Raw genomic sequence first — 57671 nt, forward strand, 5'->3', positions numbered from 1 at the left:
GGTTGCTCGTGCCGGTGCTCGCGGTTGCTCGTGCCGGTGCTCGCCGTGCTCGTGGCGGCGGCGACCGAACGCGCGGCGCGCCGCGGGCGAGGGATCATGCCTGTGCTGCCCCTGCGCCAGATCGCGCGTCGCGCCGGAAGCGTGGCCGTGGCGATCCTGTGTCTGTCGCTGGCCGCCGGATCCGCGACCATGGCGCTCGGCGCGGCGCCGCTCGCCGCAGCGGTGGACCGCGGCGAGGTCCGCTCCGCGCTCGGGCTCGATGTGCGGGTGTCGGTCGCTGCGCAGGGTGCGGTGCCGCTCACCGCGACGGAGGCCGCGGCGCTGCCGGCGGTCACACGCGCCGCGGAGGTTCTGAGCCGGGACGCGGATGTCGGGGCGGACACGGTGGCGTTCCTCGCCGCCGATCCCTCTGCTGCGGGGATCCCCGACTCGGATAGGTCGGCCATCACCGCGGACTCCGGGTCCGCTCTTCCCGTGGCGATCACCGCGGCGCTCGCGCAGCGACTCGGCGCCAGGGCGGGTACGTCCTTCTCGATCACGCTGCGCCCCGAGGGCACCCGGCTGCAGGCGCAGGTGGTCGCGATCCTGCCGACGATCGCCGGCATCGGATCCGGCCTCGGGATCCTCGCGGACCGCAAGGCCGCCACCGCGAGGGCGGAGGGGCTGCCGGCGAACGAGCTGTGGCTCGCGACCCCCGACGCCTCGGCTGTCGCGGCGGAGGTCCGCACCAGGGCGAGCACTCCGGTGCGGATCCTCACCCCCAGGGCCGTGAGCACCGCCCCGATCACCGGGACGGCCACGATCCTGCTGACCGTCGGATCCGCGGCCGCGGCGCTTCTGGGCCTGCTCGGCTTCCTCGCCGCCGTCGCCGCGGATCGCTCCCGCCGGAGCGAGGAGCGCACCGCGTTGCGCGCGCTCGGGCTCAGTTCCGGACGGCAGCGATCCGCCCGCTTCGGCGAGGTGACAGGGATCGCGATCTTCGGCCTCCTCGGCGGCGCGGCCGCGGGACTCGCCGTGGTGGCCGTGGTCCTGCCCGTCATGTGGGGGAGCGGATCATGACGCGTCGTCCGGGGACGCCCCGCGTCGTGCTGCGCATGGCGCTCACGACGCCCCTGCTGTCCGCCTTCCTCGTGCTCGCGATCGCCGCGCTGACGCTTGTGGGCGCACTCGTGCCGCCGCTCATCGACCAGGCGCGCACCGCCACGGTGCAGCATCAGATCCGCGACATCCCCGACATCGGCCGACCGCTCACCGCGGCACAGCCCTGGATCGCGGGCATGCAGCGCGGGGGCCCAGGCAAGAAGGATGTGTGGTCGGAGCCTCTCGGGGCGCTGCAGGCGCAGCGGGATCGCCAGCCCGAGCCGTTGCGCAGCGCTCTGGGCGTGCCGCGGGCCGTCGGGGACTTCGGCGGGACGGAGCTGCAGGGCGACCGGAAGACGCCGCGCAATCTCGTGCGACTCGTGATGGATCCGGGGCTCGAACAGCGCAGTCGCCTCGTGGAGGGCACGTACCCGCGGATCACCGACCCCTCCCAGGGCGTCGAGATCGTGCTGACCGACAAGGCGGCCGCCGACCTGGACTGGAAGGTCGGAGAAGCGCGCTACCGGCAGGGGCTGTCGGTGACGCTCACCGGCCTGGTCGCCCCGAACGGCGCCGATGACCTCGATTGGGAGATGCTGGTCGGCTCCCGCGTGCCGACCGTCCAGTACACGCCGATGGGCGACATCGTCCTTCAGACCGTGGGCTTCATGGCCCCGGACGAGGCGGGCGTCCTGGGCGACCTGCTCACGCAGACCTCGACGTTCGCGTGGTTCCCGCTCGATGTGAGCCGGGTCTCCGCCGGTGACGCGGGGACGGTGAGCACCCAGTTGCGACTCTTCATGGCGAACCCCGTGCAGGTGGGTTCCGGAGGCGGTTTCCACGACGATCTGCAATTCTCCTCGACCGTCGCCGACGCCCTTGATCGCGGCGTCACCCGCGGCAGCGCGCTCGTCGCGATCGTCTCGGTCGCCGCCGTGGGTCCGCTCGCGGTGGCCGCCGTGGTGCTGGCGCTGGCCGGACGGCAACTGGCTCAGCGCCGAGGGAGGGCCGCGGCGCTCGCGCGGGCCAGGGGCGCTTCGCTCGTGCAGCTGTGCATCGTGCTCGGTGGCGAGGCGCYGCTGCTCGGGATCCTCGGTGCGGCGATCGGGATCGCGGCGGGCGCAGCGCTGTCGCCGGGTGGACCGGATGCACTGACGATGCTCGTCACGGCGGTGCTCGTGCTCGTCCCGACCTGCGTGGTCCCGTTCACGGTCGTCGTCGATCTGCGCCGGGCGGAGCGCCGCGACGGGGCCGTGCAGCGGCAGCGCCCGTGGCCGCGCCTCCTGGGCGAAGCCGTGGTCGTGATGCTCGCGGTCGCTGCCGCCGTGGTCCTGCAGAGCCGCGGTGAGGCGCTCCGCGTGGATCCGGTGCTGCTCGCGATGCCGGTTCTGATCGGCTCGGTCGGCACGGTGGCGGTGCTGAGACTGCTCCCGCTGCTGCTGGAAGCGCTGCTGCGCTCCGCGCGCCGCCGCACCGGACTGATCGCGCTGCTCGGACCCGCCCGGGCGCTGCGCGACGCGGCCCTGCGCACGGCCCCCGCGCTCGCCGCGGTGATCGGCCTCGCAGTGGCGGTGTTCTCGGTCTCGTTCGCGGCGACCGTCTCGGACGGGATCGGCCACACCGTGCGGGACGCCAACGGCGCCGACATCGCGGCGTCGGCGCCGTACTTCGAGGACGCGCAGATCGCCGCTGCCAGGAAGATCCCCGGCGTCCTGGCGGTCGCGACGCTGGACGCGGACGAGATCGGCCGGGGCGCGTCCGCGGGTGTCGCCGACCGCGTGCGCATCTACGCGGTCGACCGGGACGCCTTCGCACGTGTGCAGGAGGGATTCGACGGCGCCCTGCCGCTGCCCGCCTCGCTCTCGGTGACGTCGGGCGGAAGCATCCCCGTCGTCGCTTCGGAGCAGCTGCTCACGCGGTTCGGCGACGGGCTCACGGTGAACGGCCACGCCGTGCGGGTCGTCGCGCACACCGCGCAGCGGACGCCGTTCGGCAACACGGAGAAGTGGGTGATCATCGACCGCGCGAACATCGACCGCATCGGCGTCACCTCGCCGCTGATCACGCAGCTTTTCGCCGCGGTGTCTCAGGGGCACGATCCGCGCACGGTCTCGAAGGAACTGGCCGTGCGGCTGGGTGCGAGCGCGACGGTGACCACCACCGATCAGCTCATCGCGCAGACGGCCTCGGATCCGGCGTCGTCCGCCCTGCGCGTCGCACTCATGGTGGCGGCCGCGATCGTCGCCGTCCTGCTCGCGGTCGCCGTCCTGCAGACGCTCATGCTCGGATCCGCGGCGCGCGGCCGGCTGCTTGCGCTGTTGCGTGCGGTTGGCTATCCGCGGCGCAGGGAACTCCCGCTCGTGGCTTGGGAGGTGGGACCGGCTCTCGTGGTGGCGCTACCCGTGGGGGTCGTCGCCGGCCTCGCGATGTCGTGGCTCGTGATCGGCGCGCTGGATCTGCGCGGATTCACGGGCGGCGAGACGGCGCCGGCGCTGAGCATGCCGCCAGGTTGGCTCGCCGTGGTGGTGCTGGGCTTCGCCGCGGTTACCGCGGTGGCGGTCCTGCTGGCGACCGCTGCAGCGATGCGGCTGCGCAGCGCCGAGGCGATCCGGGTCGCGGATGATGAGGGGTGACGGGTGAGGCTCGAGGTGAAGGATGGCCACGGCGACGAGGGGCTGGGGATCATGACCGCAGCAGGAGGGATCGGACGATGACGGATGTCGACATCGAATGCGAGGGTCTGGTGCGGATCTTCACCGCCAAAGGCGTCGAGGTGCAGGCGCTACAGGGTCTGGACCTGCGGGTGAAGGCGGGGGAGATGGTCGCGCTCGTCGGTGCCTCCGGATCCGGGAAGTCGACGTTGCTCGGGATCCTCGCCGGACTCGACGGGCCGACAGCCGGGAGCGCCCGTGTCGCCGGGCGCGACCTGGTGACGATGCGCGGCGCCGAACGGTTGCGCTACCGCCGGCGCAGCGTCGGCTTCGTCTGGCAGCAGTCCGGGCGCAATCTGCTGCCCTACCTGACCGCACGGGAGAACATCGCCCTGGCGCACGGGGTCGCCCGCGTGGTGCCGAAGGCCGAGCGCGCGAGCCGAGCGCAGGCGCTGCTCGAGCTGCTCGATGTCGCCGACGTCGCCGAGCAACGGCCCGCCCAGTTGAGCGGCGGCCAGAGGCAGCGCGTGGCGATCGCGGTGGCACTCGCGAACGAACCGCGCGTCCTGCTCGCCGACGAGCCGACCGGAGAGCTGGACGAGCGCACCAGCGCGGATGTCCTCGCGGCGATGCAGGCGGTCAACACCGAGCACGGCGTCACGACCCTCATCGTGACGCACGACGCTGCGGTGTCCGAGCACGTCGACCGTACGGTGCGGATCCGCGACGGCCGCACGTCGACGGAGACCCTGCGCAGCACGCACACCGACGACGAGGGGCGCGAGGTGCGCATCGCGCAGGAGTTCGCGGTGCTCGACCGGGCCGGCCGCATGCAGCTGCCCGGCGAGTTCGTGAGCGCGCTCGACCTGCGTGACCGGGTGCGTCTGTCGCTCGAGGCAGACCATGTGCGGGTCGCGCCGAGCGCGGCGGCCCCGGCCACCGCGGAGGAGCCGGAGCCGGTCGATGCGCCGTCACCGGGGGAGGAACGACCATGACCGAGGTTCTTCGGGCAGAAGGGCTCACCCGCGTGTTCGCGGCGCCCGGTGGTGATGTCACCGCGGTGCGCGAGGTCGACCTGGCCGTCTCGGCGGGGGAGCTGGTCGTGATCACCGGGCGCTCGGGTTCCGGCAAGACCACGCTGCTGACGATGCTCGGCGGTCTCGACCGGCCGACACGCGGGCGGGTGCTGCTGGACGAGCACGACATCAGCGCCGGCGATGCGAGCCACCTGCTGGGGGAGCGGATCGCTTCGATCTTCCAGACGGCGGGACTGCTGCCTGTGCTCTCTGCCGCCGAGAACGTGGAGGTCCCACTGCGGATCCGTCGCACCGCGGTGGCGGAGCGCGAGCAGCGCGTGACCCGCGCGCTCGAGGCGGTGGGGCTCGCCGACCACGCCCGGCAGCGCCCGAGCGAGCTCTCCGGAGGGCAGCAGCAGCGCGTCGGCATCGCCCGTGCGCTGGTCATGGATCCCGCGGTGCTGATCGCGGATGAGCCGACGGCGCAGCTGGACAGCGAGACCGGCGCGCAGATCATGGACCTCATCGCGGGTCTCGTGCACGAGCGTGGCACCGCGGCGGTCGTGGCTACGCACGATGCGGCCATGCTCACGCGCGCGGATCGGGTCTTCGACCTGCATGACGGCGTGCTGCACGAGCTCGGACCGCGCGCGCTCGCGGCGAAGACGGGGCGTCGCTGACCGCGGTCGCACATCGCCGAATGTGCAGAGAATCTGTGCAAAGAACTTGTGCAGAGAACCTGTGCACGTCAGAATGGGGTCATGGACACCCCAGAACGACCGGTCGGCATGCGCCTCGACGAGCGCGCGGTGCGCGTGCTCGCCCACCCGTTGCGCTCGCGCCTCCTCGGCGAACTGCGCATGCACGGACCGGCGACCGCGACCCAGCTGGCCGCGGCGCTGAGCACGAACACGGGGGCGACGAGCTATCACCTGCGCGCCCTGGAGGACGTAGATCTGGTCGCCGACACGGGGGAGGGCGCGGGCAAGCGGCGGATCTGGCGCGCGAGCACCGACTACCACTCCTGGAGCAACTCGGCCTTCGCGGACGACGAGGACGCGCAGACCGCGCTGGGCTGGCTGCGTCGCGACTACGTGCGGCAGTTCGCTGCCAGGGCCGAGCGCTGGCTCGACGTCGAGGCCACCTGGCCCGCCGCGTGGGTCGACCGGCTCGGGCTCGATGACGCGCTGATCACCGTCACGCCGGATCAGCTCGCTGCCTTCCACGATGAGCTCGACGAGCTGGCCGAGAAGTACCGGCGTCTCGGCGAGGGGGATCCGGCCGCACGGCGCGTGCATGTGGCCGTGCAGGTCACCCCGATCGAGCTCGACCCGCCTGCGGAACCATGAGCGCCGACGCGGCGGGCGGGGCGGAGGCGGTGAGCGCGATCGCCACGGCGCAGCGGCGCCTGCTCGTGCTCACAGCGCTGCGCTGGCTCCCGGTCGGAGTGACGCTCGGGGTGACCGTGCTGCTGCCGCTCGAACGCGGGCTGTCGATCGCCGAGGTCGGCTCGATCCTCGCGATCCAGGGCTTCGTGGCGCTCGCGCTGGAGCTGCCGACGGGAGCCCTCTCCGACACGCTCGGACGCCGCCCCGTGCTCGCTGCATCGGGAGTGCTCGCGGTTGCGGCGAGCGTGCTCTTCCTGCTCGCCGATTCCTATGCGCTGTTCGCGGTGTCGCTGTTGCTGCAAGGCGTCTTCCGCGTGCTCGACTCCGGTTCGCTCGAGGCATGGTTCGTCGACGCCGTGCACCAGCACGATCCACAGGCCGAGGTCGCACATCCCCTTGCACGCGCCGGCACGGTGCTCGGCGTGGCGATCGCCGGCGGAGCGCTGCTCGGCGGGCTCCTGGTCGCGTGGCATCCGCTCTCCGCGCTGTCTGCGCTCGTGCTGCCGCTGATGGTGGCGATCGGCCTCTACCTCGGATACACGGTGCTCGTCATCGTGCTGGTGCGGGAGAGCCCTCTGGAGGGAGTGGCGCCGCCCCGCGCGCTCCCCGCCATGGCGCACGCCGCGCGGCAGACCCCGCGGACGATCGTGGACGGCCTTCGCCGCGCGGCGAGCTCCCGGGCACTCGCGGGTCTCTTGCTCGTCGAGGTGTTCTGGTCCGTCGCGATGATCGGCTTCGAGACGCTGACCCCCGTCCAACTGGAGGGCATGCTCGGCGGAGAGGCCGCGGCCGCCGCGGTGTTCGGCCCCGCGTCGGCAGCCGCGTGGGGCCTTTTCGCGGTCGGATCCCTGCTCGGGAGCCGGCTGAGCGGCGTGATCGGCGTGACCTGGACGGCGATCCTGAGCCGGATCCTGAACGGCGCTTTCGTCGTCGTCATGGGGCTGTCCTCGGGAGTCGTCGGTCTGCTCATCGGTTATGGGCTGACCTACCTCGCGCACGGCGCAGCCGGGCCCATGCACTCCGCGCTGCTGCACCGAGAAGCGGATCGGTCCACCAGAGCGACGGTGCTCTCGCTCAACTCGATGGTCTCCGGAGGCGCGCACAGCATCGGCCTGCTCGTGCTCACGGCGTTCGCGGGCGCGACCTCCGCCGCGATGGCGACCGTGGTCGCCGGGGCTTTCAGCATCCTCGGCGCGGCCTGTTACCTGCCGGCCCTGCGCCAGGAGCGCAACCGGAGGACGGCGCTGCACGTCGCCTGACGGGGCGCCCGGGACGGTCACGGGCCGGGCGGACCTCGCGCTGTTACGGTGATCGCATGACACCTGGAAGCCCCACCCAGGCGACCCGTGCTCCGTTGACCGCCGCGCAGGTGGCCGAGAGGATGTCGCGCGGCGAGAGCAACGCCATAGAGTCGCGCACGAGTCGCAGTTTCGGGGAGATCTTCCGGGCGAACGCCTTCACCCGCGTGAACGGGATCTACCTGGTGATGTTCCTGCTCATCCTGAGCACCGGCTACTTCATCGACGGTCTGTTCGGTCTGCTCATCATCGTGAACAGCGTCGTCGGCATGGTGCAGGAGGTGCGAGCGAAGCGCACCCTGGATCGGCTCGCCCTGCTCAGCAAGGCCCCCGCCCGCGTGGAGCGCGCCGAGGGCGTCACCGAGATCGACGTGGAGCAGCTCGTGCTCGACGATGTCGTGCTCGTCGCGGCGGGCGATCAGATCCCGGTGGACGGCGAGGTGCTGGACGCGACCGGCCTCGAGGTGGACGAGTCGCTGCTCACCGGCGAGTCGGAGCCGATCCTGGCCGGCGCCGGATACGAACTCAAGTCCGGCAGCTTCGTCGCCGCGGGGTCCGCGAGCTTCCGTGCGACGGCCGTCGGCGAGCACGCGTACGCCGCCCGCCTCGCCAAGGAGGCCTCCGAGTTCCGCAAGCCGTCCTCGCAGCTGCGCGCCGGGATCGACCAGATCCTCAAGTACGTCACGTGGGCGCTGATCCCGGTCGGCGTGCTCACGATCGTCAACCAGATCTGGGGACGTGCGGAGGACTGGCGCAAAGCCGTGCAGGGACTCGTCGCCGCGCTCGTGCCGATGGTGCCGGAGGGTCTCGTGCTCATGACGAGCGTCGCGATGGCCGTGGGCGTCATCCGCCTCGGACGCCGGAACTGCCTCGTGCAGGACCTGCCGGCGATCGAGCAGCTCGCCCGCGTCGACGTGGTGTGCACCGACAAGACGGGGACGCTGACCGAGGACGGCATGCGGGTGGGCGCCGTCGAGCGCCTCGGCGTGGACGACGCCCGCATCGAGGCCGCCCTCGCCGCGATCGGGCGCGCCGAGGGCAAGCCCAACGCCAGCATGGCGGCGATCCTCGAGCACGTCGGCGATGCGCCGGCGCTCGCCGCGCAGACCTCGATCGCGTTCTCCTCGGCGCGCAAGTGGGCCGCGATGCAGACGGCCGATGCCGCCACGGGCGCCGTGGAGAGCTGGGTGCTCGGCGCCCCGGATGTGCTGCTCGCCGTCGGCGATCCCACCCGTGCCCGCTCCGACGCGCTCGCGTCCGAGGGCCTGCGCGTGCTCGCCCTCGCTCGCTCCGGCAGCGCACTGCCGGATCCGGAGGTGCCAGGTGACGGTCTCCCGGACGGTCTGGTCGCGACGGCGCTCGTGGTCCTGGACCAGCGTCTGCGCGCCGAGGCGCCCGGTGCGATCGCCTACTTCGCGGAGCAGGATGTCGACATCAAGGTCATCTCCGGCGACAATGCCGTCGCGGTGGGTGCCATCGCTGCCGAGGCGGGCGTCCCGAACGGACGCGACGCGGTCGATGCGCGCACCCTGGATCCGGAGTCGGCGCAGTTCGGCGGCGAGGTGCGGGACCGCACCGCGTTCGGCCGGGTCACCCCGACTCAGAAGCGGGCGATGGTGCACGCGCTGCAAGCGGACGGGCGCGTCGTCGCGATGACCGGCGACGGTGTCAACGACGTGCTCGCGCTCAAGGACGCCGATGTCGGCGTGGCGATGGGATCCGGCTCTCCGGCCGCCCGCGCCGTGTCGCGCATCGTGCTGCTGGACAACTCCTTCGCCACGCTGCCGCACGTGGTCGCGGAGGGGCGCCGGGTGATCGGCAACATCGAGCGGGTCGCGACCCTGTTCCTCACGAAGACGCTGTACTCGATCCTGCTCGCGCTGCTGGTCGCGGTGACCGCCGTGCCGTTCCCGTTCCTGCCCCGGCACGTCACGCTGATCGCCTGGTTCACGATCGGGATCCCCGCGTTCTTCCTCGCCCTCGCCCCGAACACGGCCCGCGCCCAGGACGGCTTCGTGCGCCGGGTGCTCGACGCGGCCGTGCCGGGAGGGATCGGCGCCGCGCTCGCCTCCTACGGCGCGTACCTGACGGCGCGCGCCGTGTTCGGCGCGGAGCACGCGCAGCGCGTGCTGACCTCGTCGACGGCGTTCCTCGCGCTCGTTATCGTGGCGTTCTTCGTGCTGATCAGCGTGGCCCGTCCGTTCCGGCCGTGGAAGATCGGCCTCGTGGGAGCCATGATCGGCGGCATGCTCCTGGTGATCCTCACCCCGCTCGGGTCCCGGGTCTTCTCCGTCGACCTGCACGACCCGCGGGCCGTGCTGATCGCGTGCGCGTTCGGCGCGGCCGGGATCGCGGTGCGCTTCGGCTCCCGCGCCGTGCTGCGCGCGATCTACGGCGCGCTCTCCCGCCGCCGCCGCCAGCGCCGCGACGCCCCCCTCCACCCCTGATCCCCCCTCCTCCATCTTCGCCTCGTCCCCGTCAGCGGCGCCTATGGCGTCCGCTGACGGGGACGACTCGGAAAGTGGGAGGGGGCTAGGGGGTGCGGGCGAGGGCGAGGCGGCGGGCCGCGCGGATCCGGCGCACGTGCGCACGCTCCTCGAGGGCGGCGCCGATCGTGCCGGCCTGCCGGGCGAGGGCCTGCGCCTGCCGCTCGACGAGCGCGTGGAACACCCAGGCGACCGCGAGGCTCAGCGGGATCCCGACCAGGCACGCGAGCCACCACTGCTCGGCGCCGAGCAGGTAGCAGAGCGACGCGAGGATCGGCGCGTGCACGAGGTAGAGGCTGAACGACACGCGTCCCAGCCACTGCATCGGGCGCGCGTCGAGCACCCGGTGAGCCCCCGGCCACACCAGGGCGAGGACGACGAGCAGCCCCGCGCCGGCACCCGCGAGGGCCCACAGCACGTCGGCCGCCGTCGTCCCGGCGGTGATCGGACGCGCCAGCCAGCTCGCGATGAGCAGGGCGCAGGCGATGACCGCGAGCCAGGGGAGTACGCGGCGCACCCTCGGACGCTCGGCCCAGGCCTGCAGATCCGCGAACCGCACCGCGATCAGGGTTCCGAGCAGGAACACCGGCAGATAGGCGAGCGCGGACTCCCCGGTCGCGCGCCCCACGAACATGAGGATCACCGCGAGCACGGCGGCGGGTACCGCGAAGCGGCGGATCCGCAGCGCGGCCCAGAGGTAGAGCGGCAGCAGCAGCGAGAAGAACAGCTCCCAGCGCAGCGACCACAGCACGTTGTCGATCGGATAGTTCGACCGCAAGAGCGTCATCTGCGACAGCACGTCTCCGGCGGAGACGCTCGTGGCCTGCGCGTCCTGCATCCACGAGTTCTCGGGCATCGTGGACGCGTCGCGCGGGATCAGCTGGACGAGGAGTGAGGCCGCACCGAGGGCTGCGATCACCGGCACGTACAGCCGGATCAGGCGGGCGGGGTAGTACCGCGCCCAGGAGAAGCCCGGCCGCAGCGCGGGCAGTGCGACCACCATCCCGGACAGCACGAAGAACACCATGACCGCTTCGGAGCCGGCGAGGAGGAGCTTGAGCGGCGACTGCGTGAGCAGCGCCCAGCCGGCCGGATCCATCCACGGTTCCGCGATCAGGGACGCATGGTGGATGAGGACGATCCCCGCGGCGAGACCGCGGAGTCCGTCGAGGGAACTGATCCTGCCGTTACCGTTCTGTGACATCCCTTTCCACGGTAGGCACCGAGTCTGGGTGCCTCCTGGACTGCGGCCAGGGACCCCGTGACGGACGGTTCAGTCCGCGGCGACGGCGATGACCTCGCCGCCCGTGAGGGACACGAGTTCGTCGAACGCCATCGGCATGACGGTGTGCGGGGTGCCGCCGGCGGTCCAGACCACGTCGTAGTCGCGGAGCGCCACGTCGACCACCGTGCGCACGGGCGCCGGGTGGCCGACCGGGGCCACGCCGCCGATCGCCTGACCCGTGACCTCGCGCACGGTCGCCGCGGGCGCCATCGAGACTTTCTCCGCACCCACGGCCGCGGTGAGCAGGTCGACGTCGACCCTGTGCCGACCGCTCGTCATCACGAGCAGCGGTTGGCCGTCCGCGAGGAAGAGCAGGCTGGATCCGATCGCGCCGACCTCGCAGCCCAGCGCCGCGGCGGCCTCGACGGCCGTGCGTGCGGAATCGGGCAGCTCGCGCACCTGCGAGGAGAGACCTGCGGCGCGCACGTGCTCCTGCACGATCCTGCTGCGCTCGGGGAGGGAAGCGGCCTGCTCTGTCATGCGACCATGCTGGCACAGGGGCTGTCCGGCCGAGTCACTGCCGCCCGGCGCACGCGCAGAGCATGGAACGATGGATCCATGACCACCGCCAACCTGACCCGCACCGAGACAGCCGCTCGATCCGGGAGCGTCGACCTGCACCGTCTGCGTGTCGAGCTCGACGTCACCGGCGCCACCGATCCGGCGAACTCGGGGTTCCGCGTGACCACGACGCTGGAGTTCGACGCGCGCACGACGGAGACCTGGGCCGACTTCCTCGGCGAGGCCGTGCACGACGTCGAGGTGAACGGGCAGCAGCGGGAGATCGAGTGGGACGGCGCGCGGATCCGCCTCCACGGTCTCGCAGCGCACAACACCGTGGTCATCCGCGCCACCGGCGCCTACAGCCGCTCCGGGGAGGGATTGCACCGCTTCACCGACCCGGTTGACGGGGGCGTGTATCTGTACACCCACAACGAGCCGGCCGATGCGCGCCGCTTCATGGCGTGCTTCGAGCAGCCCGACATGAAGGCGGCGATCACGGTCGTGGTGACCGCTCCCGAGGGCTGGGAGGTGCTCTCGAACCAGTCGCCCGCGACGTCGAGTGCCCACGATGGAGCGCAGATCGTCGAGTTCGCTCCGACGCTGCCGCTGTCGAGTTATCTGACCTGCATCTCGGCGGGGCCCTATGCGCGCGTGTCGTCCGAGTGGCGGCGCGGCGATCTCGTGGTGCCCCTCTCAGTGCTCAGCCGTGCTTCGATGGCGGAGCACCTCGCCGCCGACGAGATCCTCGAGGTCACCCGACAGGGACTGGACTTCTTCGCGGACGCCTTCGCCTTCCCGTACCCGTGGGGGAAGTACGACCAGATCTTCGTGCCCGAGTACAACATCGGCGCGATGGAGAACCCGGGACTCGTCACGTTCACCGAGTCGTATCTGTACCGGGGAGCCGCGACCCGCGCGCAGTGGCAGGCGCGGGCGAACACGMTCCTGCACGAGATGGCGCACATGTGGTTCGGSGACCTCGTCACCATGAMSTGGTGGGAYGAYYTGTGGCTCAAGGAATCSTTCGCGGACTACATGGGAGCGCACGCCTCGGTCGCTGCGACCGAGTTCACGGACGCGTGGGTCGCGTTCGCGAACCGTCGCAAGGCGTGGGCGTACACCCAGGACCAGCTGCCGAGCACGCATCCGATCGTCGCGGATATCGCCGACCTCGAGGCGGCGAAGCTCAACTTCGACGGCATCACCTACGCCAAGGGCGCCGCGGTGCTCAAGCAGCTCGTGGCGTTCGCCGGAGAGGAAGCGTTCTTCGAGGGCRCCCGCCGCTACTTCGCCCGGCACGCCTACGGCAACACCACGCTCGAGGACCTGCTGGTCGAGCTGGAGCAGGCCTCGGGCCGCGACATGCGCGCGTGGGCGAAGGCATGGCTGCAGACCACCGGCATGAGCACGCTGAGCCTCGAGCGGGGTGAGCACGGCACGGCCGTGGTCGTCCAGACGGATCCTCGCCCGCACCGGTTGCAGATCGGCCTGTACGACCTGCACGACGACGCGCTGGTGTTCCGCGAGCGGATTCCGGTCGATATCACCGAGGCGCGCACCCCGATCGCCCTGCCGGATGCCGACCTGGTCCTGCTCAATGACGGCGACCTGACGTACGCGAAGGCGCGGCTCGACCCTCGTTCGCTGGCGTCGGTCGAACGGGGGCTGTCCTCGCTCTCGGATCCGCTGGCGCGTGCGCTGCTGTGGTCGGCGCTGTGGAACGCGACGCGGGACGGCGAGCTCCCCGTCGATCGCTACCTCGGGATCGTCGCGGCGCACGCACCCGCCGAGTCCGACAGCGCTCTGCTCGGCGGCGTCGTGTTGAACGCGCCGTTCGCGATCGGGCACTACCTGGCGGGTGCGGCAGTGGCCGAGGCGCGGGGCGCGTGGCTGGACGCCACGTGGTCTGCGCTGGGCGGTGCCGTGCCGGGCAGTGACGCGCAGCTCATCTGGGCGCGCGCCTTCGCCGCTGCCGCGGCCTTCGACGACAGCCGGCGTCTCGACGTCTCCACGTTGCTGATCGGATCCGGGCCCGAGGGTCTCCCGATGGACGCCGACCTGCACTGGGAGCTGCTCACCGCGCTCGTCGCCACCGGTCACGCCGGCGCGGAGGAGATCACCGAGGAGCAGCTGCGCGATCACACGGCGAGCGGCCGAACCGCCGCTCTCGCCGCGGCGGCGTCGACGCCGAGCGCGGCGGTGCGCGCGGCCGACTGGCGCGCCGCATGGGGCGATCTGACCCTGACGAACGACCACCTCGATGCCACGATCCGTGGCTTCGGGGCGGGCGGGCGACGCGATCTCGTGGCCGGCTTCGACGCCGAGTACTTTTCTCGCATCGAGGCGGCGTGGGCGGATCGGTCGATCGAGATCGCCCGGCGCCTGGTGATCGGGCTGTATCCGGACGCGGAGTCGACCGAACTCGTCGATGCCTGGATCGACGCGCATCCCGACGCACCGGCCGCGCTCCGCCGCCTCGTGCTCGAGCAGCGCGACCACCAGCAGCGTGCCATCCGGGTGCGTCAGGCGCAGGGAGCCCTCGCCGGCTGAGCCCCGAGGCACCGGCCTGGCCCGCACTGGCCCGGTCCGGGCGCACTGGCTCGGTTTGGCCCGCAACTCCGAAGGACGGATGCAACTCCGAAGGACGGATGCAACTCCGCAGGAAGATCCGCCCGCGATCATCCTGCGGAGTTGCATTCTTCCTGTCGAGTGGCACGACGTGCCGGCGCCACGCCTCCGGGGCGCCGGGATCCGGGAGTGCGCGGACCGGCGGATCTAGAGTGTGCCCATGACGTTCGCGACCCTGGCGCTGCTGGTGCTGGTGGGACTCGCCGGCCCCGTGCTCTCCGCCCGGCGCGCCTGGCGGATCCCGGTGATCGCCGGGGAGCTCGGGGCGGGCCTTGTGATCGGATCGACGGGGTTCGGCTGGGTGGACGCGGCCGAGCCGACGTTCACGCTGCTCGCCCAGCTCGGGTTCGGCCTCATCATGCTCGTGATCGGCTCGCACATCCCGATCCGGGACACCGCGGTGCGCGCCGCAGTCGGGCGCGGTGCAGCGGGAGCCGGCATCGTGGCCGCGGTCGCCGTGGCGCTCGGCGTGGGCACCGCGCTGCTGTTCGGCACCTCGCACGGGGCGGTCTACTCCGTGCTCATCGCGTCGTCGTCGGCCGCGCTCGTGCTGCCCATGCTGCGGTCCCTGGACGTCTCGGCGGATTCCGCCGGGCAGCTCATCGCGCAGATCGCGATCGCCGATGTGGCCTGCATCGTCGCGCTCCCGCTCGTGCTGCAGCCCGAGCGCGTGCCGCTCGTCGCGCTCGGTGGCGTCGGCATCGCCGCGGTGGGGGTGCTGCTCGTGGTGGTCCTGCGACGGGTCGGAAGCCATCGGCTGAGGGTTCTGCACGAGGTGTCGGAATCCCGGCAGTTCGCGCTCGAGCTGCGGTTCAGCCTGCTGACGCTGTTCGGGCTGGCGGGGATCGCGCAGTTCACGCACGTCTCGGTGATGATGGCGGGCTTCACGTTCGGGCTGGTGCTCTCGGCCGTAGGTCAGCCGCGGCGCCTCGCGCGTCAGCTGTTCGGGATGACCGAGGGCTTCTTCGGGCCCCTGTTCTTCGTCTGGCTGGGGGCCTCGATCAACCTGAGGGATCTGGGATCGCGCCCGGAGATGATCTTGCTCGGACTCGCGCTGGGCGCTGCGGCGGTCGTCGCACACCTCGCGGGGCGCGTCACCGGCCTGCCCTGGGCGCAGGCGGTGGCGTCGGCGGGGCAGCTCGGCGTGCCGGTCGCGGCCGTGGCCCTGGGGGTCGAGACCAAGACCCTGATGCCGGGAGAGGGCGCCGCGATCCTGCTCGGGGCGTTGGTCGCCGTCGTCGCGTCTTCGGCCGCGGTGGCGGTCGTGTCGCGAAGGGATGCCGCGTCATCCCCGCCACCGGCTCCGGACGGTCCGGGCGCACCGGCCGGCCCGCCGCAGGGTGCGTCGTCCTGACGCGCGGTCAGCGGTCCTGCCGCACCTCTTCCGCGATCTCCGCGGCGGGGGAGTCGGCCACCTCAGACCTCGAGGTCGTCGCCGGGATCCAGCTCGAAGAACTCGCCGCCGTTCTGCTCGGTGGCCCACGTGAGGCGTGCGCAGTGCATGTTCGAACCGATCACGGAGAGCGTCATGTCGTGCGTGCCGAATGCGCGGCGGGGCTTCACCGCGAGCACGAAGTCGATCGCCTCGCCGATCTTTAGCCACGGGGCGCCCAGCGGTGCGGCGAGCGTCCCGACCTCGACGCCCTCCGGCACGGCGTAGGAGTCGCCGGGGTAGTACAGCTCGTCATCCACCAGCACGCCGACGTTGTCGATCAGCGGGATCGAGGAGTGGATCTCCGCGTGCACGCCGCCGAAGAAGCGCAGCGTGAAGTCGCCCGCTGTGACGGTGTCGCCCGGGGCGACCTCGGTGATCTCGTATCCCTCTGCGGCGCGGACCACGCCGGCCGGAGCGTAGATCGGAGTGCCGGCGGCAGCGCGCAGGATCCGGTCCAGGTGCTCGGGCGTCCAGTGGTCAGCGTGCTCGTGAGTGATCACGACGCCCACGAGGCGGTGCAGCTCATCGAGCGGGAGCGTGAAGCTGCCCGGATCGATGAGCAGGGTCTGGCCGTGGTCGTCGACGCGGAGCGCCGCGTGCTCATGCTTGGTGATGCGCATTCTTCGAGCGTAATCCCGCGGGGTACGACACACCCGGGGTTCGCTTCGAGCCGAGCTCGATTTGGCGGCCGCTGGGGGTCATGTCATACTTGAACGGTTGTCGCGAGACGGAAACGGATCGCCAGGACGGCCCCATCGTATAGCGGCCTAGTACGCTGCCCTCTCACGGCGGTAACGCGGGTTCGAATCCCGCTGGGGTCACAGACAACACACGAAAGCCCTCGGTTCGCCGAGGGCTTTCGTCGTCTCGGGAAGGCTCGCCGGGAATACGACGAACGGTGACGCGCGTTGAGGAGCGGGGGAAATCCTCGACCTAGGCTGGAGAGATGCCTGTGAACGCAACGACCGACGCCGATTCCGCGGCGGCGCGCGCCGCCCACGACGAGTGGAAGGCCGGCCGGCTCGCCGCGGTGACGGCACCCCGGGGAAACCTCGCCCTCATCGAGACGCGGTGGCTGGATCTCGAAGACGGGACGACGGCCGAGGAGGCGTCCGCGGGCCTGCCGGACACGGTCGTCGTGACCGAGCTGACGCGCCGCCACCTCACCACGGGCGAGCCCGAGCGGGGACTGCGGTTCTGGGACGAGGCGTCCGCGCGCAATCGCGAGTTCGAGGGCATCGCGACGTTCGACTACGACCCCGCCTGGCGGCTGACCGGGACGTTCACCCCGGTCGACGGCGGCCGTGCCGTTCCGTACGAGCACCTCCGCGACAACGGCCTCAGCCGCGAGCTGCCCGTGCCGGGCGACCTCGCGGTCACGATCGACGGCACCGACTACTCGCTCGACGCGTTCGACGACGGCGGCACGCTGCTGCTCGTGTTCGCGGACCCGACGAACCGCACCGAGGATCCGGAGACCCGCACCTACGGCCCTGGACGGTTCCTGTTCGTGCAGGACGACTCCGGTCTGGAGGGGACGCGCGACGTCGTGCTCGACTTCAACCGCGCCTTCGTGCCGCCCTGCGGTTTCTCCGACCAGTACAACTGCCCGCTGCCGCCGCTCTCCAACCGGATCACGACGCCCGTGCGCGCCGGCGAGCGCCTCGCTCTTCCCGACCAGCGCTGAAGTCTCCCGACCCGCACTGAAGCCTCCCGACCCGCACCGAACGCTCCCGAACAGCACCGAAGGACGATCCATGAAGTTCTCCCGCATCGCGGCCCTCGCCGCCTCCCTGACCGTGGTGGCCGTGCTCGCCACAGCGTGCTCCGGCGGCGCCGGTACGTCCGCCGGCACGTCCGGCGCGAACGCGACCATCCGGATCGGCTCGCTCTCGGCGCCGCTGAACCTGTCCAACGTCGACGCGGGCGGACAGGGCGTCACCGAGGCGCTGAACGGCAACGTGTACGAGGGGCTGTTCCAGCTCAGCGACGACGGCAAGGTCGTCAACCGCCTCGCCACCGACTACTCGATCAGCCCCGACGGGCTCGCATACACGGTGAAGCTGCGCAGCGGCGTGACCTTCCACTCCGGCAAGGCGCTGACCAGCGCCGACGTGAAGTCCTCGCTCGAGCGGGTGCTGTCCGACAGCTCGCAGTCCGCCCGCAAGTCGCAGCTCGCCGTCGTCGACAGCGTCGAGACGCCCGACCCGGAGACGGTCGTCTTCCACCTGAAGTCGCGTTCGATCTCGTTCCCCTACAACCTCACCTACGTGTGGATCGTCAACACCGACGCCAAGGATCTGAAGACCGCAGAAGACGGCACGGGTCCGTACACGGTCGACCAGTTCAAGCGGGGTTCGTCGCTCACCCTCACGCGCTTCTCCGGCTACTGGGGCACCGCGGCGAAGAGCAAGGAGGTCGACTTCACCTACTTCACCGACGCCTCCGCGCTGTCCAACGCGCTGCTGACCAACGCGGTCGACATCGTCACCCAGGTGCAAAGCCCCGACGCGCTCACGCAGTTCACGGGCAACAAGGACTTCACGGTCTCCGAGAACACGTCCACGACGAAGGAGCTGCTGGCCTTCAACGACAAGGTCGTGCCGTTCGACGACAAGCGCGTGCGCAAGGCGATCACGCAGGCGATCGACAACAAGAAGCTGCTGGACTCGATCTGGGCCGGCCGCGGCACGCTGATCGGATCCATGGTCCCGCCGACGGACCCCTGGTACGAGGATCTCACCTCGGTGAATCCGTACGACCCCGCGGCGGCGAAGTCGCTGCTCGCCGAGGCCGGGCAGTCGAACCTCTCGTTCACGCTCGACACTCCGTCCTACGACCCGCACCCGGCGGTCGCGGAGTTCATCAAGTCGGAGCTGGCCAAGGTCGGCGTCACCGTGAAGATCAACACGATCTCCGAGGACCAGTGGTACACGAACGTCTTCCAGAAGAAGGACTTCGCTGCGACGCTGCAGGAGCACGTCAACGACCGCGACCTGGTCTGGTACGGCAACCCCGACTTCTACTGGGGTTACGACAACCCGCAGGTCGTGCAGTGGGTCGCGGACGCGGAGCAGGCGAGCAGCATCGACGAGCAGACCGCGATCCTCAAGAAGGTCAACACGCAGATCGCGGAGGACGCCGCGAGCGACTGGCTGTTCCTCGCCCCGCAGATCGTCGTCGCGTCGAGCGCGGTCAAGGGCTACCCCGTGCACGGCCTGAACTCGCAGTTCTTCGTGGCGGACATCGAGAAGACGCAGTGACCGCCGTGGTCCACCGGAACAGGCGGACAGCAGCGCGGTGACCCGATACCTCGTCCGTCGCCTGCTCTTCCTGGTGCTCTCGTTCCTGGTGGGGATGCTCGTCGTCTTCCTGCTGCTGCGAGTGCTGCCCGGCGACCCGGCGAACGCGCTCATTTCCGTGAACGCGACGCCCGAGCAGATCGCGGCGGCGAGGGCGCAGGTGGGATCCGACCAGCCGGTGATCGTGCAGCTCGGTTCCTGGCTCTCCGGCCTGCTCCGCGGTGATCTGGGTACGTCCTTCACCTCGGGCGCCCCGGTTGCGGACGACATCGCCGCTCGGCTCGCGGTGACGCTGCCGCTCGCGCTCATCTCGTTCGTGATCGCGACCGTCCTGGGATCCGTGATCGGAGTGGTCGCGGCAGCGCGGGCGCGGAGCTGGTACGGCGCACTGCTGGGCGCCATCACCCAGCTGGGCATCGCCGTGCCGGTGTTCTGGGTCGGACTGCTGGTCGTCTGGCTGTTCGCGCTGACCCTGAGACTGCTGCCTTCGGGCGGCTTCCCGCGAGACGACTGGGCCGACCCCGGCGCGGCGCTCAGTGCTCTCGCGTTGCCTGTTCTCACGATCGTCATCGTGATGAGCGCCTCGCTGGCGCGCTACGTGCGCTCGGCGACACTCGACGTCCTCGACTCCGACTACCTGCGCACGGCCCGCGCACTGGGGGAGAGCAGGGCCGGCGCGTTCTTCGCGCACGGGGTGCGCAACGCGGCGGTCCCGGTGATCTCGATCCTCGGCATCGAACTGGCATCGACTCTGCTCGGCGCGGTGGTCGTCGAGTCGGTCTTCACCCTCCCGGGCCTCGGCGCGCTGCTGGTCAAGGCCGTCGGCGAGCACGACTACCCGAGCATCCAGGGTGTGCTCGTCGTCACCACCGCGCTGGTGCTGCTCATCGGATTCCTCGCCGACGTCGCCCAACGACTCGTCGACCCGCGTTTGCGTGGCAGCATCTCGGCGCGAGGAGAGCAGACATGAACCGTTCGCTCCGACGCCGCGATGTCACCCTCACGATCGGGATCGTGATCCTCGCGGTGCTCGCCCTCGCGGCGCTCGTCTCGGTGTTCTGGACGCCGTTCCCCCTCGACGACACCTCCGGCGGGCGGCTCGCGCCGCCCGGCGGCGCCCACCTGCTCGGCACGGACAAGCTCGGGCGCGACCTGTTCAGTCAGGTGCTCGCGGGCACGCGGATCGCGATGCTGGTCGGACTCGGAGCGGTCGCTCTCGCCGCCGTCATCGGCTTCGTGCTCGGCACGGCAGCGGCGCTGCTACCGGGGTGGGTGGACGACGCGGTCTCCTCCCTCCTCGACGTGCTGATCGCCTTCCCGACCCTCCTGCTCGCGATGCTGATTGTCGCGGCACGGGGCCCCGGCTTGGACACGGCGATCGTCGCGATCGGGATTGCCGGGTCCGCGATCGTCTCGCGCTTCACGCGGATACTCGTGAAGAGCGTGCTGTCGCGGAGCTTCGTCACGGCGGCGCGCACGTCCGGCGCGCCCACGCTGGGCGTGCTCACCCGGCACGTGCTGCCGAACATCTGGCCCGCTCTCGTCGTGAATCTGGCTGTCCTCTTCGGCGCCGCGATCATGGCGGAGGCCTCGTTGTCGTATCTGGGCCTCGGCGTGCCGCCGCCCAACTCGTCGCTCGGACGGCTGCTGCAGGAGGCGCAGGGCACTGTCCTRACCTCGCCCTGGGGCGCGGTCATCCCTGGAGCCGTGATCGCTCTGCTCGTGTTGGGCGCGAACGCGGTCGCGGACGGCCTGCGGGAGCGGTTCGATCCGACGAGACGAGGGAGGAGCTGATGGGCGCGGTGCTGCAGGTGCGGGGACTCCGCATCGTCACGAGCGCGGGGGCGGAGCTCGTCCGAGACCTCGATCTCGATCTCGCTCCTGGTGAGCGGCTGGGGCTCGTCGGCGAGTCCGGATCCGGCAAGACGCTCACAGGACTCGCTCTTCTGGGCCTTCTGCCATCCGGCCTCAGGGCCAGTGGATCGATCCGGCTCGACGGGACCGAGCTGATCGGCGCGGGCGAGCGGGTGCTGCAGCGGGTCCGCGGATCGCGGATCGCCGCCGTGTTCCAGGATCCGTCGTCGGCGCTCGACCCGCTCATCCGGGTAGGCGACCAGATCGCGCGTCCTGTGCGGCGGCACCACGGACTGCAGGGCGCGGCGCTGCGTGCCGCCGTGCGGACGGCCGCGGACGAGGTGCGCCTGCCGGACCCGGAGCGGCTGCTGCAGCGCTACCCCTTCGAGCTCTCCGGCGGACAGCGCCAGCGCGTCGCGATCGCCATGGCACTGGCATGCCGTCCCGACGTCCTGCTCGCAGATGAGCCGACCACGGCGCTCGACGTGACCGTCCAGGCCACCGTGCTGGAGCTGCTCGACGACGCCGTGCGCCGGCATGGGAGCTCTCTCGTGTTCGTCTCGCACGATCTCGCGGTCGTCGCCACGATCGCCGAGCGCGCGATCGTGCTGCGCCGCGGCGTGGCCGTCGAGGAGGGCCCGGCACGACGCATCGTGACGGCCCCCGAGCATGAATACACCCGCCGGCTGGTGACCGCGGCTCGCGAGCTGGAATCGGCGCTCGACCGCCTGACCGGCGGCGGCGCCGGCGGAGAGGGAGGCCGCGCATGAGCGCGCTGTTCACGCTGGACGGGGTCTCGCACCACTATCGTCGCTCCGCACCCGCGGCGCTCCAGAACGTGACGTTCGCGGTCGAGGAAGGGCGCAGCCTGGGGCTGGTCGGCGAATCCGGATCCGGCAAGACCACCGCGCTCTCGCTCATGCTCGGCCTGCAGCGCCCGAGCGCGGGAACGGTGCTGTTCGAGGGGGCGGTCCCCGTCTCCGGTGCCCGTGGCGCGGTGCGCGCGTTCCGACGCGCGGTGCAGCCGGTCTACCAGGACCCCTTCGCCTCGCTGGATCCGCGTCAGCGCGTCGACGCCATCCTCGCCGAGCCCCTGCGCTGGCTCGGCGACGGCGACGGCGACGCTGACGGGGACGTCCAGGGCAACGACCGGGAGGCGCGCACCACCCGCCGGGACCGGTTGGTCGAGGCACTGCGGGATGTCGAGCTCGAGGACGACGCCCTGCTGCGCTATCCGCATGAGTTCTCCGGGGGTCAGCGGCAACGCATCGCCATCGCGCGCGCCCTGATCACGCGCCCTCGGGTGCTGCTCGCGGACGAGCCCGTGAGCGCACTCGATCTGTCCACTCGACTCGACATCGTACGGCTGCTCGCGCGTCTCCAGGCCGAGCACGGCATGACGCTCGTCCTGGTCTCGCACGATCTCTCGATCGTCGCCGAACTGTGCGCGGACGTCGTGGTGCTGCAGGGGGGACGCGTGGTCGACGCCGGGCGGACTTCCGAGGTGCTCGCGGAACCGCGGAATGCCTACACGCGCGCTCTCATCGACGCGGTGCCGAGGCTCCCGCAGGCGTGAGCGGCGCGCGGTAGGCACGGACGAGCCACAGCGCGAGCACGGAAGCGAGCAGCGCGCAGACGGCGAATGGGAGATCCAGGCCATAGGCCGTGACCGCGAGGATCGGCAGCACGAAGACGACGACGGCGGCCGCCGTCACGGCGCGGGTGGGCTTCTCGCCCATGGTCGGCGCCTTCTCGAAGCGCACGAGCCAGAGCGACAGCAGCCACACGGCCGCGAGCACGACGATCAGGAACGGCACCCGGGTCCACCACCAGACCGCGCTGCCGGGTGCGGGCATCGCCACGGGGAGCAGCAGCTGCACCCCGATCAGCACCATGATCATCGGCAGGTGCCAGAGGTACACCGTCATGAGGCGCGAGCCGATCAGCAGCACCGCGCTCTGTGCGGCACGCGTGCGCATGAGCGCCGTGAGCGGGCGGTGCAGTGCGGTAAGCGCTGCGGCCTGGACGACGGCGAGGATCGCGAGGGGCGTCGTCGGCGGCCATTGGTTGCTGAGCATGTTCCAGGAGTATCCGCCGAAGGACACGAGGCCCCAGACGGCGAGATACCCGACGGCGATCAGGCCGAGCAACTGCCAGAACCTGCGACGGGCGAACCATCCGTCGAAGAGGAAGAAGCCGATCTGCTGGGCGAACAGCCACACGAAGACCGCATTGGGAATGCCGAAGAGCTCGGCGCCGATGCCGTAGCCGGTCGACGGGACGTGGCCGAGGCCGAGCAGTCCACCGGCGACGAGGAAGCGGAGCGCGTCTGTCGCCGCGGCGCCGGCCAGCAGCAGGAGAGGCACGAACATGCCGAAACGGGCATGTAAACCGATCATCCATGGAGCAAGGGCCTGCACGATCAGGTACGCGGCGAGGAACCACAGCGGCGAGCCGACGCCGATCGCGATCGTGTCGACGAGCGCTGGATCGATCCCGAGTGCGCGGGTCGCCGCGAGGGCGACGGCGAAGAAGACGAACACAGGGATCGCCGGGCGGGCCAGTCGGGCCAGGCGCAGGCGCACGAAGCCGACGGCATCGTCGCCGCGGCGCTGCGCGGATCGCCAGCCCGCGCGGGCCGCATAGCCGCCGACCACGAAGAACAACGGCATGATGTTCAGGATCCAGCTGACCGCGTCGAACCAGACCTGGCCCTCGACCGTGCGCTCGATGAGCAGGGTGCCGTCCGGGCGACGGCCGACGCCGGTGAACAGGATGTGCACGAACACCACCAGCACGACGCAGGCGACGCGAGTCAGATCCAGCGTCAGATCCCGTCCGTCGCGGGCGACGCGGGCTGCGGAGACGGCGGCGTTGCTCATGGCGATGACCCTAGTGGCGCCTGCATGCCGCGCGTGGCATCGAGCGAGATCGGCGAGCCGCGGTGACGGACCGGCGTACGATGATGCCATGCGCGTGACGAACTCCTGGTGGTGGCTGCTCTAGCAGCCGTACGCGCACGAAAGATCTCATTCACGCGGGCTGCACGGCGGCCCGCGTTCTTCATGCGCCCAGTGCATCCGTGCGGCTCCTGACCCTGGAGCAGACATGGACACCTTCACCGCGACGAACGCCCGTATGACGCGGCTGCGATCCGAGATCGCGTCGCATCCGGAACGGCATCGGATCCTGACGGGGGAACGCCCCACGGGGCGCCTGCATCTCGGCCATCTGTTCGGGACCATCCTCGAGCGTGTGCGTCTGCAGACCGCGGGCGTCGAGACATTCGTCGTGCTCGCCGACTATCAGGTGATCACGGACCGGGAGAGCCCGGGGGAGGTCCGTGAGAACATCCTCGAGGCCGTGCGCGACAACCTCGCGGCCGGACTCGATCCGGAGCGCACGGTGTTCTTCACGCATTCGTCGATCCCGGAGCTGAATCAACTGCTGCTGCCGTTCCTCAGCCTCGTGACCGAGGCCGAGCTCCACCGCAACCCGACGGTGAAGGCGGAGGCGAAGGATTCGGGGCGAGCGCTCGGCGGGCTGCTGCTGACGTATCCCGTGCATCAGGCGGCCGACATCCTGTTCTGCAAGGGAACACTCGTGCCGGTCGGCAAGGACAACCTCCCGCATGTCGAGATGACCCGCACGGTGGCACGGCGCTTCAACGAGAGGTACGGAGCGGTCTTCCCCGTGCCGGAGGGACTGGTGACGGACTCGCCCGAACTTCCGGGACTGGATGGCCGGAAGATGTCTAAGAGTCACGGGAACGGGATCGCTCTCGGCATGAGCGAGGAGGAGACGGGGATCGCGATTCATCGGGCCCGCACGGACTCGGAGCGGCTCATCGCGTACGACCCCGTGCGCCGCCCGGGCGTCGCAGGGCTCCTCATGACGGCCGCCACCTGCCTGGGTGTCGCGCCGGAGGAGGTCGCGGCCCGGATCGGCACGGCAGGGTCTGCCGAGCTGAAGCGCGTCACCACGACCGCCGTCAACGACTTCCTGCGCGAGCACAGGGAGCGCCGAGCGCGGATCTCACCGGAGGACGCCGCCGCGGCGATCCGCGCGGGCAATGTGCGCGCCCGCGGGATCGCCGTCGACACCCTCGACGAGGTCCGTGCCGCGATGGGGATGCGCTACGGCTTCTGAGGCTCGGAATCGGTTCCCGTGGCCCGCGTGCTCCCGGCGGTGGCGGGACGGGTGCGCCGAGCCCGGCGCGTCCGCACGATCGCCCACACGATGAGAGTCACGACGAGGGCGAGCGCCAGCCAGGGCAGGAGGAAGCCGAGCGCGATCACGAGAGCGTTGAGGGAGACGATGAGTCCCTTCCAGCCTGCGGCGAGACCATCGCCGAAGCCTCCCGGATCCGCCGCGGCCGGCGCCTCGCGCACGAGGGTCACCTGCACGGAGGACATCGCGACCTGGGACTCGAGATCCTTCAACTGCTGCTCGGCCGACTGCAGCTGCGACTGGCGGTCGGTGAGCGCGGTCTCGGCGGTGAGCAGATCCGACACCGAGGTGGCCTGAGACATCAGCTGGGTCAGGCGCGTGACGGACGCCGTCAGCGAGTCGATCTGCGCGCGGAGATCGGTCGTCGCCGTGGTCACGTCGTTCGTGCCGATCGAGGTCGCCAGCACCGTGCCCTGTTCGCGCAGCGCGTCCATCACGGCGTCGAGGTCCGCGACGGGGACCCGCAGGGTCACCCAGCCGTCTCCGGCGGGCGGCGGGACGATCCCGCCATCCGTCGCCACGGGCCGCTGGGCGGAGCCGATCTGCTGACTCTCCACGAAACCGCCGTGCTTCTTCGCGAGCGCGGCCAGCGCATCGGCCGTCTTGCGCACGTCGTCGACCTGCACGGTGGCGGATCCGGTGCGGATGACGTCCCGTGCCGCGTTCGTCGACCCCGAGGATCCGCCCGCGGAGGAGGCGGCGCCGCCGGAGCTCTGCGCCAAATCCTTCGCCGCGCCGGAGAGCGGCTGCGGTACGGAGGACGTGCCCTCGGGTGCGGCCGCGTCCGAGGAAGCCGAGGACGCAGCCCCTGTCGCGTTCAGGATCGCCGGCGTGACGAGCACTCCGACGACGAAGGCGGCGGCGACGCCGCCCGCGGTCAGCCAGCCGCGTCGGCGCGCGCGCCGACGAGTGAGTGCGGTGTGGGCGCGCTCGGAGTCGCGCTCCTCGGCGATCTGCGCGAAGACGGCCTCCTCGATGCGGTCGACCGTGTCGTCGCTCAACGGGGGCAGGCCCGTGGGGGTCGTGGTCATGATGCGGGCTCCGTTTCAGTCACAGCGCCGCGCAGGCGGGTGCGCACGCGGGAGAGACGGTTACGGACGACTCCGTGGCCGACGCCGAGCTCGGCGGCCGCGGCCCGGTAGTCCCAGCCCTCGGTCGCGCACAACCGGAAGATCTCCCGGTCGAGCACGGTCATCCCATCGAGCTCCGCGGCGATCCTGTCGGCGAGCTCGGTGGCGATCACCTGCTGCTCGACGTCGATCAGTGCGGGAAGCAGCTCGTCCACGCCCTCGGCGGTGTGCGCCGCATCGCGCTGGCGGCGGCGCAGCCGGTTGGCCGCCTGGAACCGGCAGATCGTCGCCAGCCAGGGCAGCAGCGAATCGCTCGCGAGCTCCAGGCCGGGAAGCTTCCGCCAGGCGACCACGAAGGCCTCCTGGGTCACATCCTCGGCGTCGCCGGCATCCCCGAGGATGCCGTACGCGATCCAGTAGACCGGGCGGACGTAGGCGCGGTACAGCGTGCGGAAGGCGCTCTCGCTCCCCGCCGCCGCGCGCGCGACGAGCGTCCTGTCGTGTGCGTCGTGTGCCATGCCGGCTCCGTTTCGGTGTCTCTCACCCTATGAGTGTCGGCACCGTCGGAAACGTCTCAGCCCTTGCTGACGATCGGCACGTGCGGATCCTTCTGGTGGCGCAGCCAGATCGTGGACAGCGCCGGGATCGTCAGGGTCGCCTGAGGGGAACCGTTCTCGACATCGGTCGCGTAGACGAGGCCGAGGTTGCCCTCGCCGTGCCCGCCGAACTCGGCCGCATCGGTGTTCAGCACCTCGGTCCAGCCTCCGGCGAGCGGCAGGTCGAGCCGGACGCCGTGCCGGGTCGCGCCGGCGAAGTTGCTGATCACCGCGAGATGCCCGCCGTGCGCGTCGCGGCGCACGAACGCGACGATGGTCGGATCCCAGTCCGGCGCGCCGATCCGCGTGAACGAGCTGCTGTCGTGATCGCGCTCCCACAACGGCGCGTTCTGCCGGTACGTGCTGTTCAGCGCGCCGACGAAGTCCTGCAGCTGGCGGTGCGACGGCTGGTCGAGCAGCCACCAGTCCAGACCCCGGTCGACGGACCACTCGGAGAGTTGGCCGAACTCCTGCCCCATGAACAGCAGGTTCTTGCCCGGGTGCCCCCACATGTAGCCGAGGTACGCCCGCACGTTCGCGAGCTTCGCGGCGTGGTCGCCCGGCATCTTCGAGAGCAGGCTGCCCTTGCCGTGCACGACCTCGTCATGGCTGATCGGCAGGATGTAGTTCTCGCCGAACGCGTAGACGAAGGAGAACGTCATCTCGCCCTGGTGGTGCGAGCGGTACAGCGGATCGCGCTCGATGTAGACGAGGGAGTCGTTCATCCAGCCCATGTTCCACTTGAACCCGAAGCCGAGCCCGTTGTGATCGGTGGGCGCAGTCACGCCGGGGAAGCTCGTCGACTCCTCGGCGACCATGACGATGCCGGGGTGCTTGCGGTACGCGGTCGCGTTGACTTCCTGGAGGAACCGGATCGCCTCCAGGTTCTCCCGCCCGCCGTGTACGTTCGGCTCCCACTCGCCGTCGTCGCGTGAGTAGTCCAGGTAGAGCATCGAGGCGACGGCGTCGACGCGCAGACCGTCGGCGTGGAACTCGTCCAGCCAGAACAGGGCGTTCGCGACGAGGAAGTTGCGCACCTCGTTGCGGCCGTAGTCGAAGATGAGCGTGCCCCAGTCGCGGTGCTCGCCGCGGCGCGGATCCGGGTGCTCGTAGACGGCCTCGCCGTCGAAGCGGGCGAGGGCGAAGGCGTCCTTCGGGAAGTGTCCCGGCACCCAGTCGATGATCACGCCGATGCCGGCCTGGTGCAGCCGGTCGATGAGGTGCTTCAGGTCGTCGGGCTCGCCGTAGCGGTGCGTCGCGGCGTAGTAGCCGGTCACCTGGTAGCCCCAGGATCCGTTGAACGGGTGCTCGGCCACGGGCATGAACTCGACGTGCGTGAACCCGGTGGCGGTGACGTGCTCGATGAGCTCGTCGGCGATGTCGCGATAGCCGAGGCCGGGCCGCCATGAGCCGAGGTGCAGCTCGTAGACGCTCATCGGCTGGGCGACCGCGTGTGTCGCCGCACGACGGGTCATCCACGCGCCATCTCCCCAGGAGTACTCCGACCGCGCGACGATCGAGGCCGTGGCGGGCGGGACCTCGGCGAGCTGCGCCATCGGATCGGCCTTGAGGATCCAGGATCCGTGCGGGGTGAGGATCTCGTACTTGTAGTGCGCGCCGGCGTCGACGCCGGGCACGAACAGCTCCCACACGCCGCTCGAGCCCATCGAGCGCATCGCGTCCAGGCGTCCGTCCCATCCGTTGTGGTCGCCGACCACGCGCACGGCCTTCGCATGCGGCGCCCACACGGCGAACGCGGTGCCCTGGTCGCCGTCGATGAAGCGCGGGTGCGCGCCGAGCGCGTCCCAGAGGCGTTCGTGGCGGCCCTCGCGGATGAGGTGCAGGTCGAGCTCGCCGATCGTGGGGGCGTGCCGGTACGGATCGGGGGAGATCCAGTCGGGCGCGTCGCCGTACGTCGCCTTGATCCGGTAGGCGCCGGCGGGGCCCGTGACCTCGCCCTCCCAGACGCCTGCCGCGAGATGGGTCAGGGGTACCTCGACACCGCCGTCGAGCAGCACCGACACGCCCTTCGCGAGCGGCCGCAGCGCGCGCACGATCGTCACGCGTCTGCCTTCCGACTCGGGCTGCGGATGCGCTCCGAGCACGGAGTGCGGGTCGTGGTGCGAGCCCGAGGCCACGGCCTCGAGCACAGCCGGGTCGATCGCAGTGGTGATCATGGCTGCCCCTTCACATGCAGGATGTGCACCGGCTCCGTGAAGGCGTCCAGGCGCACGAAATTGTGATCCGTCCAGGTCCAGACGGATCCGGTGACGAGGTCCTCGACCTCGTACGCCGTTCCGGGCTCGACGCCCCACGCGAGGGTGTCGAGATGCACGGTGGTCTGCCGCACCGAGTGCGGGTCGACGTTGGCGACGACGATGATCGTGTCGGCGGAGTCCGTGCCGGTGAAGGGCGCGTCCAGGTGCTTGGAGAACACCAGGACCGCGTCGTCGTCGCTCCAGTGCAGCTGCAGGTTGCGCAGCTGCCGCAGTGCAGGGTGCGCGCGGCGGATCTCGTTGAGGCGGGTGAGGTAGGGGGCGAGAGAGCGCCCCTCCGCCTCGGCCTTCGCCCAGTCGCGCAGCTTGTACTCGTACTTCTCGTTGTCGATGTTCTCCTCGGAACCGGGACGGGCCACGTTCTCGAACAGCTCGTAGCCGGCGTAGACGCCGTACAGCGGCGCACCCGTCGCGGCGATGGCGGCCCGGATCCGGTACGCCGCGCGCCCGCCGAACTGCAGGTACTCGGTGAGGATGTCCGGGGTGTTCACGAACAGGTTCGGGCGCATGTAGTCGGCCGTCTCCTGCGAGACGGAGAGCAGGAACTCCTCGAGCTCCGCCTTGGTGTTGCGCCAGGTGAAGTAGCTGTAGCTCTGCTGGAACCCGACCGCGGCGAGCCCCCRCATCGGCGCGGGGCGGGTGAACGCCTCGGCCAGGAAGACCACCTCGGGATGCTTGGTGTTCACGGTGCGGATCAGCCACTCCCAGAACCGCAGCGGCTTGGTGTGCGGGTTGTCGACGCGGAAGATCGACACGCCCTGCGCGATCCAGTGCTCGACGATCCGCAGCACCTCGGTGTAGAGGCCCACCGGATCCCGGTCGAAGTTCAGCGGGTAGATGTCCTGATACTTCTTCGGCGGGTTCTCCGCGTACGCGATCGTGCCGTCCGGAAGCTCCGTGAACCATTCCGGGTGCGCCTTGACCCAGGGGTGGTCCGGGGCGGCCTGCAGCGCGAGGTCGAGGGCCACCTCGAGGCCGAGCGCGTTCGCCTTCTTCACGAAGGCGCGGAAGTCGGCGAGGGTTCCGAGGTCGGGATGCACGGCGTCGTGCCCGCCTTCCGCGGCGCCGACCGCCCACGGCGATCCGGGATCGGCGGGACCGGCGGTGAGCGTGTTGTTCGGTCCCTTGCGGTTGAGGCGTCCGATCGGGTGGATCGGGGGGAGGTACAGCACGTCGAAGCCCATCGCCGCGACGGCGGGGAGACGCTCGGCGGCGGTCTCGAAGGTGCCGCTCGCGATCGTGCCGTCCGTCTCGCGCACCGCGCCCTCCGAGCGCGGGAAGAACTCGTACCAGGCCGCGGAGCCGGCGATCGTGCGCTCGACCAGGACCGTCTGCCACGCCGTGGCGGAGTCGAGCGCGGTGAGCGGGCGGTCCGCGAAGAGGGCGGCGAGCTCCTGGTCGGTCGCGACGGCGAGCGCGTCCTCCGCGGTCCCGTCGGGGGAGCGCAGTCCCTCCGCCACCGCCGCGAGCCGCTTGCGCTCGGGCTTGGGACGGGACTTGTCCTTCGCGGCGCGTCCGAGCAGGCCGGCACCGAGTGCCCGCATCACCTCGACGTCCACACCGGCGGCGATCTTCAGTTCTGCGGCGTGGGCCCAGGTGGCGAACTCGTCCGCGAACGCCTCGAAGCGGAACGTCCACGCGTTGGTCTCGTCGAGCGCGACATCGACCTGCCAGCGATCGGTGCCGTCGCCGAGCGGGGTCAGCCGGTGCAGGCTCTCCTGATGGTTCGGGGTGCGCAGCCGCAGGTGCACTCCGATGAGGTCGTGCCCCTCACGGAAGGCGACGACCCGGAACGGGATCACCTCGCCGGAGAAGGCCTTCGGGTGGAAGCCCTCAGGGGCCGCGGGGGAAGGATCCGCGAGCGGGATGCGGGTGGTCTGCGCGTCCGCCGCATCGACGTCGGGCAGTGCGCGCACCGGGATCTGGGCGGTGCTGCGGAGAGCATCGGACGAGGGCTGTGCGGCGGTTCGTTCGGACACACCCTGAACCTACCGCTCTCCGAGGTYGGAAGAGGTAACGGGCGGGTCACTCCGCGCGGAACAGTCGCATCGAGGTGCCGGGAAGCGCGAGCACATCGCCGGGCCGATGCACCGTCTCGACGGGCGAGGGGCGCTCCTCCGCGCTCGACCACAGCGCGACGTAGCGCGACACGCCGTCGATCTCCGGCAGCCGGACGTCGATCGGCGACTCGGTGCCGTGCACGACGAGCAGGATCCGGTTGAAGGCCTCTTTGTCCGGCGTGGACGACGCGACGTACTGCAGGGTGCGGTTGCGGGGGTCGTTCCACTGCTCGACCTCCATCGTGTCGCCGTCCTGGTCGAACCAGTCCATGACCGAGGCGTTCGGGATGTGCTCGCCGAGGCGGGCGTACCGGAGCGGGCGCAGGGCCGGGTTCTCGTCGCGCAGCCGGGTCAGCAGGGAGGCGTGCGCGAACAGGTCCTGCTGCCACGGCTCGTGATCCCAGTTGAGCCAGCTGATCGCGGAGTCCTGGCAGTACGCGTTGTTGTTGCCGCGCTGGGTGCGCCCGAACTCGTCGCCGGCGGTGAGCATCGGCACCCCGGCGGAGAACAGGAGCGTGCCGAGCAGATTGCGCATGGCCTTGCGCCGCGCGGCGAGGATGACCGGGTCGTCCGTGGGCCCCTCCGCGCCGTGGTTGAAGGAGCGGTTCATGTCGGCGCCGTCGTGGTTGCCCTCGCCGTTGGCCTCGTTGTGCTTGACGTCGTAGGAGACGAGGTCGCTCAGGGTGAAGCCGTCGTGCGCGGTGACGAAGTTGATGCTCGCGAGCGGGCCCCGCTCGTCGCTGAAGGTGTTCGCCGATCCGGCGAGGCGATTCGCGAACCCGCCGATGCCGGTCGGCGCCGAGGCGCGGCGGGCGTAGTCGATGTCGCTGAGCCAGAAGTTGCGGACGCGGTCGCGGTAGCGATCGTTCCACTCGCTCCAGCCGGTGGGGAAGTTCCCGGTCTGCCAGCCGCCGAAGCCGACGTCCCAGGGCTCCGCGATGATCTTCGCGTCGGCGAGGACCGGATCCGTCCTGATCGCGTGCAGCAGCGGATGGTGCGCGTCGTACGAGTTCGCGGCGTCCCGGCCGAGCGCCGTGGCGAGATCGAAGCGGAACCCGTCGATCTGCATCTCCGTGGTCCAGTAGCGCAGCGAATCCAGCACGAGGCGCGCGGCCGCGGGCGTCGCGGTGTCCAGGGTGTTCCCGCAGCCCGTCGTGTCGATGTAGCTGCCGTCCTCCTGCTGGCGGTAGTAGAGGGCGTTGTCGATACCGCGCAGGCTCGTGCGGGGGCCGCCGATGCCCTCTTCGTTCGTGTGGTTGTACACGACGTCGAGGATCACCTCGATGCCGGCCTCGTGCAGCAGTTTCACCATGCCCTTGAATTCGCGCAGGACCGCCTCCGGGCCCTCCTTGCGCGAATCCTCGGTCGCGTAGGCCGCATGCGGCGTGAAGAAGTTCAGGGTGTTGTAGCCCCAGTAGTTCGACAGGCCCCTGTCCAGCAGCCGCGGCTCGGAGGCGAAGGCCTGCACGGGCAGCAGCTCGACGGCGCTGATGCCGAGCTCGCGGTAGTACTCGATCATCGCCGGGTGCGCGACGCCGGCGTACGTGCCGTGGAGCGCCGGCGGCACCCCGGGGTGGCGCTTGGTGAGTCCCTTGACGTGGCCCTCGTAGATCACGGAGCGATCGAGAGGCGTCTGCGGCTTGGCGACGCCGCCCCAGTCGAAGCCGTCCTCGATGACGACCGAGCGCCATTCCTCGTAGCCGTCACCCTGCGCGAGGCCCCTGGCATAGGGATCCAGCAGCAGGGTCTCGGGGTTGAACGTGTTGCCGGGGCTGTGCGCGCCGTCGACGCGCAGCGCGTAGCGGGTCCCGGGCTTGAGGAGATCCGTGGTGATCTCCCACACGCCGCCGGGGCGGCGCTCGAGCGCGAGCTGAGCGGTCTCCCAGTCCAGGTCGGTCTCATCGAAGATCACGAGCTCGATCGAGGACGCGTTCTGCGACCAGACGCGCAGCGTGGCGACTCCGTCGTGAAGGCGGACGCCGAGGTCGTCCAGGGACGCGCTGCACAGGGCGCAGCCCTCGCCGTCGGGTACCGGCGTCTCGACCTCTATCGCGTGCGGACACATGAGGGAAAGAATACGCGGCGCAGGACGAGAGGGATGCCACGGCGTACCGCGATCCGTGCCACCGAGTCCCATCCCCGCGCGAAGTGCGAGAGTGGTGGGGTGCATTACCTGGATCACGCCGCCACGACGGACCTGCGGTCAGAGGCCGCCGACGAGTGGCTGCGCGTCGCCAGGGCGACGGGCAACGCCTCCTCGACGCACGGTGCCGGGCAGCGGGCGCGCCGCATCCTGGAGGAGTCCAGGGAGCGGCTCGCGGCGGTGCTGGGGTGCGACCCGATCGAGGTCGTCCTCACGTCGGGCGGCACCGAGTCGGTGAACCTCGCCGTGCAGGGCCTGTGGCGGTCCCGCCGGGAGGGGAGCGACGCGATCCTGCTTCCCGATGGGGAGCACCACGCGACGCTCGACACGGTCGGCGCGCTCGCCGCGGACGGCGCCAGGGTGATCGCCGTCGGGCTCGACGCCGTCGGGCGGATCCCGGTCGACGCCTTCGCGGCGAAGATCGCGTCGGACGGCGTGGGCGTGGCCACCGCGCTGATGGCGAACAACGAGGTCGGCACCGTCAACGACGCCGGCGCGCTCGCCGCATCGGCGTCTGCCGCGCATGTTCCCCTGCACCTGGATGCCGTCGCCGCCTTCGGCCACCTGCCGTTCTCGTTCGCGGTGCTCCGCGGCGATGCGCCAGCCGGGGCGGGTCTCGTCGCGCTCAGCGTCGCCGGGCACAAGATCGGCGCCCCCACGGGTACCGGGGCGCTCGTCGTCGCCCGCACCGCACGTCTCGCGCCGCTGCTGCACGGCGGTGGTCAGCAGCGCGGCCTCCGCTCCGGCACGCAGGACGTCGCCGGCGCCGCCGCGTTCGCCGTCGCCGCAGAGCTCGCCATCGCCGAGCGGGCCGAGGAATCGGCGCGGCTGAGCGCGCTGCGCGACCGCCTTGCCGCCGGGATCCTGGACCGGGTGCCCTCCGCCGAACTCCTCGGGGATCCCGACGCCGCCGGCCGCCTGCCGGGCAATGCCCACCTGCTGTTCCCGGGGGCGCCGAGCGAGAGCCTGCTGTTCCTGCTCGATATGGCCGGGGTCTCGGCATCGGCCGGATCCGCCTGTCAGGCCGGAATCGCGGAGCCCTCGCACGTGGTGCAGGCGCTCGGCCGCAGCGAGACCGCGGCGCGCAGCGTGATCCGGTTCACACTCGGACGCACGTCGACCGCCGGCGACGTGGATACCGTGCTCGCGGTGATCGGTGACGCGTACGCTCGGGCCTCCGGCGCCGTGCACTGACGCCCGGCCCCCGCCCAGCCGTCCGCTCGTACACTGGATCCATGCGTGTTCTGGCGGCGATGAGCGGGGGAGTGGACTCCGCCGTGGCTGCGGCGCGCGCGGTCGAGGCCGGTCACGACGTGGTGGGCGTGCATCTCGCGCTCTCCCGGGCAGGCGGCACCCTGCGCACCGGAAGCCGCGGCTGCTGCACGATCGAGGACGCGATGGACGCGCGGCGCGCCGCGGATCTGCTCGGCATCCCGTTCTACGTCTGGGACTTCTCCGAGCGCTTCCGCGAGGACGTGATCGACGACTTCGTCGCGGAGTACCGCGCCGGCCGCACGCCGAACCCGTGCCTGCGCTGCAACGAGAAGATCAAGTTCGCGGCGCTCCTGGAGCGCGCGATCGAGCTCGGCTTCGACGCCGTATGCACCGGGCACTACGCCACGCTCGTCGACGGCGTGGGCGGCCTGGAGCTGCATCGTGCCTCCGACGCTGCCAAGGACCAGTCCTACGTGCTCGGCGTGCTGAACGCCGAGCAGCTCGCGCACACGTATTTCCCGCTCGGATCCACGCCGTCCAAGGCGCTCGTGCGCGCGGAGGCGGCGGAGCGCGGCCTGAGCGTCGCGCAGAAGCCGGACAGCCACGACATCTGCTTCATCCCCGACGGCGACACCCGCGGCTGGCTCGCGGAGAAGGTCGGCGCCGAGCAGGGCGAGATCCTCGACCGCAACGGCGAGGTCGTCGGCACGCACGACGGCGCGCACGCGTTCACCGTGGGCCAGCGCAAGGGGCTGCGCCTCGGCGTGCCCGCACCCGACGGCAAGCCCCGGTTCGTGCTGGAGGTCCGCCCGGTCTCGAACACGGTCGTCGTCGGCCCGAAGGAGGCGCTCGCGATTGCCGAGATCTCCGGCGAGCGCCGATCGTGGGCGGGGGCCGCACCCGCTGCGGAGGAGTTCGCCTGCGAGGTCCAGATCCGCGCTCATGCCGATCCCGTTCCCGCGCGTGCCTTCGTCGCGGAGGACGTCGTCAGGGTCGTCCCCGACGAGCCGCTCGACGGTGTCGCACCGGGCCAGAGCGCCRTGCTGTACGTCGGTACGCGGGTGCTCGGGCAGTTCACGATCGACCGCACGGTCTCGGCGGTGCCGGCCGGGGTCTGAGCCCTGCTCCCTCGCCGGGCGTCATGTCGACGGCGGCCGCCGCCGCCTCTGTGATGATGGGTGCACGGTCCGACGGAGGAGGCGCCATGACGAGGACGTACATCCGCGATTTCCACGGGGACGATCTGGACCAGATCGTCCGGTTGTGGGGGCAGGTCACGCGCGAGAACGAGTGGCCCATCTACTCGCTCGCCGAGGTGATCGCCTCGTGCCAGCAGGATCACGCCGTCGTCGCGGTCCAGGGCGAGCTGCTCGTGGGCGCCGCGGTCGGCCGGGGCGCGCACGCGCAGGGCTGGATCGTGTTCTTCGGGACGATCGCCGATGCGGGATCCGAGGTGAGCTCGTCGCTCCTGCACGCGCTCGAGCGCAAGATGGCGCCACTCGGCCTCGCGAAGCTCTCGGTGCTCATCCCGGAGGCTGACGGGCTGGGCGCCTTTACCGAGAACGGCTTCCACGTGCACCACTCCGTGCGCTACCTCGAGCGCGCCATGCCGATCCAGCGGCGCGAGCTCGATGCGCTCAAGGAGGTGGGCGGACGCATCCTCCCGCCGCACCTGTGGGATCGCGTGGCCGGGATGACGCACGAGAAGACCCTGCTCGAGGAACGTCTGGTGACCCCGCTCGCCCGTCCGGAGCTCGCCGAGCGCTTCGGGGTGGTGCCCCCGCGCGCCGTCATGCTGTTCGGCCCGCCCGGCACGGGCAAGACCACGTTCGCACGAGCGGTCGCCTCGCGGCTCGACTGGCCCTTCGTCGAGCTGTTCCCCTCGCGCCTCGCCGGTGGGGGCACGGGGCTCGCCGGTGGGCTGCGCGCGTCGTTCGAGACCATCGACGAGCTCGAGCACGCGGTGGTCTTCATCGACGAGGTGGAGGAGATCGCCTCCCGCCGCGGCGGAACGCCGCCCTCGCCCACGCAGGGCGTCACGAACGAGCTGCTGAAGCTCGTCGCCGACTTCCGCGACAGAGAGGGCCGGATCCTGATCTGCGCGACGAACTTCGTGCGCGCTCTCGATGCGGCATTCCTCCGGCACGGGCGCTTCGACTACGTGATCCCGATCGGCCTGCCCGACGCCGACGCCCGCCGCGCGATCTGGGCGCGGTACATCCCCGTCGAATCCGCCGACGACGTGGATCTGGACCGCTTGGTCGCGGCGAGCGAGGGGCTGACCCCGGCCGACATCGAATACGCCGCGCGCCGCGCGTCCCAGGAGGCCCTGGCGCGGGCCCTGAGCGACGGCGCGCAGGCCTCCGCGCTCGACACGCAGGACTACGCGCGGGCACTCGGGAGCACGCGGGCAACGGTGTCGGCGGACGAGATCGCCGAGTTCAGAGCGGACATCGAGACCATCGCCCGGCTCTGAGGATCCGGTGCCGAGGGCTGATCCGGGCATCCGCCCTCGGCAGGGAATCCCCGTGGCTCAGCTCTGCAGGAACAGCAGGATCGCTCTGACGCGCCGGTTCTCCTGGGCCGGCGACAGTCCGAGGCCGGTGAAGATGTTGCTGATCCCCGTCCTGTCCCGGCTGCGCACGTCGGTCGCGACGGCGCTCAGCGCGGTGTGAGCGTCGACCGGGTGCCGCCCCTCGGATGTCGGCGCTCGATCGTAGACTTCAGGAGTGCCGGAGAACATCTCGCTGGAAGCCGCCCGCGTCGAGGCCGATGAGCTGACGACTCGCATCCTGGAGGCGAAGGACGCGTACTACGGGCGAGACACCTCGCTCGTCGACGATGCCACCTACGACGGCTGGATGCACCGGCTCGAGGAGCTCGAGCGTGTGCACCCCGAGCTGCAAGGACAGGATTCGCCGACCCAGATGGTGGGCGCGGCCGACGCGACCGGCCTGCAGACCATCGAGCACGCCGAGCGCATGCTCAGCCTCGACAACGTGTTCTCGCTCGACGAGCTGCGCGAGTGGGCGGCCAAGACCCGCGCCGCGGCCGGTCGCGAGGTGGCCTGGCTCACCGAGCTCAAGATCGACGGCCTCGCGATCAACCTGCGCTACGAGCGCGGCGTGCTCACCTCCGCTGCCACGCGGGGCGACGGGCGGGTCGGCGAGATCGTGACCGAGAACGCGCTGCGCGTCGCCGGGATCCCCGAGCGGCTCAGCGGCTCGGGACATCCGGCGATCGTCGAGGTGCGCGGCGAGGTCTTCATCCCCGTCGCCGCCTTCGAGCGTCTGAACGCCGCGCAGGCGGCGTTCCGCGACCGCGCGTACGCCGAGTCGCTGGAGCGCTTCCAGGGCCGTGGCGGCGCCAAGAAGCCCTTCGACGAGGAGAAGGCCCGCACGGCGGCCGCCCGGCGCTTCCCGTCCTTCGCGAACCCGCGCAACGCCGCGAGCGGAGGTCTGCGCCAGCAGCTGGACAAGAAGGACGGCATGGAGCTCGAGGCGGGGCTGCTCCGCGTCGACTCCCTCGCCCTGTATGTGCATGGYATCGGCGCGTGGCCGGATCCGCCCGTCTCCGCGCAGAGCGAGGTCTACGAGAAGCTGGCGGAGTGGGGGCTGCCGACGAGTCCGCACACGAAGGTCTGCGCCACGATCGACGAGGTCGCCGAGTTCGTCGCGTATTTCGGCGAGCACCGGCACGACATCGAGCACGAGCTGGACGGCATCGTCGTGAAGGTCGACGAGCTCGACCTGCACGACGAGCTCGGCGCCACGAGCCGTGCACCGCGATGGGCGATCGCCTACAAGTACCCGCCGGAGGAGGTGCAGACCACCCTTCTCGACATCGTGGTGTCGGTCGGCCGTACAGGGCGTGCGACCCCGTTCGCGGTCATGGCTCCCGCCCACGTCGCCGGAAGCGTCGTGCGCCAGGCCACGCTGCACAACAAGGATGTGGTGAAGGCCAAGGGAGTGCTCATCGGCGACACCGTCGTGCTCCGCAAAGCAGGCGACGTGATCCCCGAGGTCCTCGGCCCGGTGGTCGCGCGACGCGACGGCTCCGAGCGCGAATTCGTGATGCCGGAGCGCTGTCCGGAGTGCGGTGCGATCCTGGCGCCCGCCAAGGAGGGCGACATCGATCTGCGCTGCCCGAACACGCGCTCCTGCCCGGCACAGGTGCGCGGCCGCGTCGAGCACATCGGATCCCGGGGGGCTCTCGATATCGAGGCGCTCGGCGAGGTCACCGCGGCCGCGCTCACGCAGCCGAGTCATCCGGCGGTGCCGCCGCTGGAGACGGAGGCGGGGCTGTTCACGCTCACTCTCGAGCAGCTCGTGCCGATCGAGGTCGTCGTCCGCGACGCGGAGACGGGGCTGCCGAAGGAGGACGAGGACGGGATCGTGAAGACCCGTGCTCCGTTCCGGCGCAACCCGACCGCCGCCGAGAAGAAGGAGGGCGTCAACGCGTCCCAGCCTTCCTCCCAGGCTGTCAAGCTGCTCGCCGAGCTCGAGAAGGCGAAGACCAAGGAACTGTGGCGCCTGCTGGTCGCGCTGAACATCCGCCACGTGGGTCCGGTCGCGGCCCGCGCCCTGGCGCAGTGGTTCGGATCCCTGGATGCGATCCGTGCCGCGTCCCGCGAGGAGCTCGCCGCGGTCGAGGGCGTCGGCGGCATCATCGCCGACTCGCTCCTGGACTGGTTCACCGTCGACTGGCACCAGGACATCGTGCAGCGCTGGGCCGACGCCGGCGTGCAGTGGGCGACGCCGGGACACCCCGGGCCCGGAGCCGCGGCCGCGCAGGGCGGAGTGCTCGACGGGGTCACCGTCGTCGCGACCGGATCCCTCGACGGCTACACCCGAGAGGGCGCCCAGGAGGCGATCATCAAGGCCGGGGGCAAGGCCGCGTCCAGCGTCTCGAAGAAGACCGACTTCGTGGCTGCAGGCCCCGGCGCCGGATCCAAACTCGCCAAGGCGGAGGAGCTGGGCCTGCGGATCCTCGATGCCGCGCAGTTCCACCTCCTCGTGACCCAGGGACCCGGCGCGCTCGAAGCAGCGGACGCGGCCGACGCGGTCGAAGCAGCCGACGCGGCCGACGCCTGAGAGCGCGACCGTCGGGGAGGAGCTGGGCATGACGGGCGCGATCGATCTGCTGCCGACGGCGATCGGGGTGCTCGTGCTCGCCGCGATCGCGACCGCGGCCCTGCTTTCGTTCCGGGTGCCCGGACGGTGGACTCCGGCGCTCGCGGTCCTTCGCGGCGCGGTGCAGCTCGCGGTGATCAGTGTGATCCTGACCGGGATCGTCTCGCAGCCGGCGTGGATCGGCGTCGCGCTGCTGGTGATGTTCGGCATCGCCACGGGGGTGGCCGTGCGCCGGACGGGCGGCGGAGCGCACATGATCCTCGTCATGGCGACCTCGATCTGCGCGGGCGCGGTCGTGTCCATCGGCACGGTGTTCGCGACCGGGGCGCTGCAGCCGACACCGCGCTATCTCCTGGCGATCGGCGCGATCCTCATCGGCAACTCCATGAGCATCGCCACGCTCGCCGGGCGCCGCTTCACCGCATCGGTGGTCGACCGGTGGGAGGAGGWCGAGGGCTGGCTCGCCCTCGGTGCGACCCCGCGCCGCTCCACGCTCGATCTCGCTCGCAAGGCGGTGCGCGAGGCCCTCATCCCGTCGATAGATCAGACGAAGACGACGGGGCTCGTCGTGCTGCCGGGGGCATTCGTCGGCGCGATCTTCGGCGGGCTGTCGCCGCTCGATGCGGGACGCTTCCAGATCGTGGTGCTGGCCGCGATCATGGCGGCCGGATCCATCACCGCGGTCCTGATCGCAACCTGGCTCGGCCCGGTGCGCACGAAGCCGGTCATCGCCGCGTGACGACCGTGCTCGGAAGCTCGTGCACCCCCAGGGCGTAAGCCGGGCGCGCCCGGCGCACGGAAGCCCGCCGAACACACAGGATCCTGCCGAGTGCACGGATTCTTCGCGAGTGCACGGGAACGGGCCGAGTGCACGGGTTCTTCACGTCGAGTTCCGGTGCGCTCGGCAGGATGCGGTGCACTCGGTGCCGTGCGCGTGGGTTCCCGTGTATTCGAGGTGGCGCCGAGCGCACGGGAACCTGCCGATTGCACGGGTCATACGCGTCGACTTCCGGCACACTCGACAGCAACCCGGGCACTCGTTACCGCACGCGGCAGGATCCCGTGTACTCGTGTCGCGTGCAACGAGTTCCGGTGCACTCGGCAGGATGCGGTGCACTCTGTGCCGTGCGCGTGGGGTTCCCGTGTGCTCGAACTGGTCAGCCCAGCCTGATGGTGTGCCAGGAGCGAGTGCGGTGCCCGGGAACAGGATCCCGTCGAACAAAAGGAAGCGCTTCGAGAACACGGGACGCTGTCGACGATCCGGCGCACTCGTCAGAAACCGGTGTGCTCGGCAACGCCCGCCGCGAGCTCCCGTGTCTTCGAGGTAGCGCCGAGTGCACGGGAAACTGCCGATTGCACGGGGCATACGCGCCGATCTCCGGTGCACTCGGCAGCAAGCCGTGCACTCGGTGACGTGCGCGGCAGGATCCCGTGCACTCGTTACTGCGCGCGGCGGGAATCCGTGCACTCGGCAGCAAGCCGTGCACTCGGTGGCGTGCGCGGCAGGATCCCGTGCACTCGTTACTGCGCGCGGCAGGAATCCGTGCACCCGGCAGGAATCCGTGCACTCGGCGCCGTGCGAACGTCGAGTTCAGGTGCACCCGGCAGCAAGCTGTGCACTCGGCAGGATCCCGTGCACTCGACGACGACGCGCGCCGGATCCCGTGCACTCGACAACGCCGACGCGCCGAATCCCGTGCACTCGACATCATCCCGTGCACTCGTCAGCAAGCCGTGCACCCGGCGCTGGGGCCGGGTGCACGAGCAGACTCAGTCCTTGTGGCGCGGCTTGCGCGGCGGGCGGTCGTCGGTGCTGCGGTCGTTCTGCGGGGCGTCGTCGCGGCGCGGACGGTCGCCGTAACTGCGATCCGTGGATCCGCTGTCGAACGAGCGGCGCGGACGGTCGCCGTAGCCACGGTCATCACGGCCACGGTCATCGCGGCCACGGTCGTCGCGGCGCGGAGCGCGGTTCGGGCGGCCGGAGTCGCGCTGGATCTCGATCAGCCGGCCCGAGATGCGGGTGTCGCGCAGACGCTCCAGCACCGAGGAGTCCAGGGTGGAGGGGAGCTCGACGATCGAGAAGTCCGGACGGATCGTGATCGCGCCGAAGTCGTCACGGCCCAGGCCGCCCTCGTTCGCGAGCGCGCCGACGATCTGACGCGGCTCGACGCGGTGACGACGACCGACCTCGATCCGGTAGGGCGTGTAGTCGCCGCGGTTTCGTCGTTCCGGACGTGCGCCGCGGTCGTCACGGCCGCCGTCGCGTCCGCCCGGGCGCTCGGTGCGCTCGCGCTGCGGGCGATTGTCCGACGCGATCGCCGCCGAGAGCGCGTCGTTCGAGGGATCCAGCAGCAGGGGCGTGTCGCCCTGCGCGACCACCGCGAGCGCCGCAGCCACGTCGGCCTCGGGCACGTCGTGGTTGCGCACGTAGTGGGCGATGATGTCGCGGAAGCCTTCGATCCGACGGGACTCCTCGAGCGCGGCGGTGATCGCGTCGTCGAAGCGCGCCAGGCGGGTGCTGTTCACGTCCTCGGTCGTCGGCAGCGCCATCTGCGCGGGCTGCTGGCGCGTGGCGCGCTCGATGTGCTTGAGCAGGTAGCGCTCACGCGGGGTGATGAAGCTGATCGCGTCGCCGGAGCGGCCCGCGCGCCCGGTGCGGCCGATGCGGTGCACGTAGGACTCGGTGTCCGTGGGGATGTCGAAGTTGACGACGTGACTGATCCGCTCGACGTCGAGGCCGCGCGCGGCGACGTCGGTGGCGACGAGGATGTCGAGCTTGCCGTCCTTGAGCTGGCCGACCGTGCGCTCGCGCATCGGCTGCGCGATGTCGCCGTTGATCGCGGCGGCGGAGTACCCGCGGGCGCGCAGCTTCTCGGCGAGCGTCTCGGTCTCGTTCTTGGTGCGGACGAAGACGATCATGCCCTCGAAGTTCTCCACCTCGAGGATCCGGGTGAGCGCATCCACCTTCTGCGCATACGACACCACGAGGTAGCGCTGGGTGATGTTCGCGTTGGTCGTGGTCTTGCCCTTGACCGAGATCTCCTCGGGGTCGTGCAGGTACTGCTGAGCGAGCCGGCGGATCGTAGCGGGCATGGTGGCCGAGAACAGCGCGACCTGCTTGTTCTCCGGCGTCTGCGCGAGGATCTGCTCCACGTCCTCCGCGAAGCCCATCTTGAGCATCTCGTCGGCTTCGTCGAGCACGAGGTTCTTCAGCTCGGACAGGTCGAGGGTGCCCTTGGCGAGGTGGTCCATGATGCGGCCCGGCGTGCCGACGACGATGTGCACGCCGCGCCGCAGGGCCGACAGCTGCACGCCGTAGCCCTGACCGCCGTAGACCGGCAGCAGGTGCACGCCCGGCATCTGGGCGGCGTACGCCTCGAACGCCTCGGCGACCTGCAGGGCGAGCTCCCGGGTCGGGGCGAGCACGAGCGCCTGCGGCTTCTGCTGGTGCAGATCCAGGTTCTCCAGGATCGGCAGCGCGAACGCCGCGGTCTTACCGGTTCCGGTCTGCGCGGTGCCCAGCACGTCGCGCCCGCCGAGCAGGAGCGGGATCGTCTCGCGCTGGATCGCGGAAGGGGTCTCGTATCCGAGCGCCTTGACCGCGGCGAGGACGGGCCCGCTGATGCCGAGCTCCTCGAAGCCGGGACCGGCCGGCGCTTCCGTTTCGGTCGCTCCGTCGCCCTCCAGAGCGGGGTCGATAGGGGTCTCGGTCGGCGTCGCGTCGTCTCGGGTCACAACTCAGAGTACCGTCTCGGGCCTGGGAGATCGCAGTCCAGAGCGCACGAACGGCTCGATCCATCGCTGGAAACGAGCCGTTCGTGCACTTCGAAACGGGGGAGGGGTCAGCTCCCGGAGGTCAGCGCGAGCAGGCGCTCCCTGACCTGGCGGCGCAACACCTTGCCGATGAGCGAAGTCGGCAGCTCGTCGACGACGAAGATGCGGCGCGGGACCTTGTAGGGCGTGAGGATCCCGCGGGCGAACTCGCGGATCGCCTCGACGTCGACGTCGTTGCCGGGATCCACGACGATCGCCGCGACGACCTCCTCGCCGGAGTGCTCGCTGGGAAGCCCCACGACCGCCGCATCGAGGACGTCCGGGTGCTGGCGCAGCGCGCCCTCGACCTCGGTGGGGGCGACGTTGAAGCCGCCGGTGATGATGAGCTCCTTGATCCGATCGACGATGCGCACGAACCCGCCGTCGTCGATCGTGACGATGTCGCCGGTGCGGAACCACCCGTCGGCGAAAACGGCCTCGGTCTCCTCCGGCTTGCCGTAGTAGCCGGAGAACACCTGTGGCCCCCGGACGACGAGCTCGCCGGGCTGCCCCGGCTCGACATCGGTCGTCGGCTCGTCCGGATCCACCACGCGGCACTCGGTGCCGGGCAGCGGCAGACCCACGGTGCCGGGGACGCGGTTGTCCGCGACGGGGTTCGCCATGAGTACGGGCGAGCACTCGCTCAGGCCGTACCCCTCGACGAGATAGCCGCCGGTGGCCTGTTCGAACGGGACGACGAGCTCGTGCGGGAGCGCCATCGCTCCGGAGATCGCGACGTCGATGCCGGCGAGCGACACGCCCTTCTCGGTCGCGGCCTTGAGCAGCCGGTCCGCGATCGGCGGGACGAGGGGCAGGAACGTCGCAGGGTGCTTCTTCACCACGTCGAGCACGAGGTCCGGGTCGAACTTCGGGAACAGCACGAGGCGCGCGCCCATGGACATCGCGAAGGTGAGGCAGAGCGTGAGCCCGTAGGCGTGGAACATCGGCAGCACGGCATAGACGACGCAGCCGTCCCCGCGGGTGATCGCAGGCACCCACGCCCTGGCCTGCGCGGCGTTGGCGAGCAGGTTGCGGTGTGTCAGGGAGGCGCCCTTGGGGGTGCCTGTGGTGCCGGACGTGTACTGGATGATCGCGAGGTCGGCCGTCGAGGGGTGCGGATGCGACGGAGGGAGCGGGGAGTACCCCACGACCGACTCCCACGTGACCGTGCCGCGCACTCGGGTGGTGAGCGCATCCCGGGACTCCCGCGCCTTCGCGACCGGCAGGCGCAGCGCGAACCGCGTGAGCGCCGGCATCGCCCGCGTGATGTCGACCGAGATGAGGTTCGTGACGGCGAGATCCGCAGGGAACTCCTGCACGCTCGCCACGACCTTGTTCCAGACGATCGCGTGCTTCGCGCCGTGATCCTCGAACTGCTTGCGCAGCTCGCGCGGTGTGTAGAGCGGGTTGTGCTCCACGGCCACGGCGCCCAGGCGCAGCACGGCGTAGAACGCGATGATGTGCTGCGGACAGTTCGGCAGCACGATCGCGACCGGATCGCCGGCCTTCACGCCGAGCGCCTTCAGCCCCGCGGCCGCACGATCGATCGCCGCCTGCAGGTCGCGGTACGACGTGGTCCGCCCGAAGAACTGCAGCGCGGGGGCGTCCGGATAATCGCGGGCCGACGCCTCGACGATGTCGACGAGGGATCCGGTGACCTCGGCGAGATCCTCCGGCACCCCCTCGGCGTAGCTGGCGGTCCAGGGGCGCGGAGGAACGAACGTCGTCACCCGCTCAGCCTATGCCGCACCCGGGGATCGTGCTGCGGCGGGCGCAACCCGATCAAGGGCAGCGGCAGTCCCTTGCGAGCGGGGGAGCGACAGCCCGCTGGCTAGACTGTCCTGGTGTCTGAAATCACCCCTGATCTCGTACGCCATCTCGGCGTGCTCGCGCGCATCCAGCTCTCCGACGACGAGGTGACGCAGCTGACCGATCAGCTGGACGCCATCGTCGACAACATCGCGAAGGTCTCCGAGGTAGCGACGCCCGACGTCGCCGCGACGAGCCACCCGATCGCGATGCACAACGTCTTCCGCGAGGACGTCGTGGGCCAGCCCCTCACCACCGCGCAGGTGCTGCAGAACGCACCCGACGCCGACGGCGACCGCTTCCGCGTGACCGCGATCCTGGGAGAAGAGCAGTGAGCGAGATCATCCGCTGGACCGCCGCCGAACTCGGCGCCAAGCTGGCTGCGGGCGAGGTGTCGAGCGTCGAGGCGACGCAGGCCCACCTCGACCGCATCGCCGCCGTCGACGGCGATGTGCACGCCTTCCTGCACGTCAACGAGCACGCGCTCGACGCGGCGGCCGACGTCGACCGTCGCCGGGCGGCGGGGGAGAGCCTGGGCGAACTGGCCGGTGTGCCGCTCGCCATCAAGGACGTGCTCGTCACGACGGATCAGCCGTCCACGAGCGGCTCCCGGATCCTCGAGGGCTACCGCTCGCCGTTCGACGCGACCGTCGTCGCCCGAGCGCGCGCAGCCGGCCTCGTCGGAATCGGCAAGACCAACATGGACGAGTTCGCGATGGGATCCTCCACCGAGCACTCCGCGTACGGCCCCACGCACAACCCCTGGGATCTGGACCGGATCCCCGGCGGCTCCGGCGGCGGGTCGGCTGCTGCCGTCGCCGCCTTCGAAGCCCCGCTCGCCCTCGGCTCCGACACCGGCGGATCCATCCGCCAGCCGGCGCACGTCACCGGAACGGTCGGCATCAAGCCGACCTACGGCGGCGTCAGCCGGTACGGCGCGATCGCCCTCGCGTCGAGCCTCGACCAGGTCGGCCCTGTCGCCCGTACGGTCCTTGACGCGGGACTGCTGCACGACGTGATCGGCGGTCATGACCCGAAGGACTCCACGTCCCTCCCCGATGCGTGGCCGTCGTTCGCCGACGCCGCCCGCGAAGGGGCGACCGGGCAGGTGCTCAAGGGGCTCAAGGTGGGCGTGATCAAGGAGCTGCCCGACTCCGGCTTCCAGGCCGGAGTCGCGAGCTCGTTCCACGCCGCACTGAAGCAGATGGAGGCGCAGGGCGCGGAGATCGTCGAGATCTCAGCCCCGCACTTCGAGTACGGCGTCGCGGCGTACTACCTGATCCTGCCCGCCGAGGCGTCCAGCAACCTGGCGAAGTTCGACTCGGTGCGCTTCGGCCTGCGCGTCACGCCCGAGGGCGGCGGCACGGTCGAGGACGTCATGTCGCTCACCCGCGAGGTCGGCTTCGGCCCCGAGGTGAAGCGTCGCATCATCCTCGGCACCTACGCCCTGTCTGCCGGCTACTACGACGCGTACTACGGCAGCGCGCAGAAGGTGCGCACGCTCATCCAGCAGGACTTCGACGCCGCGTTCGCCCAGGTCGACGTCATCGCGACGCCGTCCGCGCCGACCACTGCGTTCAAGCTCGGCGAGAAGATCGACGACCCGCTGCAGATGTACCTCAACGACCTCACCACGATCCCGGCGAACCTCGCCGGCGTGCCTGGGATCTCGATCCCGTCGGGCCTGGCGGAGGAGGACGGCCTGCCGGTCGGCATCCAGTTCCTCGCCCCCGCCCGCGAAGACGCCCGCCTGTACCGGGTCGGCGCCGCGCTGGAGACGCTGCTCGTCGACGCCTGGGGCGGGCCGCTGCTCGACCGAGCCCCAGCCCTTCGGACGGTTGCTGAGCCTGTCGAAGCACAGGGACCGATTGGAGAGGGCATCTGATGGCCGCCGTGAAGCTCATGGACTTCGACAAGGCGCTCGAGCTGTTCGAGCCGGTGCTCGGCTTCGAGGTGCATGTCGAGCTCAACACCGAGACCAAGATGTTCTCCGACGCCCCGAACCCGGCGAACGAGCGCAACCACGACGCGGAGCCGAACACGCTCATCGCCCCGGTGGATCTGGGACTGCCCGGATCCCTCCCGGTCGTGAACGAGACGGCCGTGCGCTCCTCGATCAGCCTGGGCCTCGCGCTCGGCTGCTCGATCGCCGAGTCCTGCCGGTTCGCGCGGAAGAACTACTTCTACCCCGACCTGGGCAAGAACTATCAGATCTCGCAGTACGACGAGCCGATCGCGTTCGAGGGATCCGTCGAGGTCGAGCTCGAGGATGGGACGCTCGTGACGATCCCGATCGAGCGCGCGCACATGGAGGAGGATGCCGGCAAGCTCACCCACATGGGCGGGGCGACCGGTCGCATCCAGGGCGCGGAGTATTCGCTCGTCGACTACAACCGCGCCGGCGTGCCGCTCGTCGAGATCGTCACCAAGCCGATCTTCGGCGCCGAGCACCGGGCGCCCGAGATCGCGAAGGCGTACGTCGCCACGATCCGCGACATCGTGCGCGGCCTCGGCATCTCCGAGGCGCGCCTGGAGCGCGGCAACCTGCGCTGCGACGCGAACGTCTCGCTGCGTCCCCGTGGCCAGGAGAAGCTCGGCACCCGCACCGAGACGAAGAACGTCAACTCGATGCGGTCCGTGGAACGCGCCGTGCGCTTTGAGATCCAGCGGCAGGCGGCGATCCTCGCCGACGGCGGCACGATCACGCAGGAGACCCGGCACTGGCACGAGGACACCGGCACCACCTCGCCCGGACGTCCCAAGTCCGACGCGGACGACTACCGGTACTTCCCGGAGCCCGATCTGCTTCCGGTCCGACCGGACCCTGCTCTCGTCGAGGCGCTGCGTGCCGTACTGCCTGAGCAGCCTGTCGCGCGTCGCCGTCGCCTCAAGGCCGACTGGGGCTTCGGTGACATCGAGTTCCAGGGTGTGGTGAACGCCGGCCTGCTCGACGAGGTCGAGGCGACCATCGCCGCGGGCACGACCGCCGACGCCGCGCGGAAGTGGTGGACGGGTGAGATCAGCCGCATCGCCAACGAGCGCGAGGTCGACGCCGGATCGCTGATCGGCCCGGCATCGGTCGCCGCGCTCCAGCAGCTCGTCGACGCCGGTACGCTGACGGACAAGCTCGCACGCCAGGTGCTCGAGGGCGTCATCGCCGGCGAGGGCACCCCGCAGCAGGTCGTCGACGCCCGTGGGCTCGCGGTCGTCTCCGACGACGGCGCGCTCATCGCCGCGATCGACGAGGCCCTCGCCGCTCAGCCCGACGTGATGGCCAAGATCAAGGACGGCAAGGTGCAGGCCGCCGGCGCCGTGATCGGCGCAGTGATGAAGGCGATGAAGGGACAGGCGGACGCCGCCCGCGTGCGCGAGCTCATCCTGGAGCGCGCCGCGCAGTAGGAACCGCTCAGGACGCTCTCAAGGGTGCGGCGCTCACGACGCGCCCTTGAGAGCGGCTGCCTGAAGTCCCGCGCCCAGGAGACGTGCGATCGCTCGCAGGCTGGCCGGTTCGTGCAATCTGCGCCGCTGCTCCTGCGGACTCCCCTCGGAGGCGGCCTCGAGCGGTCGGGCGGTGATCGTCGCCGACCAGGCGTCGGCGGCGGCCCGGAGGGCACCACGATCCGTTCCGGCGGGCAGGCAGGCCGTCAGTGCGCGCTCGACCGTGTCGTGCAGCGCACGCCGGTAGCGGGAGAGCGCTGTCGCGACCTCGGGGCGCACGTGGGACTCGTGCCAGAGGATCTCACGCAGCACATCAGACGCCTCCCGGTCCTGCAGAACGCGCTCGCCCACGTTCATGAGCGTCTGAACGGGGTCTCCGCGTACGGCGAGCGGCCCCGTATCGAGGGCTGCGGTGCCGAGGCGCTCATCGATGAGCGCGGCGAGGATCTCGGGTTTGGCCGGGAAGTAGTAGAAGAGCAGCCCCTTGGGCACGGCGGCGGCACGCGCGATCCGCGCCGTGGACGTTCCGTCGAAGCCGTGCCGGGCGAACAGGACCTCGGCGGCATCGAGGATCCGCGTGCGAGCGTCTCCGGCGTCGGAGTCCTCGGTCATGGCGCCTCCTCACGGAGGTGCGGAACCGGGGTCTCCCCGCGTCCCGCACCCTGTGCGACCCAGCAGGTCACGCGTGAGCCGCCGTGGGGCCGCCGTGAGACGCGCGGTGGGCCTTCTCAGCGGGCACCAGTGCCCAGAGCCCCGCGGCCGCGCAGACGGCTCCGCAGATCCACGAGGTCCACGCGGGCCCCGCATCTCCGGCGTAGGAGCCGATCCATGGGGAGATGAAGAGCAGCGCGCCGATCGCGGCGAGGATCCACTCCATCGACACGAGACCGGGAGCTGCGAGGCTCCATACCCCGGCAGCGATCATCAGAACGCCCAGGACGATCATCATGGTCATCGACATGCCCATGCCGGGCGTCATCATGATGCCCGCCACGACCGCGACCAGTCCGGCGGCGACGGCCACCCAGTCCTGCCAGCGTGTCCACTTCTTCATAGAACTCATCCTCCTTGCAGTCAGATGGCTCCCGAATGGGGGTCGCAACCACTCTACCGCGTTGATTGACCGACCGGTCAAAACGCCGGGATCCGATGTCGGCGGCCTCCGCGAGAATGGGTGCATGGGACGAGGCGACGGATCAGGGCGGATCGTCTCGGCGCCCGGCGCCGACGACAGCGGGACGGGGATCCTGCACGTCGACATGGATGCGTTCTACGCCGCCGTCGAAGTGCTGCACGAGCCGTCGCTGCGCGGGCTTCCGTTGATCATCGGTTCTCCCGATGGGCGCTCCGTGGTCTCGAGCGCATCCTACGAGGCGCGGCGTTACGGCGTGCGTTCCGCGATGCCGGTGGCGCAGGCGATCCGGCTCTGCCCGACGGCGCGGATCGTGCCGCCGGACTTCACGAAATACCGCGATGTGTCGCAGAAGGTCATGGCGATCTTCGAGCAGGTCACCCCGCTCGTCGAACCGCTGTCGATCGACGAGGCCTTCCTCGACGTGCGCGGCGTACGGCGGCTCTGGGGGAGTCCCGGCCGGATCGGCGCCATGATCCGGGAGCGTGTGCAGGACGAGGTGGGGATCAGCTGCAGCGTGGGCGTCGCCGCCACCAAGCACGTCGCCAAGATGGCCTCGACCATGTCCAAGCCCGACGGACTGCTCATCGTCGCCGCGGCCGACACGCTCGACTTCCTCGCCACCAAACCGGTGCGCGCGATGTGGGGCGTCGGGCCGAAGACCGCGGAGACCCTGGAATCGCGCGGGATCCGGCTGATCAGCGACATCCGGGCCACTCCCGTGTCCGCCCTCGAACGGGCGGTCGGCCCCGCGCTCGCTCAGCGCCTGAGCGATCTCGCCGAGGGGCGAGACCCGCGGGGCATCGAGACGAACCGGGTGGAGAAGAGCATCGGGCACGAGGAGACGTTCGACATCGACGTCGCCGACCGGGAGGCTTTGYGCTCCGAACTGCTGCGCCTCGCCGACCGGGTCGCCGCACGACTGCGCAGGGCCGGCTGGGAGGCCGGGACGGTGGCGATCAAGATCCGCTTCTCGGATTTCACGACGGTGAGCCGTTCCCAGACGCTTCCCGAGCCGACGTCGGTCGGCCAGCGGATCGGCGAGGTCGCCCGCACGCTTTTCGAGGCGATCGACCGGCGCGACCCGGTGCGACTCGTGGGGGTGCGCGCCGAGCGTCTGACGGATGCCGGCGGGGCGCTGGGGCTGTGGGACGACGACGCCGAGTGGCGTCGGGTCGAGGACGCGCTCGACAGCGCCCAGGCGAAGTTCGGATCAGGGATGGTCACGCGCGCCCGGCATCTCGGCGCGCGGGCCGGGCGTGGGGCGGCGCCGCATCCCCGCGCGCATGGACTGGATTGAGCCCGGAACGTTGCCTGGCCGTGCCCGGGCGGCAGCGGGGCCGGTGGTCGACGCTGCGCGGGTGGGCTAGCGTGGAGGCATGCCGCACATCGCACTCGAGCTTGGCAAGAACTCCGCGTCCTTCGGCGTCAAGAGCGCCTACGGCGAGACGCAGGAGGTGGACGGTGCATCGTTCACCCCGGTCGCCCTGACCTTCTCCGGCTTCGGCGGGGGCTCCGGCGGTGCCGAGGGCACGGCCGAGGGCGAGGGCGGCGGTGGTGGCGGGATCGCGATCCCGCTCGGCGTGTATGTGCGGCGCGAGGAGGGGCTGCGGTTCGAGCCGAACCTGGTCTCCCTGCTGGCCGTGGCTGTGCCCTTCGTCTGGGTTGCGGGGCGCGCGATCTCCCGCATCATCCGTGCCCTCAAGAAGTGACGATCCGGTCGCACGTGCGCTGAGCGTCGCGGTCTCCCGGATCGCAGACGCCGTTCGCGCCGTGCAGGCCTCGAATCCGGTGGTGCTCGTGGACGGGCGCAGCGGCGCAGGAAAGTCCACTCTCGCCCGGCTGCTCGCGGAGCACTGGCCGCTGCGCACGGACCCGCAGTTGATCGCGCTCGACTCGATCTACCCGGGCTGGGACGGCATGGACGCCGGGGTCGAGCGCGCGTATGAGCAGATCCTCCGCCCGCACGGGCGCGACCTCGTCGGCACCTGGCAGCGCTACGACTGGGACGCTGGCGAGTATGCAGAGAGCTATGCGGTGGATCCCTCGCGCGGTGTGATCCTCGAAGGCTGCGGCGCGCTCACGCCCCGGGCGGCGCGCATCGCCGACGTGCGGGTGTGGGTGGAATCGCCCGAGGCGAGCCGCAAGCGCAGGGCGCTGGACAGGGACGGGGAGCTCTTCCGGCCGCACTGGGAGCGCTGGGCCGCGCAGGAAGTGGCGCACATCCGTCGGGACGACCCGATCGGTTTCGCCACGCTGGTGGTCTCGATCCCGTGACCGCTCAGACGCCGTCGAGCTCGTCCGCGGCTTCGACGAGCAGATCCAGTCGGTAGCCCAGCCATTCGTACACGCCCAGCCGGGGATCCTCCGGGTCGGGCGCGGGGTCGTCCTCGATGCCGAGCCGCGAGGCGATCACGAGCCGCAGCGCGGCGAGCGTGCGCAGCCAGGCGTCCACTTCGGAGGGGGCGAGCACCAGCTCGTCCCGCACATCCGGATCCTCGCCCCGCGAGGCGAGGCCGTGCTGCACGACGTGGGCGTCGGCGGCACGCCTGTCCAGCAGCTCGGCGCTGGTCGCATCCGCGAACTCGGCCGACGCGTCGGCGTCTTCCGGGTAGGCCGCGGGGGTGAGACGGTTCAGAGCGGCGTCCGCGCCGAGCTCGGTCTCGCGGAGCAGGTCGAGGAACTGCTCGACGAGCTCGGCGAGATGCTGGGCCTCGATGGACTGCATCGGCAGCCGGATCCCGGATCCGGTCATCCCGCTCACTCTCCTGCCCGGCGCACGGTCGCCCACAGCCCGTAGTCGTGCATCGCCTGCGCGTGCACCTCCATGGTCTCGCGCGGGCCGATCGCCACGACCGCGTGGCCCTCGTTGTGCACCGCCATCATGAGGCGGGTCGCCCGATCCTTCGGATAGCCGAAGTACGTCCGGAACACACGCGCCACGTAACTCATGAGGTTGACCGGGTCGTCCCAGACGACGAGCTCCCACGGCACGGCGGGCGCGGCCTGCAGGTCGAGCTGCTCGTCGACGTCGGGGGTGAGAAGCGGAGCGCTCATGCCCACCCCAGCTCGTGCAGCTGCGCGTCATCGATCCCGTAGTAGTGCGCGATCTCGTGCACGAGGGTGGTGTGCACCTCGTTGCGCAGCTCCGCCTCGTCGGCGCTCTGCGCGAGGTGCGGCTCGCGGTAGACGATGATCCGGTCGGGAAGCTCTCCCATGCCGTAGTTGCCGCGCTCGGTGACCGCGAGGCCGTCGTAGAGACCGAGCAGGTCCAGGGACCCGTCCTCCGGCCGGTCCTCGACGACGAAGACCAGGTTCTCCAGACCCTCGACCATCTCGTCCGGCAGACGGTCGAGTTCGTCCGCGACGAGCTCTTCGAACGCCTCCGGATCCATCTCCATGCCGCCGGAAAGCTCGATCGTCATGTGCACGCGTCGTCCGAGAGCGTTCAGCCCTATCCGCTCTTCGGCATCGAGGAGCGCCCGATAGAACGGGTTGTCGGGGGCGTCGTCCTCCGCGAATCCGAGGGTGGAGTAGAACGGCGCGTTCCATGGCACATCGGCGAAGGTGCGCAGGGTGACGGCGTGGTAGCTACGGCCGGCCGCCTCGTCGAGAGCCGCCTCGACCAGCTCGCGCCCGTGGCCGCGGCGCGCGTGCGCGGGCAGTACGGAGAGCTGCTCGAGGTGCGCGTGACCGTCCTCCTCGAGCACGTGCACGAAGCCCACGGGCGCGCCGTCCTCTTCCTCCGCGACGACGAGGAGGAAGCCCGGCTCCGCCGCGCGAGCGTCGCCTGAGGGGGCGTCCCCGGCGAGCGCGGCGCCGAACAGGGGGATGAAGACGGCGTCGGCCTCGTCCTCGATCCCGGCCAGCTTCGCGAGGTCGGCATCGGTCGCGGCGCGGACGAATGAAGCCATGCCTCGATGCTATCCGGCCTACGGGAGCGGTCGGCCGCGAGGGGCGGTGCAGCGTCCGGTCACGGAGACGCTCGACGCTGGCGGGGAGACATCGGTCCGGTTGCGGACTGCGCGTGGATCGTGCGCTGGGTCACGCGAGCCTCTACGGCGATTTCATCGATCGGCACCTGTGCGGGGCCACGGTCGGAGAATGATCGCCGGCTGAGAGCCCCTGCCGCGGGCTGTCCGTGGCAGGGGCTTCGATGGAGCACGGATCAGCGGCGGACGGGCCGGTTGCCGCGCTTCTTTCCTGCCGGACGATGACCGATCGCGACGGCTCCGAGAATCGCGATCGTGCCCATAGCGAGGATCGGTGCAAGACCGAAGGAACCGCCGAGCGCCCAGAAGACCAGGGCCGAGATCAGGAACAACGTGAAGGTGAGGCCGGCGCCTTTGAGAAACTTCATGTGTTTGGCCCCTCAGCCCATCGCAGCCTTGATCCAGCCCCCGACGAGGCTGACCCCCACACTGGTGACGACCGCACAGGTGAAGCTGTTGCTCGCGCACCATTTCTGGGTCGCAGCGTACCCTCTGGCGATGGCGTTCCACACGTTCGTCCCGGGGTTCTGAAGAAACATGATCGTCTTCCCGCCATGCTGTGGGGACGTGAGATCGAACACCTCGTAGATTCMTTTGCACTTCCGAGGATCCTTCCCATCCCAGTTCTGGGATCGATTGCAGATCGCTCGGGTGCGAGCCCCTCTCGTGATGGCGTCCACCGCTTTGGCGTGCATCTGAACAAACGTCGGTCGCCGATCACCCACCGCAGCGCTGGCTGATTCCGTGACGGCGAGTCCGCTGGCCAGCAGAATGCCTATTGCAACGAGTGCGCCAATGACGTTTCTACGGAACATCATCCTGAGTTCTCTCCTTCTGTTCATGATCCCGGCTGGATCGCGAACAGGATGGAGGTGAAGTCGCCGCAACGCTGTCCCCTTTTCGGGGGACAAGGAGGGGCACCGAAGTTCGATTCGTACCTTGACCTGAGGTTTCGAGGGTGGCGGCATCTGTCCGGTCTGTCATTTTGTCTCTCCCTCCATGCGGATTCCTCGCGGGCGTCGAATCCTTTGGACCTAGACAATGCAGCACTCTTGGATCTTCTGCGCGGTCCAGACGTCCTCCAGGCTGAGGGCATGGATACGAGCTTCCTGGTGACGACGATCGTGATCACGGCGACCCCGGGCAGTGGTGCCCTGTTCACGATCGCTGCAGGGCTGTCCCGGGGCGTTCGAGCGGGGATCATCGCGGCGGTCGGCTGCACCCTGGGGATCCTGCCGCACCTCGCGCTGGCGCTGTCCGGCGCCGCTGCGGTGATGGCGGCGAATCCCGTCCTGTTCGACGTCATCCGCTGGATGGGCGTGGCCTATCTGCTCTATATGGCCTGGGGCATGTGGCGGGACGAGCGCGGGCTCGCCGTGACCGCCGAGACGGAGGACGGCTCTGCGCCGTCGAGGATGTCGTTCGGACGGGTGGTCCGCGATGCGGTCCTTGTCAATCTGCTGAACCCGAAGCTCACGATCTTCTTCTTCGTGTTCCTRCCGATGTTCGTGGATGTCGGAGCGTCTGACGGCCTGCTGAGGATGGCGGGCCTCGGCGCGGCGTTCATGGGGATCACGTTCGTGATCTTCGCGGCCTATGGTGCGGGCGCCGCGCGCGTGCGGGATCTCGTGCGAGCGCGTCCCGGGGTGAACCGGCTCCTCGGCCGTGGCTTCGCGTTGACCTTCGTCGTGCTGGCCGTGCTCCTGGCGATCACACCCCGGTGAGAGCGACCCGACGGGATCAGAGGAGGCGGCCGAGCGTCGCGATCGCGGACGCGAGCCGGGCGCTCGAGTGGGGGCCGTAGCCGATCACGAGACCCGGTGGGCCGGGGGAGAAGCGGTAGTCCGAGAGCGGCTTGACCGCGATCCCCTCGAAGGCGGCGCGCTCTGCCAGAGCGGCGTCGTCGACGCCGTTCGGCAGCATCACCTGGACGTGAAGGCCGGCGGCGATGCCCTCGACGCGGCACCCTGGCATGTGCGCGCGGATCGCGGTGACCGCGGCGTCGCGGCGCTGCCGGTGCCGGAGCCGGAGTCGCCGCACCTGGCGCTCGAGCACGCCGGTGCCGATGAGCTCGGCCAGGACGAGCTGCGGCAGGGCGGGCGAGCCGAGATCCGTCGCCCAGCGCCGGCGTACGAGATCGTCGGACCAGCTCTCCGGAGCGATCATCCAGCCGATCCGCAGCGCCGGGGCGAGCACCTTGGAGAGGCTGGAGATGTGCAGGATCCGCTCCGGCGCACTCGCCTGCAGGGCGGGGACGGGTGCACGGTCGTAGCGGTACTCCGAGTCGTAGTCGTCCTCGATGATCACGCCGTCCGTGCGCTCTGCCCAGGCGATGAGCTCTCGGCGGCGCTCGGGGGAGAGCACGACGCCGGTGGGGAACTGATGCGCCGGCGTGGTCAGCACGGCGCGGACGCCACTCGCCTCAAGCGCGGTGACGTCGATGCCGTCGCCGTCCACGGGAACGGGGCGCAGCTCGTCCAGCCAGTATCCGAGGATGCGACGGTTCCCGTCGGCGCTCGGGTCCTCGATGCCGCACGAGGTCGCGCCCCGCTCGCGCATGGTCTGGGCGATCAGGCTGAGAGCGCCCGTGACGCCTGCCGTGACGATGATGCGCTCCGGGGGTGCGACGATGCCACGGCGGCGTGCGAGCCATCCGGCCAGTGCGTCCCGCAGCGGGCGTACGCCCTGCGGATCGGCGTAGCCGAGGTCGCGAGCAGTCGCCGTCGCAAGGACGCGGCGTTCGGCCTGCAGCCAGGCCGCCCGGGGGAACGCGCTCAGATCGGGTGCTCCCTCGGAGATCTGGAGCGGCTCCACGGCGTCGATCGGTTCGGCGAGCCGGCGTGGGCGGACGGGCGGAGGAACCGCCGCCGCGATCCGGGTGCCCGCTCCCCGGTTCGTGATGAGCAGCCCCTCCTCGGTCAGGCGACGGTAGGCCTCGACGACGACGCCGCGGGAGAACGAGAGCTCCTCGGCGAGTTCGCGGCTCGGCGGTACCCGTGTGCCGGCGCGGAGAGTCGTGTCGGCGACCGCGGCGCGGATCTGTGCGGTGAGCCACGCGGTGCGCCCGCGGGAGGGAGCGTCGCGCGGGTCCAAGCGGAGGAAGTCGGATCCGGTCATCTGACTGGGGAGCCTATCCGGCGTCCCGCGCAGCTCGCGACATCTGCGTCTCGACGGGCGGTGCGGAGAGAGGGAAAAGGCTCGGATCCATGCGGATCCGAGCCTTTTCGGTGGGGTGGCTAACGGGACTTGAACCCGCGGCCCCCGCGACCACAACGCGGTGCTCTACCAACTGAGCTATAGCCACCATGTGCCTGCCGGAGCGGGCAACCTGACAAGTGTATTACAGGTTTGAGGCGAACTCTGACACCACGGCGTCCGACGTCGCCTGGACCTCTTCGGTCGTGGGTCCCGGCTGGTCGATGAACACCGCACGGCGGTAATACTCCAGCTCGCGGATCGACTCGAGGATGTCCGCGAGCGCGCGGTGGCCGCCGTCCTTGGCCGGAGCGTGGAAGAAGACGCGCGGGTACCAGCGGCGCGACAGTTCCTTGATGCTGGAGACGTCGACGTTGCGATAGTGCAGGTAATGGTCGACATCGGGCATGTACTTCGCGAGGAACATGCGGTCGGTGCCGATCGTGTTGCCGGCCAACGGCGCCTTGCGCTCCTGCGGCACGAACCGCCGGATGTAGGCGAGCGTCTGCTCCTGCGCCTCGGCGAGGGGAACGCCGCCCGGGATCTCCTCGTACAGGCCCGAGGTTCGGTGCATGTTCGTGACGAAATCATTCATCTGCGTCAGCGCCGCGTCGCTCGCGCGGATGACCACCTGGAACCCGGG

49 protein-coding genes, 2 tRNA genes and 1 pseudogene (1 of these 52 running past the window's edge) are annotated in these 57671 nt (G+C 70.6%); 29 read left to right on the forward strand and 23 right to left on the reverse strand.

Annotated elements, in window-relative coordinates; all coding sequences use genetic code 11:
* The 7 genes from AC1DG4_RS16180 to AC1DG4_RS16210 all read left to right on the forward strand — a co-directional run.
* Positions 1-1059: hypothetical protein (locus tag AC1DG4_RS16180; RefSeq protein ID WP_477421343.1), on the forward strand; the 1059-nt coding region annotated here is incomplete at its 5' end.
* A complete protein-coding gene (locus AC1DG4_RS16185; protein WP_477421344.1) occupies positions 1056-3713 on the forward strand; it encodes an FtsX-like permease family protein in 2658 nt (885 codons plus the stop codon). The genes AC1DG4_RS16180 and AC1DG4_RS16185, both read left to right, overlap by 4 nt.
* A 77-nt stretch (positions 3714-3790) precedes the next feature.
* Positions 3791-4726, forward strand: coding sequence for an ABC transporter ATP-binding protein (locus tag AC1DG4_RS16190; RefSeq protein WP_477378895.1), 936 nt, complete (start codon positions 3791-3793; stop codon positions 4724-4726).
* Positions 4723-5427, forward strand: coding sequence for an ABC transporter ATP-binding protein (locus AC1DG4_RS16195; protein WP_477378897.1), 705 nt, complete (start codon positions 4723-4725; stop codon positions 5425-5427). Before AC1DG4_RS16190 ends, AC1DG4_RS16195 begins: the two co-directional genes overlap by 4 nt.
* Before the next feature lie 81 nt (positions 5428-5508).
* Positions 5509-6096: a winged helix-turn-helix domain-containing protein gene (locus tag AC1DG4_RS16200; RefSeq protein WP_477378899.1), complete on the forward strand. Its 588-nt coding sequence runs from the start codon at positions 5509-5511 to the stop codon at positions 6094-6096.
* The gene (locus tag AC1DG4_RS16205; protein ID WP_477378901.1) at positions 6093-7394 is read left to right on the forward strand and encodes an MFS transporter; all 1302 of its coding nucleotides are present in this window, start codon (positions 6093-6095) and stop codon (positions 7392-7394) included. The genes AC1DG4_RS16200 and AC1DG4_RS16205 overlap by 4 nt, the downstream gene beginning before the upstream one ends.
* A gap of 56 nt (positions 7395-7450) precedes the next feature.
* On the forward strand, positions 7451-9880 hold the full coding sequence (locus AC1DG4_RS16210; protein ID WP_477378902.1) for an HAD-IC family P-type ATPase: 2430 nt from the start codon (positions 7451-7453) through the stop codon (positions 9878-9880).
* A gap of 85 nt (positions 9881-9965) precedes the next feature.
* Here the strand turns inward: AC1DG4_RS16210 and AC1DG4_RS16215 are convergent, their stop codons facing one another.
* Positions 9966-11123 (reverse strand): acyltransferase family protein, encoded by a 1158-nt coding sequence (locus AC1DG4_RS16215; RefSeq protein WP_477378904.1) that lies wholly within the window; start codon positions 11121-11123, stop codon positions 9966-9968.
* A gap of 69 nt (positions 11124-11192) precedes the next feature.
* Positions 11193-11684, reverse strand: coding sequence for a YbaK/EbsC family protein (locus tag AC1DG4_RS16220; protein ID WP_477378906.1), 492 nt, complete (start codon positions 11682-11684; stop codon positions 11193-11195).
* Between the two features lie 78 nt (positions 11685-11762).
* Between AC1DG4_RS16220 and pepN the strand changes: the two genes are divergently transcribed.
* Positions 11763-14258: an aminopeptidase N gene (gene pepN, locus AC1DG4_RS16225; RefSeq protein ID WP_477421345.1), complete on the forward strand. Its 2496-nt coding sequence runs from the start codon at positions 11763-11765 to the stop codon at positions 14256-14258.
* A 238-nt stretch (positions 14259-14496) separates the two neighbouring features.
* Positions 14497-15690 (forward strand): cation:proton antiporter, encoded by a 1194-nt coding sequence (locus tag AC1DG4_RS16230; protein ID WP_477378910.1) that lies wholly within the window; start codon positions 14497-14499, stop codon positions 15688-15690.
* A gap of 62 nt (positions 15691-15752) precedes the next feature.
* Here the strand turns inward: AC1DG4_RS16230 and AC1DG4_RS16235 are convergent, their stop codons facing one another.
* Complete coding sequence (locus tag AC1DG4_RS16235; RefSeq protein WP_477378912.1) at positions 15753-16391, reverse strand: MBL fold metallo-hydrolase; 639 nt, start codon at positions 16389-16391, stop codon at positions 15753-15755.
* Between the two features lie 128 nt (positions 16392-16519).
* Here AC1DG4_RS16235 and AC1DG4_RS16240 point away from each other — a divergent pair.
* From AC1DG4_RS16240 to AC1DG4_RS16270, 7 genes are all read left to right on the forward strand, one after another.
* A tRNA-Glu gene (locus tag AC1DG4_RS16240) sits at positions 16520-16592 on the forward strand.
* A 125-nt stretch (positions 16593-16717) separates the two neighbouring features.
* Positions 16718-17458, forward strand: a complete 741-nt coding sequence (locus tag AC1DG4_RS16245; RefSeq protein WP_477378914.1) for a DUF1684 domain-containing protein — start codon at positions 16718-16720, stop codon at positions 17456-17458.
* 70 nt (positions 17459-17528) lie between these two features.
* Entirely contained in the window at positions 17529-19034 is a 1506-nt protein-coding gene (locus AC1DG4_RS16250) for an ABC transporter substrate-binding protein (protein ID WP_477378916.1), read from the forward strand.
* Positions 19035-19071: 37 nt separating this feature from the next.
* Positions 19072-20043 (forward strand): ABC transporter permease, encoded by a 972-nt coding sequence (locus tag AC1DG4_RS16255; RefSeq protein WP_477378918.1) that lies wholly within the window; start codon positions 19072-19074, stop codon positions 20041-20043.
* Positions 20040-20867 carry an ABC transporter permease gene (locus tag AC1DG4_RS16260; protein ID WP_477378920.1) on the forward strand — a complete coding sequence of 276 codons (828 nt, stop codon included), beginning with the start codon at positions 20040-20042 and terminating at the stop codon, positions 20865-20867. Before AC1DG4_RS16255 ends, AC1DG4_RS16260 begins: the two co-directional genes overlap by 4 nt.
* Positions 20867-21697 (forward strand): ABC transporter ATP-binding protein, encoded by an 831-nt coding sequence (locus AC1DG4_RS16265; protein WP_477378921.1) that lies wholly within the window; start codon positions 20867-20869, stop codon positions 21695-21697. The genes AC1DG4_RS16260 and AC1DG4_RS16265 overlap by 1 nt, the downstream gene beginning before the upstream one ends.
* Positions 21694-22503, forward strand: coding sequence for an ABC transporter ATP-binding protein (locus tag AC1DG4_RS16270; RefSeq protein WP_477378923.1), 810 nt, complete (start codon positions 21694-21696; stop codon positions 22501-22503). Before AC1DG4_RS16265 ends, AC1DG4_RS16270 begins: the two co-directional genes overlap by 4 nt.
* Here AC1DG4_RS16270 and AC1DG4_RS16275 read toward each other — a convergent pair.
* Positions 22469-23809, reverse strand: a complete 1341-nt coding sequence (locus AC1DG4_RS16275) for an acyltransferase family protein (protein WP_477378925.1) — start codon at positions 23807-23809, stop codon at positions 22469-22471. The genes AC1DG4_RS16270 and AC1DG4_RS16275 overlap by 35 nt on opposite strands.
* 226 nt (positions 23810-24035) lie before the next feature.
* Between AC1DG4_RS16275 and trpS the strand changes: the two genes are divergently transcribed.
* Complete coding sequence (gene trpS, locus AC1DG4_RS16280; RefSeq protein WP_477378927.1) at positions 24036-25076, forward strand: tryptophan--tRNA ligase; 1041 nt, start codon at positions 24036-24038, stop codon at positions 25074-25076.
* Here trpS and AC1DG4_RS16285 read toward each other — a convergent pair.
* From AC1DG4_RS16285 to glgX, 5 genes are all read right to left on the reverse strand, one after another.
* The gene (locus AC1DG4_RS16285) at positions 25064-26188 is read right to left on the reverse strand and encodes a DUF4349 domain-containing protein (protein WP_477378929.1); all 1125 of its coding nucleotides are present in this window, start codon (positions 26186-26188) and stop codon (positions 25064-25066) included. The genes trpS and AC1DG4_RS16285 overlap by 13 nt on opposite strands.
* Positions 26185-26745, reverse strand: coding sequence for an RNA polymerase sigma factor (locus tag AC1DG4_RS16290; protein WP_045270562.1), 561 nt, complete (start codon positions 26743-26745; stop codon positions 26185-26187). The genes AC1DG4_RS16285 and AC1DG4_RS16290 overlap by 4 nt, the downstream gene beginning before the upstream one ends.
* A 56-nt stretch (positions 26746-26801) precedes the next feature.
* A complete protein-coding gene (gene glgB, locus AC1DG4_RS16295) occupies positions 26802-29000 on the reverse strand; it encodes a 1,4-alpha-glucan branching protein GlgB (RefSeq protein WP_477378931.1) in 2199 nt (732 codons plus the stop codon).
* Entirely contained in the window at positions 28997-31015 is a 2019-nt protein-coding gene (locus tag AC1DG4_RS16300; protein WP_477421356.1) for an alpha-1,4-glucan--maltose-1-phosphate maltosyltransferase, read from the reverse strand. Before AC1DG4_RS16300 ends, glgB begins: the two co-directional genes overlap by 4 nt.
* Positions 31016-31124: 109 nt before the next feature.
* Entirely contained in the window at positions 31125-33224 is a 2100-nt protein-coding gene (glgX, locus tag AC1DG4_RS16305) for a glycogen debranching protein GlgX (protein WP_477378933.1), read from the reverse strand.
* Positions 33225-33323: 99 nt separating this feature from the next.
* Here glgX and AC1DG4_RS16310 point away from each other — a divergent pair, with 99 nt between their 5' ends.
* The 3 genes from AC1DG4_RS16310 to AC1DG4_RS16320 all read left to right on the forward strand — a co-directional run bounded on the left by AC1DG4_RS16310 (position 33324) and on the right by AC1DG4_RS16320 (position 36993).
* Complete coding sequence (locus AC1DG4_RS16310) at positions 33324-34496, forward strand: cysteine desulfurase family protein (protein ID WP_477378935.1); 1173 nt, start codon at positions 33324-33326, stop codon at positions 34494-34496.
* Between the two features lie 41 nt (positions 34497-34537).
* Positions 34538-35635: a tRNA 2-thiouridine(34) synthase MnmA gene (mnmA, locus tag AC1DG4_RS16315; protein ID WP_477421346.1), complete on the forward strand. Its 1098-nt coding sequence runs from the start codon at positions 34538-34540 to the stop codon at positions 35633-35635.
* A gap of 86 nt (positions 35636-35721) precedes the next feature.
* Positions 35722-36993: an ATP-binding protein gene (locus AC1DG4_RS16320; RefSeq protein ID WP_477378939.1), complete on the forward strand. Its 1272-nt coding sequence runs from the start codon at positions 35722-35724 to the stop codon at positions 36991-36993.
* 57 nt (positions 36994-37050) lie between these two features.
* Here AC1DG4_RS16320 and AC1DG4_RS16325 read toward each other — a convergent pair whose 3' ends face one another.
* Entirely contained in the window at positions 37051-37260 is a 210-nt protein-coding gene (locus AC1DG4_RS16325; protein WP_477378940.1) for a hypothetical protein, read from the reverse strand.
* On the opposite strand from AC1DG4_RS16325, the gene ligA reads away from it, so the two are divergent.
* On the forward strand, positions 37247-39610 hold the full coding sequence (ligA, locus tag AC1DG4_RS16330) for an NAD-dependent DNA ligase LigA (protein WP_477378942.1): 2364 nt from the start codon (positions 37247-37249) through the stop codon (positions 39608-39610). The two genes, AC1DG4_RS16325 and ligA, sit on opposite strands and share 14 nt — an antisense overlap.
* A 28-nt stretch (positions 39611-39638) precedes the next feature.
* Complete coding sequence (locus AC1DG4_RS16335; protein WP_477421347.1) at positions 39639-40388, forward strand: ABC transporter permease; 750 nt, start codon at positions 39639-39641, stop codon at positions 40386-40388.
* Positions 40389-41419: 1031 nt separating this feature from the next.
* Here the strand turns inward: AC1DG4_RS16335 and AC1DG4_RS16340 are convergent.
* Positions 41420-43384: a DEAD/DEAH box helicase gene (locus tag AC1DG4_RS16340; protein ID WP_477378946.1), complete on the reverse strand. Its 1965-nt coding sequence runs from the start codon at positions 43382-43384 to the stop codon at positions 41420-41422.
* A gap of 107 nt (positions 43385-43491) precedes the next feature.
* Positions 43492-45192 carry a long-chain-fatty-acid--CoA ligase gene (locus AC1DG4_RS16345; protein ID WP_477378948.1) on the reverse strand — a complete coding sequence of 567 codons (1701 nt, stop codon included), beginning with the start codon at positions 45190-45192 and terminating at the stop codon, positions 43492-43494.
* 114 nt (positions 45193-45306) lie between these two features.
* On the opposite strand from AC1DG4_RS16345, the gene gatC reads away from it, so the two are divergent.
* From gatC to gatB, 3 genes are read left to right on the forward strand one after another with little or no spacing between them, the layout of a single operon-like run.
* Positions 45307-45606, forward strand: coding sequence for an Asp-tRNA(Asn)/Glu-tRNA(Gln) amidotransferase subunit GatC (gene gatC, locus AC1DG4_RS16350; protein ID WP_477378950.1), 300 nt, complete (start codon positions 45307-45309; stop codon positions 45604-45606).
* The gene (gene gatA, locus AC1DG4_RS16355) at positions 45603-47156 is read left to right on the forward strand and encodes an Asp-tRNA(Asn)/Glu-tRNA(Gln) amidotransferase subunit GatA (protein WP_477378952.1); all 1554 of its coding nucleotides are present in this window, start codon (positions 45603-45605) and stop codon (positions 47154-47156) included. Before gatC ends, gatA begins: the two co-directional genes overlap by 4 nt.
* The gene (gene gatB, locus AC1DG4_RS16360) at positions 47156-48670 is read left to right on the forward strand and encodes an Asp-tRNA(Asn)/Glu-tRNA(Gln) amidotransferase subunit GatB (RefSeq protein ID WP_477378954.1); all 1515 of its coding nucleotides are present in this window, start codon (positions 47156-47158) and stop codon (positions 48668-48670) included. Before gatA ends, gatB begins: the two co-directional genes overlap by 1 nt.
* Positions 48671-48703: 33 nt before the next feature.
* Here the strand turns inward: gatB and AC1DG4_RS16365 are convergent, their stop codons facing one another.
* Positions 48704-49321 carry a TetR/AcrR family transcriptional regulator gene (locus AC1DG4_RS16365; protein WP_477378957.1) on the reverse strand — a complete coding sequence of 206 codons (618 nt, stop codon included), beginning with the start codon at positions 49319-49321 and terminating at the stop codon, positions 48704-48706.
* Positions 49322-49388: 67 nt separating this feature from the next.
* Entirely contained in the window at positions 49389-49763 is a 375-nt protein-coding gene (locus tag AC1DG4_RS16370) for an SPW repeat protein (RefSeq protein ID WP_045270543.1), read from the reverse strand.
* 124 nt (positions 49764-49887) lie between these two features.
* Here AC1DG4_RS16370 and dinB point away from each other — a divergent pair, with 124 nt between their 5' ends.
* From dinB to AC1DG4_RS16385, 3 genes are all read left to right on the forward strand, one after another.
* Positions 49888-51141, forward strand: coding sequence for a DNA polymerase IV (dinB, locus tag AC1DG4_RS16375; protein WP_477421348.1), 1254 nt, complete (start codon positions 49888-49890; stop codon positions 51139-51141).
* Between the two features lie 79 nt (positions 51142-51220).
* Positions 51221-51553, forward strand: coding sequence for a hypothetical protein (locus tag AC1DG4_RS16380; RefSeq protein WP_105688804.1), 333 nt, complete (start codon positions 51221-51223; stop codon positions 51551-51553).
* Entirely contained in the window at positions 51537-52118 is a 582-nt protein-coding gene (locus AC1DG4_RS16385) for a nucleoside/nucleotide kinase family protein (RefSeq protein WP_477378961.1), read from the forward strand. The genes AC1DG4_RS16380 and AC1DG4_RS16385 overlap by 17 nt, the downstream gene beginning before the upstream one ends.
* Positions 52119-52122: 4 nt before the next feature.
* Here the strand turns inward: AC1DG4_RS16385 and AC1DG4_RS16390 are convergent, their stop codons facing one another.
* The 6 genes and pseudogenes from AC1DG4_RS16390 to AC1DG4_RS16415 form a co-directional block, all read right to left on the reverse strand.
* Positions 52123-52596 carry a DUF2017 family protein gene (locus AC1DG4_RS16390; protein WP_477378963.1) on the reverse strand — a complete coding sequence of 158 codons (474 nt, stop codon included), beginning with the start codon at positions 52594-52596 and terminating at the stop codon, positions 52123-52125.
* 5 nt (positions 52597-52601) lie between these two features.
* The gene (gene clpS, locus AC1DG4_RS16395) at positions 52602-52898 is read right to left on the reverse strand and encodes an ATP-dependent Clp protease adapter ClpS (RefSeq protein ID WP_477378965.1); all 297 of its coding nucleotides are present in this window, start codon (positions 52896-52898) and stop codon (positions 52602-52604) included.
* Positions 52895-53242 carry a metallopeptidase family protein gene (locus AC1DG4_RS16400; protein WP_477379335.1) on the reverse strand — a complete coding sequence of 116 codons (348 nt, stop codon included), beginning with the start codon at positions 53240-53242 and terminating at the stop codon, positions 52895-52897. Before AC1DG4_RS16400 ends, clpS begins: the two co-directional genes overlap by 4 nt.
* A gap of 114 nt (positions 53243-53356) precedes the next feature.
* Positions 53357-53755, reverse strand: a pseudogene (locus tag AC1DG4_RS16405) (GNAT family N-acetyltransferase); the annotation flags it as partial.
* Between the two features lie 254 nt (positions 53756-54009).
* Positions 54010-54201, reverse strand: coding sequence for a hypothetical protein (locus AC1DG4_RS16410; protein WP_477378967.1), 192 nt, complete (start codon positions 54199-54201; stop codon positions 54010-54012).
* 12 nt (positions 54202-54213) lie between these two features.
* On the reverse strand, positions 54214-54675 hold the full coding sequence (locus AC1DG4_RS16415) for a hypothetical protein (RefSeq protein ID WP_477421349.1): 462 nt from the start codon (positions 54673-54675) through the stop codon (positions 54214-54216).
* Between the two features lie 252 nt (positions 54676-54927).
* On the opposite strand from AC1DG4_RS16415, the gene AC1DG4_RS16420 reads away from it, so the two are divergent.
* Positions 54928-55557, forward strand: coding sequence for a LysE family translocator (locus tag AC1DG4_RS16420; RefSeq protein WP_477378970.1), 630 nt, complete (start codon positions 54928-54930; stop codon positions 55555-55557).
* Positions 55558-55573: 16 nt separating this feature from the next.
* Here AC1DG4_RS16420 and pdxR read toward each other — a convergent pair whose 3' ends face one another.
* The 3 genes from pdxR to orn form a co-directional block, all read right to left on the reverse strand.
* Positions 55574-56950 carry a MocR-like pyridoxine biosynthesis transcription factor PdxR gene (gene pdxR / locus AC1DG4_RS16425; protein WP_477378972.1) on the reverse strand — a complete coding sequence of 459 codons (1377 nt, stop codon included), beginning with the start codon at positions 56948-56950 and terminating at the stop codon, positions 55574-55576.
* A 111-nt stretch (positions 56951-57061) separates the two neighbouring features.
* Positions 57062-57137 (reverse strand) — tRNA-His (locus AC1DG4_RS16430).
* Positions 57138-57173: 36 nt separating this feature from the next.
* Positions 57174-57671: the 3' portion of an oligoribonuclease gene (gene orn, locus AC1DG4_RS16435; RefSeq protein WP_477378974.1), read on the reverse strand. 129 nt of this gene lie beyond the right edge of the window; only the last 498 of its 627 coding nucleotides appear in the window; its start codon lies off the right edge, out of view; its stop codon occupies positions 57174-57176.

It is taken from the genome of Microbacterium sp. 05N427 (genome assembly GCF_056397105.1).

Bases quoted from the DNA above. Each gene is read 5' to 3' on its own strand.
- AC1DG4_RS16370 (WP_045270543.1), bottom strand. From the start codon at position 49,763: ATGAAGAAGTGGACACGCTGGCAGGACTGGGTGGCCGTCGCCGCCGGA.
- gatB (WP_477378954.1), top strand. From the start codon at position 47,156: ATGGCCGCCGTGAAGCTCATGGACTTCGACAAGGCGCTCGAGCTGTTC.
- AC1DG4_RS16235 (WP_477378912.1), bottom strand. From the start codon at position 16,391: ATGCGCATCACCAAGCATGAGCACGCGGCGCTCCGCGTCGACGACCAC.
- AC1DG4_RS16210 (WP_477378902.1), top strand. From the start codon at position 7,451: ATGACACCTGGAAGCCCCACCCAGGCGACCCGTGCTCCGTTGACCGCC.
- AC1DG4_RS16200 (WP_477378899.1), top strand. From the start codon at position 5,509: ATGGACACCCCAGAACGACCGGTCGGCATGCGCCTCGACGAGCGCGCG.
- AC1DG4_RS16230 (WP_477378910.1), top strand. From the start codon at position 14,497: ATGACGTTCGCGACCCTGGCGCTGCTGGTGCTGGTGGGACTCGCCGGC.
- clpS (WP_477378965.1), bottom strand. From the start codon at position 52,898: ATGAGCGCTCCGCTTCTCACCCCCGACGTCGACGAGCAGCTCGACCTG.
- AC1DG4_RS16400 (WP_477379335.1), bottom strand. From the start codon at position 53,242: ATGGAGATGGATCCGGAGGCGTTCGAAGAGCTCGTCGCGGACGAACTC.
- AC1DG4_RS16220 (WP_477378906.1), bottom strand. From the start codon at position 11,684: ATGACAGAGCAGGCCGCTTCCCTCCCCGAGCGCAGCAGGATCGTGCAG.
- AC1DG4_RS16250 (WP_477378916.1), top strand. From the start codon at position 17,529: ATGAAGTTCTCCCGCATCGCGGCCCTCGCCGCCTCCCTGACCGTGGTG.
- AC1DG4_RS16245 (WP_477378914.1), top strand. From the start codon at position 16,718: ATGCCTGTGAACGCAACGACCGACGCCGATTCCGCGGCGGCGCGCGCC.
- AC1DG4_RS16410 (WP_477378967.1), bottom strand. From the start codon at position 54,201: ATGAAGTTTCTCAAAGGCGCCGGCCTCACCTTCACGTTGTTCCTGATC.
- AC1DG4_RS16325 (WP_477378940.1), bottom strand. From the start codon at position 37,260: ATGTTCTCCGGCACTCCTGAAGTCTACGATCGAGCGCCGACATCCGAG.
- AC1DG4_RS16320 (WP_477378939.1), top strand. From the start codon at position 35,722: ATGACGAGGACGTACATCCGCGATTTCCACGGGGACGATCTGGACCAG.
- AC1DG4_RS16215 (WP_477378904.1), bottom strand. From the start codon at position 11,123: ATGTCACAGAACGGTAACGGCAGGATCAGTTCCCTCGACGGACTCCGC.
- AC1DG4_RS16270 (WP_477378923.1), top strand. From the start codon at position 21,694: ATGAGCGCGCTGTTCACGCTGGACGGGGTCTCGCACCACTATCGTCGC.
- AC1DG4_RS16265 (WP_477378921.1), top strand. From the start codon at position 20,867: ATGGGCGCGGTGCTGCAGGTGCGGGGACTCCGCATCGTCACGAGCGCG.
- glgB (WP_477378931.1), bottom strand. From the start codon at position 29,000: ATGATCACCACTGCGATCGACCCGGCTGTGCTCGAGGCCGTGGCCTCG.
- AC1DG4_RS16285 (WP_477378929.1), bottom strand. From the start codon at position 26,188: ATGACCACGACCCCCACGGGCCTGCCCCCGTTGAGCGACGACACGGTC.
- pdxR (WP_477378972.1), bottom strand. From the start codon at position 56,950: ATGACCGGATCCGACTTCCTCCGCTTGGACCCGCGCGACGCTCCCTCC.
- AC1DG4_RS16205 (WP_477378901.1), top strand. From the start codon at position 6,093: ATGAGCGCCGACGCGGCGGGCGGGGCGGAGGCGGTGAGCGCGATCGCC.
- AC1DG4_RS16290 (WP_045270562.1), bottom strand. From the start codon at position 26,745: ATGGCACACGACGCACACGACAGGACGCTCGTCGCGCGCGCGGCGGCG.
- AC1DG4_RS16365 (WP_477378957.1), bottom strand. From the start codon at position 49,321: ATGACCGAGGACTCCGACGCCGGAGACGCTCGCACGCGGATCCTCGAT.
- AC1DG4_RS16390 (WP_477378963.1), bottom strand. From the start codon at position 52,596: ATGACCGGATCCGGGATCCGGCTGCCGATGCAGTCCATCGAGGCCCAG.
- AC1DG4_RS16380 (WP_105688804.1), top strand. From the start codon at position 51,221: ATGCCGCACATCGCACTCGAGCTTGGCAAGAACTCCGCGTCCTTCGGC.
- AC1DG4_RS16195 (WP_477378897.1), top strand. From the start codon at position 4,723: ATGACCGAGGTTCTTCGGGCAGAAGGGCTCACCCGCGTGTTCGCGGCG.
- trpS (WP_477378927.1), top strand. From the start codon at position 24,036: ATGGACACCTTCACCGCGACGAACGCCCGTATGACGCGGCTGCGATCC.
- AC1DG4_RS16190 (WP_477378895.1), top strand. From the start codon at position 3,791: ATGACGGATGTCGACATCGAATGCGAGGGTCTGGTGCGGATCTTCACC.
- AC1DG4_RS16275 (WP_477378925.1), bottom strand. From the start codon at position 23,809: ATGAGCAACGCCGCCGTCTCCGCAGCCCGCGTCGCCCGCGACGGACGG.
- glgX (WP_477378933.1), bottom strand. From the start codon at position 33,224: ATGTGTCCGCACGCGATAGAGGTCGAGACGCCGGTACCCGACGGCGAG.